General features: G+C 65.1%; 43 protein-coding genes. 16 read left to right on the top strand and 27 right to left on the bottom strand.

Translation table 11 applies throughout. From position 1 onward, the window contains the following. The first annotated feature begins 263 nt into the window (after positions 1 to 263). The 3 genes from SE92_RS22095 to SE92_RS22085 all read left to right on the top strand — a co-directional run bounded on the left by SE92_RS22095 (position 264) and on the right by SE92_RS22085 (position 3,960). Positions 264 to 1,700, top strand: a complete 1,437-nt coding sequence (locus SE92_RS22095) for an MBOAT family O-acyltransferase (protein WP_063198335.1) — start codon at positions 264 to 266, stop codon at positions 1,698 to 1,700. Then, positions 1,700 to 2,800 (top strand): hypothetical protein, encoded by a 1,101-nt coding sequence (locus SE92_RS22090; RefSeq protein ID WP_063198333.1) that lies wholly within the window; start codon positions 1,700 to 1,702, stop codon positions 2,798 to 2,800. Before SE92_RS22095 ends, SE92_RS22090 begins: the two co-directional genes overlap by 1 nt. Positions 2,801 to 2,994: 194 nt before the next feature. After that, complete coding sequence (locus SE92_RS22085) at positions 2,995 to 3,960, top strand: toll/interleukin-1 receptor domain-containing protein (protein WP_063198331.1); 966 nt, start codon at positions 2,995 to 2,997, stop codon at positions 3,958 to 3,960. Positions 3,961 to 4,175: 215 nt separating this feature from the next. On the opposite strand, the gene SE92_RS22080 is transcribed toward SE92_RS22085, so the two are convergent. The 3 genes from SE92_RS22080 to SE92_RS22070 all read right to left on the bottom strand — a co-directional run bounded on the left by SE92_RS22080 (position 4,176) and on the right by SE92_RS22070 (position 8,196). Then, positions 4,176 to 5,363 carry a pyridoxal-phosphate-dependent aminotransferase family protein gene (locus SE92_RS22080; RefSeq protein ID WP_063198329.1) on the bottom strand — a complete coding sequence of 396 codons (1,188 nt, stop codon included), beginning with the start codon at positions 5,361 to 5,363 and terminating at the stop codon, positions 4,176 to 4,178. Between the two features lie 102 nt (positions 5,364 to 5,465). Then, a complete protein-coding gene (locus SE92_RS22075; protein WP_063198327.1) occupies positions 5,466 to 6,191 on the bottom strand; it encodes a thermonuclease family protein in 726 nt (241 codons plus the stop codon). 277 nt (positions 6,192 to 6,468) lie between these two features. Next, positions 6,469 to 8,196 carry a hypothetical protein gene (locus SE92_RS22070; RefSeq protein WP_063198326.1) on the bottom strand — a complete coding sequence of 576 codons (1,728 nt, stop codon included), beginning with the start codon at positions 8,194 to 8,196 and terminating at the stop codon, positions 6,469 to 6,471. Positions 8,197 to 8,625: 429 nt separating this feature from the next. On the opposite strand from SE92_RS22070, the gene SE92_RS22065 reads away from it, so the two are divergent. Next, positions 8,626 to 9,474 (top strand): caspase family protein, encoded by an 849-nt coding sequence (locus tag SE92_RS22065; protein WP_063198324.1) that lies wholly within the window; start codon positions 8,626 to 8,628, stop codon positions 9,472 to 9,474. A gap of 169 nt (positions 9,475 to 9,643) precedes the next feature. Here the strand turns inward: SE92_RS22065 and SE92_RS22060 are convergent, their stop codons facing one another. Beyond that, positions 9,644 to 10,534, bottom strand: coding sequence for an efflux RND transporter periplasmic adaptor subunit (locus SE92_RS22060; protein WP_063203701.1), 891 nt, complete (start codon positions 10,532 to 10,534; stop codon positions 9,644 to 9,646). Between the two features lie 289 nt (positions 10,535 to 10,823). Here SE92_RS22060 and SE92_RS22055 point away from each other — a divergent pair, with 289 nt between their 5' ends. Then, positions 10,824 to 11,447 (top strand): PAS domain-containing protein, encoded by a 624-nt coding sequence (locus tag SE92_RS22055; protein ID WP_063198322.1) that lies wholly within the window; start codon positions 10,824 to 10,826, stop codon positions 11,445 to 11,447. A gap of 8 nt (positions 11,448 to 11,455) precedes the next feature. Here the strand turns inward: SE92_RS22055 and SE92_RS36780 are convergent, their stop codons facing one another. The 3 genes from SE92_RS36780 to SE92_RS37390 form a co-directional block, all read right to left on the bottom strand. Continuing rightward, a complete protein-coding gene (locus SE92_RS36780; protein WP_198172748.1) occupies positions 11,456 to 11,626 on the bottom strand; it encodes a hypothetical protein in 171 nt (56 codons plus the stop codon). Positions 11,627 to 11,864: 238 nt separating this feature from the next. Continuing rightward, a complete protein-coding gene (locus SE92_RS22050) occupies positions 11,865 to 13,007 on the bottom strand; it encodes a lactonase family protein (protein ID WP_063203700.1) in 1,143 nt (380 codons plus the stop codon). A 126-nt stretch (positions 13,008 to 13,133) separates the two neighbouring features. Next, entirely contained in the window at positions 13,134 to 13,265 is a 132-nt protein-coding gene (locus SE92_RS37390) for a hypothetical protein (RefSeq protein ID WP_283806787.1), read from the bottom strand. Between the two features lie 140 nt (positions 13,266 to 13,405). On the opposite strand from SE92_RS37390, the gene SE92_RS36035 reads away from it, so the two are divergent. Continuing rightward, positions 13,406 to 13,582: a hypothetical protein gene (locus SE92_RS36035; protein ID WP_157095619.1), complete on the top strand. Its 177-nt coding sequence runs from the start codon at positions 13,406 to 13,408 to the stop codon at positions 13,580 to 13,582. Between the two features lie 116 nt (positions 13,583 to 13,698). Beyond that, complete coding sequence (locus tag SE92_RS37385) at positions 13,699 to 13,821, top strand: hypothetical protein (protein ID WP_283806786.1); 123 nt, start codon at positions 13,699 to 13,701, stop codon at positions 13,819 to 13,821. A 29-nt stretch (positions 13,822 to 13,850) separates the two neighbouring features. Here SE92_RS37385 and SE92_RS22040 read toward each other — a convergent pair whose 3' ends face one another. Then, complete coding sequence (locus SE92_RS22040; RefSeq protein ID WP_063198319.1) at positions 13,851 to 14,804, bottom strand: LysR family transcriptional regulator; 954 nt, start codon at positions 14,802 to 14,804, stop codon at positions 13,851 to 13,853. Between the two features lie 211 nt (positions 14,805 to 15,015). Between SE92_RS22040 and SE92_RS22035 the strand changes: the two genes are divergently transcribed. The 6 genes from SE92_RS22035 to SE92_RS22010 all read left to right on the top strand — a co-directional run bounded on the left by SE92_RS22035 (position 15,016) and on the right by SE92_RS22010 (position 20,909). Beyond that, complete coding sequence (locus SE92_RS22035) at positions 15,016 to 16,095, top strand: ABC transporter ATP-binding protein (protein ID WP_063198317.1); 1,080 nt, start codon at positions 15,016 to 15,018, stop codon at positions 16,093 to 16,095. Between the two features lie 35 nt (positions 16,096 to 16,130). Beyond that, positions 16,131 to 16,847: an HAD family hydrolase gene (locus SE92_RS22030; protein ID WP_063198315.1), complete on the top strand. Its 717-nt coding sequence runs from the start codon at positions 16,131 to 16,133 to the stop codon at positions 16,845 to 16,847. 12 nt (positions 16,848 to 16,859) lie between these two features. Further along, positions 16,860 to 18,167 carry an NAD(P)/FAD-dependent oxidoreductase gene (locus SE92_RS22025; protein WP_063203697.1) on the top strand — a complete coding sequence of 436 codons (1,308 nt, stop codon included), beginning with the start codon at positions 16,860 to 16,862 and terminating at the stop codon, positions 18,165 to 18,167. A gap of 28 nt (positions 18,168 to 18,195) precedes the next feature. After that, positions 18,196 to 19,245, top strand: coding sequence for an ABC transporter substrate-binding protein (locus SE92_RS22020; protein ID WP_063203698.1), 1,050 nt, complete (start codon positions 18,196 to 18,198; stop codon positions 19,243 to 19,245). Between the two features lie 69 nt (positions 19,246 to 19,314). Beyond that, entirely contained in the window at positions 19,315 to 20,127 is an 813-nt protein-coding gene (locus tag SE92_RS22015) for an ABC transporter permease (protein WP_063203699.1), read from the top strand. Next, positions 20,124 to 20,909: an ABC transporter permease gene (locus tag SE92_RS22010; protein ID WP_063198312.1), complete on the top strand. Its 786-nt coding sequence runs from the start codon at positions 20,124 to 20,126 to the stop codon at positions 20,907 to 20,909. Before SE92_RS22015 ends, SE92_RS22010 begins: the two co-directional genes overlap by 4 nt. A 79-nt stretch (positions 20,910 to 20,988) precedes the next feature. On the opposite strand, the gene SE92_RS22005 is transcribed toward SE92_RS22010, so the two are convergent. Further along, positions 20,989 to 21,684: a hypothetical protein gene (locus tag SE92_RS22005; protein WP_063198310.1), complete on the bottom strand. Its 696-nt coding sequence runs from the start codon at positions 21,682 to 21,684 to the stop codon at positions 20,989 to 20,991. A gap of 179 nt (positions 21,685 to 21,863) precedes the next feature. On the opposite strand from SE92_RS22005, the gene SE92_RS22000 reads away from it, so the two are divergent. Together SE92_RS22000 and SE92_RS21995 are read left to right on the top strand one after the other, a co-directional pair. Next, entirely contained in the window at positions 21,864 to 22,922 is a 1,059-nt protein-coding gene (locus SE92_RS22000; protein WP_063198308.1) for a LysM peptidoglycan-binding domain-containing protein, read from the top strand. A 181-nt stretch (positions 22,923 to 23,103) separates the two neighbouring features. Continuing rightward, the gene (locus SE92_RS21995; protein WP_063203696.1) at positions 23,104 to 24,372 is read left to right on the top strand and encodes a Spy/CpxP family protein refolding chaperone; all 1,269 of its coding nucleotides are present in this window, start codon (positions 23,104 to 23,106) and stop codon (positions 24,370 to 24,372) included. A 27-nt stretch (positions 24,373 to 24,399) separates the two neighbouring features. Here SE92_RS21995 and SE92_RS21990 read toward each other — a convergent pair whose 3' ends face one another. From SE92_RS21990 to SE92_RS21935, 12 genes are all read right to left on the bottom strand, one after another. Further along, positions 24,400 to 25,443 (bottom strand): uroporphyrinogen decarboxylase family protein, encoded by a 1,044-nt coding sequence (locus tag SE92_RS21990; protein WP_198172746.1) that lies wholly within the window; start codon positions 25,441 to 25,443, stop codon positions 24,400 to 24,402. 36 nt (positions 25,444 to 25,479) lie between these two features. Next, complete coding sequence (locus SE92_RS21985) at positions 25,480 to 26,349, bottom strand: fumarylacetoacetate hydrolase family protein (RefSeq protein ID WP_063198305.1); 870 nt, start codon at positions 26,347 to 26,349, stop codon at positions 25,480 to 25,482. A 3-nt stretch (positions 26,350 to 26,352) separates the two neighbouring features. Continuing rightward, on the bottom strand, positions 26,353 to 27,012 hold the full coding sequence (locus tag SE92_RS21980; RefSeq protein ID WP_063198303.1) for a polysaccharide deacetylase family protein: 660 nt from the start codon (positions 27,010 to 27,012) through the stop codon (positions 26,353 to 26,355). A gap of 9 nt (positions 27,013 to 27,021) precedes the next feature. Further along, positions 27,022 to 27,831 carry an ABC transporter permease gene (locus tag SE92_RS21975; RefSeq protein WP_063198301.1) on the bottom strand — a complete coding sequence of 270 codons (810 nt, stop codon included), beginning with the start codon at positions 27,829 to 27,831 and terminating at the stop codon, positions 27,022 to 27,024. A 7-nt stretch (positions 27,832 to 27,838) separates the two neighbouring features. Next, positions 27,839 to 28,645, bottom strand: a complete 807-nt coding sequence (locus SE92_RS21970) for an ABC transporter ATP-binding protein (protein ID WP_063203694.1) — start codon at positions 28,643 to 28,645, stop codon at positions 27,839 to 27,841. Next, on the bottom strand, positions 28,624 to 29,379 hold the full coding sequence (locus SE92_RS21965) for an ABC transporter permease (RefSeq protein ID WP_063198299.1): 756 nt from the start codon (positions 29,377 to 29,379) through the stop codon (positions 28,624 to 28,626). The genes SE92_RS21970 and SE92_RS21965 overlap by 22 nt, the downstream gene beginning before the upstream one ends. A gap of 5 nt (positions 29,380 to 29,384) precedes the next feature. Further along, positions 29,385 to 30,347, bottom strand: a complete 963-nt coding sequence (locus SE92_RS21960) for an ABC transporter substrate-binding protein (protein ID WP_063198297.1) — start codon at positions 30,345 to 30,347, stop codon at positions 29,385 to 29,387. Positions 30,348 to 30,395: 48 nt separating this feature from the next. Further along, positions 30,396 to 31,103, bottom strand: coding sequence for a GntR family transcriptional regulator (locus SE92_RS21955; protein ID WP_245324664.1), 708 nt, complete (start codon positions 31,101 to 31,103; stop codon positions 30,396 to 30,398). Between the two features lie 126 nt (positions 31,104 to 31,229). Further along, positions 31,230 to 32,096 carry a hypothetical protein gene (locus SE92_RS21950; protein WP_063203693.1) on the bottom strand — a complete coding sequence of 289 codons (867 nt, stop codon included), beginning with the start codon at positions 32,094 to 32,096 and terminating at the stop codon, positions 31,230 to 31,232. Positions 32,097 to 32,227: 131 nt separating this feature from the next. Continuing rightward, complete coding sequence (locus SE92_RS21945) at positions 32,228 to 32,536, bottom strand: HigA family addiction module antitoxin (RefSeq protein ID WP_063198289.1); 309 nt, start codon at positions 32,534 to 32,536, stop codon at positions 32,228 to 32,230. Positions 32,537 to 33,486: 950 nt separating this feature from the next. Continuing rightward, complete coding sequence (locus SE92_RS21940) at positions 33,487 to 35,934, bottom strand: adenylate/guanylate cyclase domain-containing protein (RefSeq protein WP_063198287.1); 2,448 nt, start codon at positions 35,932 to 35,934, stop codon at positions 33,487 to 33,489. Between the two features lie 210 nt (positions 35,935 to 36,144). Next, positions 36,145 to 38,235 (bottom strand): AsmA family protein, encoded by a 2,091-nt coding sequence (locus SE92_RS21935; RefSeq protein WP_063198285.1) that lies wholly within the window; start codon positions 38,233 to 38,235, stop codon positions 36,145 to 36,147. A 247-nt stretch (positions 38,236 to 38,482) separates the two neighbouring features. On the opposite strand from SE92_RS21935, the gene SE92_RS21930 reads away from it, so the two are divergent. Then, entirely contained in the window at positions 38,483 to 39,157 is a 675-nt protein-coding gene (locus tag SE92_RS21930) for a Crp/Fnr family transcriptional regulator (RefSeq protein ID WP_063198283.1), read from the top strand. Between the two features lie 2 nt (positions 39,158 to 39,159). On the opposite strand, the gene SE92_RS37565 is transcribed toward SE92_RS21930, so the two are convergent. The 6 genes from SE92_RS37565 to SE92_RS21900 form a co-directional block, all read right to left on the bottom strand. Further along, entirely contained in the window at positions 39,160 to 39,525 is a 366-nt protein-coding gene (locus tag SE92_RS37565) for a DUF5615 family PIN-like protein (protein ID WP_063198282.1), read from the bottom strand. Continuing rightward, a complete protein-coding gene (locus tag SE92_RS21920) occupies positions 39,522 to 39,761 on the bottom strand; it encodes a DUF433 domain-containing protein (RefSeq protein ID WP_063198280.1) in 240 nt (79 codons plus the stop codon). Before SE92_RS21920 ends, SE92_RS37565 begins: the two co-directional genes overlap by 4 nt. Positions 39,762 to 39,821: 60 nt before the next feature. Further along, positions 39,822 to 42,971: an efflux RND transporter permease subunit gene (locus SE92_RS21915; RefSeq protein WP_063198279.1), complete on the bottom strand. Its 3,150-nt coding sequence runs from the start codon at positions 42,969 to 42,971 to the stop codon at positions 39,822 to 39,824. Further along, positions 42,971 to 43,900 (bottom strand): efflux RND transporter periplasmic adaptor subunit, encoded by a 930-nt coding sequence (locus SE92_RS21910; RefSeq protein ID WP_063198277.1) that lies wholly within the window; start codon positions 43,898 to 43,900, stop codon positions 42,971 to 42,973. Before SE92_RS21910 ends, SE92_RS21915 begins: the two co-directional genes overlap by 1 nt. A 159-nt stretch (positions 43,901 to 44,059) precedes the next feature. After that, positions 44,060 to 44,734 carry an OmpA family protein gene (locus SE92_RS21905; protein ID WP_063198275.1) on the bottom strand — a complete coding sequence of 225 codons (675 nt, stop codon included), beginning with the start codon at positions 44,732 to 44,734 and terminating at the stop codon, positions 44,060 to 44,062. Between the two features lie 146 nt (positions 44,735 to 44,880). Further along, on the bottom strand, positions 44,881 to 45,389 hold a 509-nt coding region (locus SE92_RS21900; protein WP_157095930.1), incomplete at its 5' end, for a tetratricopeptide repeat protein.

Here is a 45,389-nt window from a genome sequence, read left to right as displayed (position 1 = left end):
CTCACGGCGAGTCCGATTGTTACCGTCCCTGTGGAGACTCCCCCTCACCCTGACCCTCTCCCCGCAAGCGGGGAGAGGGGAAAAAGGGCACCGCATTCCACCTTATATCGTCCCGATTTCGAGAATTGCCAGCGCGGCAGTTCCGAGGACTGCGCCAAGAACCTGAGAAGAACCTGCGCTAAGAACCTGCGCCAAGGCGCCGGGTTGTTGATCCGCCTCTTGTGTGCTTTGAGGGGCCATATCCCCGCCGCCGGTCCAGCCTGATGCTGTTCAATTCCTATCCGTTCATCCTGCTGTTCCTGCCGATCGTGCTCGCCGGCTATTTCGGGCTGGGACGGCGCAGCAATCTGGCGCCGGTGATCTGGCTGGCGCTGGCCTCGATTGTCTTCTACGCCATCGGCAGCTGGCAGTTCGTGGCCCTGCTGCTGCTCTCGATCGCCTTCAATTACGGCGTCGGCCATCTCCTGATCGTGGCGAAGCTCACGCCGACCCAACGAAAGATGACGCTCGCGCTGGGCGTCGCCGGCGATCTGCTCGTGCTCGGCATCTTCAAATATGCCGGCTTCGTTACCGAGAATATCAACACGCTGTTCGGCTCACATTTTGCGGTCAACATCCTGCTGCCGGTCGGCATCTCCTTCTACACCTTCACGCAGATCGCGTTCCTGGTGGACGCCTATCGCGGCCAGGTCGCGGCCTATGCGCTACCGCATTACGCGTTGTTCGTGACGTATTTTCCACATCTGATCGCGGGGCCGATCCTTCACCACAAGGACATGATCCCGCAATTCGAGCGGGAGGAAACGAAGCATCCGGACGGCCATCTCATGCTGTGCGGAGTCATCATCTTCGCCATCGGCCTGTTCAAGAAGACCTGCCTGGCCGACGGCATCCAGCCGCTGGTCGCGCTCGCCTTCGAGGCGCGCTCGCCGAGCTTCGACCAGGCCTGGTGTGGGGCGCTCGCCTACACCTTCCAGCTCTATTTCGACTTCTCCGGCTATTCCGACATGGCGATCGGGATCTCGCTGATGTTCGGCATCTTCCTCCCCGTGAATTTCAACTCGCCTTACAAGGCCACCAGCATCGTCGAGTTCTGGCGCCGCTGGCACATGACGCTGTCGCAATTCCTGCGCGACTATCTCTACATCCCGCTCGGGGGCAACAGGCACGGCCGTGTGCTGCGTTACGTCAATCTGATGGTCACGATGCTGCTCGGCGGGCTCTGGCACGGCGCGGCCTGGACGTTTGTGGTGTGGGGCGCATTGCATGGCGCCTATCTCTGCGTCAACCACGCCTTCAACGCGCTGGTGTCTGATGTGCCGCCACTGCTTGCGCGCCCGGCCCGCATCGCAGGCGCGGCGCTGACCTTCCTCGCCATCGTCGTTGCCTGGGTGTTCTTCCGCGCCGCGAGCGTGGAATGGGCACTGCGTGTGCTCCACGCCATGGTCGATCCCGCGACTATCGTGCTTGGCCGCGCGGAGATCGCAGCTCTCGTCCTCATCGCCTTCTACGCTGCGCTGGTGTGGCTGGCACCGAATTCGCAATCGCTGTTGGGATATGACCATGCCAATCGCAGGATCGGCGAAGCCTTGCGGGCCGGCCGCATGCGGCCGCTGTTCCTCTACGCGGCGTCGCTGGTGCTCGCGTTCGGGCTGCTCGGCATCGGCAGCCACAGCGAGTTCATCTATTTCAGGTTCTGATGGGCGGGGCGTTCGCACAACTGGGACGACTTCTGCTCGCGAGCATCGCATGCGTGCTCGGCGCGGCCTTGCTCACCTATGTCGTCGATCCCCTGCAGCTGTTCCGTCCTTCCCCGCGCGCGTTCTATTCCGAGGACACGCGCGTGCAGAATGCCGGACTGATCCGCAGTCAGTCGTTCGACACTGTTTTCATGGGCACTTCGCTCGCGATCCATTTCCGCCAGAGCGACATCGACCGTGCGCTCGGCGTCCGCTCGCTCAAGCTGGCGATGACCGGCTCCAATTCGCGCCAGCAGAGTTTTGTGCTGGAGCAGGCGATCGCGCGCGGCGCAAAGCGGGTGATCTGGGCGATGGACGACTTTATCTTTGTCGATGCAGCCGACATCGAGGCCGATCCCTATTTGTCCGTCGATCTCTACCGCAGGACGGCCAAGGGCATCGCGTCCTATCTGTTCAGCGCCGCGATGGCGAAGGAATCCCTGTTCGCGCTGCTACGGTCGATCCCCCCACTGCAGGCGCCGCTGACCCGCGCGGCGCCTTATCTTCCCGTCAAATTCGCGCTGGAAGACGTGGACGACATCTACGCGTTGCCGCGAAATTTCGATATTGCGCGTGACTACAACGCGGCGAAGGCGCTTGCCGCCTTCGCCTACATCACCAGTCCGGTGCGCAGCCGTTTCCTCGGCGAAGGCTACGGCTATGAGGCCATGGTGCGGCATTTCGAGCAGGACGCCGTCGGCCTGATCGCGCGCCACCCCGAGGTGACCTTCGACGTCTACTTCCCGCCCTATTCGATCCTGCAATTCGTCGCCATGCGCGATGCCTCGCCCGAGACGCTGAAGATCGTCATGGATTTGACGGCGGTGATTGCGCAGCGGTTGACGCAGCTGCCCAATGTGCGCCTGCACGATTTCCGGGGGATCAAGCAGGTGACGCACGATCTGAACAATTACGGCGACGTCATCCACCATTCGCCGGTGGTGGATGCGATGGTGCTGCAATGGCTGGCGAGCGGGGATTATTTGGTGGATTCAAAGACACCGCTGGCGTCGCTGGACGAGTTGAAGGCTCAGGTCAAAACATACTTGCAGCAACGGTGAGAACTGCTGCTCTCTTTATTCAAGGCAGGTGGGCTTAAGAGATTGCGTTTGCCTAACCAAATCAGTGCCGGCCTCCGTCACAATTCCTTTGTCGGGTCTGAGCTGCCATGTTGCCTCAGTGTACTCTTTGTGGCCAGATGATCGATAATTGGCGATCTGTCTCGCGAAATGCCTGACGGACTCAGGGGGCGCGGATGTATCACGTCTTTATCAGTTATGCTCAGAAGAACGGGGAAATTGCAGCTAGCCTGGCCTCTCAGCTTGACGATCTGGGCCTTCGGGTATTTTTGGCCGAGCGCAACCTGAATGCTGGCGAGAACTGGGAACCTACGATTCGTAGTGCACTGAAGAACTCCAAGCTTGTGTTGTGCCTAATTACGCCCGAGTCCAAGACAAGCGGATGGGTACATGCTGAAGCCGGAGCTGCATGGGTCTTGGAAAAGCCGTTACTGCCTGTGTTTCGGCACGTCGATCCGAGAGAGCTAATCGATATACTTCGAATGCCGCTCGGCCGCAGGATAGAGACATCCGCACAGATAGGTATTCTCCTTGATGACATATGCAAAATGTTTTCGGTGTCGCGTTGCGAACGATCGAACGGCTCGCAGCAGAGCGAGGAATTTACTTCGCCGATGGGGTGGCAAAATCTCTTAAAGATCGGACGATGGTATCGTCGGGATGAGGATGAGGCTTTGATCGGCGGCGGGATGCATAACTATGTGCTGTCGCATGGGCATTACTCGAGAGGAATCTCGATTGATGCCGTACTTCGATTTATGGACCTCGCTCCTGTCAATCGGCTCGACGCTGTGAATGCTGGTATCGTGTTTGGCTGGGCGACGCCTCGCGGTGTGCGCAGGTACTTCAATCTCTTGCTCAATCAAGAGCGGATGTTTCTTGAACTGATTGGCGACCGCGGCGGTGACGCGTATCTCGACTTTAAGCATCTCGACGACGGAATACAGTTTTCTATGGAGGAGGGTGTTACTTACTCGATCAGCATCACAATTGCGGACCGTCGCCTCGCGACTCGAGTGGTCGGTCCATATGACCAATGGTCCTATTCGGTCGCGCTGCCTGAGGATCCATTAGGCCGTGTCGGATTGCGACCTTGGCGGAGTCGTATTGAGTGCGAAAAGTTTGAAGTACGCGGTCTTTGAGGCGCCAGCAGTTCCTCCGACTGCAATCCAATTGCGAGTCTAAATTTGGATGAGGATCGTGCCTCAAGCGCGGTGACCAACCATGAGCCAATACCGCATACGCGCCCGATAGTTGCTGTAGATAGGCTGATCTACATTCCAGCCGTATGGGTCCCAGAAAGTCTATCGCATCGTTGAGCTTGTTCAGAGCGACAATAGCCTTTTTGGCCTGCGCCCTACGCCGCCACCTCGTCCCCGAGATATGACACCGCCGCTTCCAGCCCGCCCTTGCCGTGCGGGATCTTCAGCGCGTTGAGCCCGATCTCGATCACCCCGAGCGTGCCGAGCAGCATCGGCGCGTTGACGTGGCCCATGTGGGCGATGCGGAAGGCCTGGCCGGAGAGATCGCCGATGCCGGTGCCGAGCACGACGCCGCATTTGTCCTTGCAATAGCGTTGCAGCACGGCGGGGTCGTGGCCGTTGCTCATGGTCACCGTGGTCACGGTGTTGGAGCGCTCGCCGGCTTCGGCCACGTTGAAGCCGAGCACCTGGCCTTCCGACCATACGGCAACGGCGCGCCGCGCGGCTTCGCCGAGCAGGCTGTGGCGGCGGAAGGCGTTCTCCAGGCCCTCCTCGTGCAGCATGTCGATCGCCTTGCGCAAGGCGAACAACAGATGCACCGGCGCGGTGCCGGCATATTTGCGATAATTCTCGGTGCCCTCGCGCTCGCTCCAGCTCCAATAGGGCGTCGCCATATTGGCCTTCTTGTGCACCTCGAGCGCGCGCGCATTGGCGGCGACGAAGCCGAGGCCGGGCGGTGTCATCAGGCCCTTCTGCGAGCCGGACATCGCGACGTCGATGCCCCATTTGTCCATCTCGAACTTCATGCAGCCGAGCGAGGCGACGGTGTCGACCATGTACAGCGCGGGATGGCCGCTCGCCTTGATCGCCTTGCCGATCGCCTCGATGTCGTTCTGCACGCCGGAAGCCGTGTCGACCTGGACCACGACGACGGCCTTGATCGTGTGCTCCTTGTCGCGGCGCAGGCGCTCTTCGACCTCGTGCGGCCGCACCGCGCGGCGCCAGTCGCCCTTGAGCACCTCGACCTCGGCGCCCATCAGCGCCGCCGCGTTGCCCCAGCCGATCGCGAAACGGCCGCTCTCCAGCACCAGCACCTTGTCGCCGCGCGACAGCACGTTGCTGAGCGCCGCTTCCCAGGCGCCGTGACCGTTGGCGATGTAGATGTAGGACTTGCCCTTGGTCGCAAACAGCTTCGAGATGTCGCCGAGCAAGCTCTCGGTCAGGTCGAGCATCTCCTTGGAGTAGATGTCGATCGCCGGACGATGCATCGCCCGCAACACCTCGTCGGGCATCGTGGTGGGCCCGGGGATGGCCAGAAACTCCCGGCCCGCGCGAACGGTCATTGCTGTCAGTCCTTATCGCCAGAGAACAGATGGGTGGGTCGCTGATTCACGCTTTTACGCGGGCCGAGGGCCTCGGAAAAGCGCCCAAAACGCAGGTCTGGGTTATCGTTTGGTCTCGCGGCAGCCGGCGGCTTCGGCCTCCTCCACCGAGCAGAACCAGCGGGTGCCCTTGCTGATCTTCATCTTGATCTGGGTGTACCAGCGGCTGGTCGGCTGGTGGAAGATGCACTCGCCGGCGCTGTTGACGTTGCCCTTGATGGTGCAGTCCGGGGAGGGCGCGACCGGCCCCGAGGCCGAGGCGAGCAGCACCGCATGCGCCCCGTCGGGTGGCTTGGTCGCACCCAGGATGTGAGTCTTTTTGTTGCGGACGCGCCAGTCCCAGGGCGCGATGAAGGCGCCTTGCCACATTCCGGCTTTTGCCTCGCGCGCAGCCTTTTCGTCTGCTTCGTAGTCGTGGGACATACGGGTGTAGGCCAGCGCCCAGCCGCTGCGCACCAGCCATTTCTGGATGTCCTCGCCGCCGACCTCGCAGCGCGCCACGGTGCGGCCGCGCCGGTCGATCGACCGGGTGTGACAGACCCAGCTCTTGCCCTCGGCGTATTTGGCGAGCTCGTCGCGCGCGGCGACGCCGCAGGTCCAGCGCTCGGTCTTGGTGTTGAGGCAGAGCTGATCGACCGCGGGCGCGTCGATGCCGCCGAGTCGGATCCGCGTGTTGCCGATCACCACGGCATCGCCCGCGCGGACTTTTGCCGTGCCGGTGATGTCGGCGGCCTCGGCCAGCGAGGGGAGAGCGAGGAGAGACAGCGCAATCAGGATCTTTCGCAACATGCCGGTCCGCGTTGTGATGGAAATCTCGATAAGCCGCGCAATTGTGGTCGGCTTTTGTCCGCTCGGCCAGCTTGTGCCTGATGATTGAGCTTTCAACTTCCCGTCATCTTGCGACGGCCTCTCTGCTCGTGTCCCGGACGCGGTGCGGCGTGTAACGCCGCTCCGCAGAGCCGGGACCCAGAAATCCATAGATGCATCTTGCGGCGGCATGGGCCCCGGCTCTGCAGCGCACCGCTGAAGAAGCGCTGCGCTGCGTCCGGGGCACGAGAGCCGTGCTTCACCCCCGCGCCATCGCCCGCTTGGCTATCGCCAGCCCCATCAGCACGAACGCCGACGTCACCTCCGGCCCGCCCACCAGGATTCGCGTCGGCGTCTTCATCTTGTTCCACTCATAGGCGCGGAACGGGCCTTTGCGTCCGCCTTCGCCGAGGTTTGCGACGATCACGTTCAGCGCCGGCGCGAAGGCGCGCGGGTCGGCGCCGAGATGGCCGAGCGCGATCAGCGCCAGCGCGGCGTCGAACACGTTCATCTCCGCGGCCATCAGCTCGCCCTTGACGTAGGACAGCACGCGATGGCGGATGAAGTCGAAATCGCCGGCGGGATCGATCGCGGCCTGCGCGCTGAGCGGCAGCGCCAGGAAAGCGGCGTAGCAACGGCCGAAATAGGCGCTGTAGAGCTCCGGCAGGTAATAGATGTGCGAGCGCGGATTGGCGAAGGCGCCGCTCGCGGCCAGCCGCTTCTGGAAGCCGATGATGCGATGCACCGTGGCGAGCCGCGACGGCGTCTCCAAAATCTTCCAGCGCGCGAGGTTGCGGAAGCTGACCTCGAGAATGTCGAGATTGAGCGTGGGATCGAGATCGTTGCCGTAGGGCCGCTCGCCCGCGAGGTTGTCGATCCAGGTCGCAACGCCGCCTTCGTAGTCGATATTGTCGTTGAGCGGCACGGTCACGCGCGGCGCGTTGATTCCAGCGCGCACCTGGTAGCCGGAATAGAAGTCGAGCAGCGGCTGGTCGATGATGGGATCGGTACAGCCGGCCTGCGTCGCCGCTGAGATCGAGCACGCCGTGGTGTCGCAGTCGGGCACGTAGATGCCGAAGCCGAGATCCTGCTTGATCTGCGCGAAGTAGCGCGAGAAGCGCGGATGCGGCGCGGGCGCGAGTGCCGTGACGACGTTGAAGCGCGCGCCGTCGATGCCCTCGACCTCCTCGCGGCTGATATTGACGCAGAAATCCACCATGTCGGCGATGGCGCGCTCGGCCGCGATCTTGTCGGCCGGCGAGGCGAGCCCGGTCTCGCCATAGCTCAGCAGCGCCTCGATGAAGAACGCATCGTAATAGGCCGAGCGATGGCGGATCTGCACCGGCTCCCACATCGGCTCGGCAATGCCGCGCCAGGGCGGATTGACCACGCCGGCGGCCTTCGAGCGCGCGATGAAGACGCGGGCGAGGTTGAACAGCAGCGATGAATTCTTGTAGCCGCGCGCGTTGAGGCCGGTCAGCGCCATGATCAGCTCGCGGCCGCGAAAGTCAGGATCGCCGATCAGGTTGAAGGCGGCATAGGTCGGCAGGAAGCCGTTCTTGCGGTAGGAGCCGAGCAGATGCTGCGCGCAGTCGCGGATCACGCCGTCGATCTGCGCCTCTGGCGGCGCCGAGCCGGTGAACATCGCCGGCGGGGGCCGGGGATGGTCGAGCGCGATGCTGTCGACGAGATCGGCAACCGGCTGGCCGACTGCCGCCCAGTCGGGATCGGCCTCGTCGCGGGCGTGAGCCAGCGCCTGCCGCAGCGCCGTCAGCCGGGCCTCGTCGCGCAGCTCGGGCAGCCCGGCCCGCCGCAGCAGCACCCGCAGCGCGGGATTGCCGAGCGCGGTCTTGTAGAACTTGGCCAGATGCGGATCGCCACTGGCTGGGCCCGATAATACGGGATCGCAGACGTCGTAAAGCGAGGGGCCGTCCTTTGGCGCCAGCAGCGCCCGGCAGGCGGCGCCGGCGAAATAATGAAAGTTCATGAAATACCTGGTCGCGGGGACTTTAGCGGGTTTTGGCCGGGGGCCGGCCAGCGCGCTCCCCACGCGCCACCCCCTTGCAAGTCGTTGAAAAGGCTACCCGGATTCGCAGGAAAAACAAATGTGATGGGTGTCACGGAAAAGCAGGCATGAGAACTGCAAGATCACCCCCGGAAGGCTACGGGGAAAGCGCCGAAGCTCAGAAATTTGACGGAGAGATTATTTAGTATTTTCAGCGTCTTAGATCAAATTCCGGGCAATCTATTGCCCGGGCTCCTATATCCGGTTAAAGGTTTGTTTGGTGCGGCGCCGCAAATTGCGCGCAATTCGGGGGCACATCCCCGGCCAATCCCTCAAACCTAAAGACGCTATCGCGCTACTCAAACAGTGTGCGCGCGCTTGGCTGGTCTTTGGCACAGGAAACGAACCGAGATGAATGTAAAGCAGCTCGACCTTTCCCGACGCACCATCGCGGTGGCCGCGGCCCTCATCGGCACGGTCTCGCTGGTGATCGGCGCCCATGCTGCTCTCAACATGCGTGCGATCGATGCCGCCAAGGCCGTCTCGACCGACCAGATCACCGGCTCGATCGGCCAGTCCTCGCGCCTCGCCCTCGTCATCGGCAATGGACATTATCCCGACGCCAGCGCGCCGCTGACGCAGTCGATCAACGACGCCCGCGCGCTGTCCTCGTCCCTGCGCAAGAACGGCTTTGACGTCGACATGGTGGAAGACGCGACCAAGGACGACATGGTCCGCGCCGTCAGCCGCCTGAAGTCCCGGATCAAGCGCGACACCGTCGTCATGCTGTTCTTCGGCGGCTATGGCGTGCAGGCCGGCCGCGAGAGCTACATGCTGCCGGTCGATGCCGCGATCTGGAAGGAAAGCGACGTTCGCCGCCAGGGTGTCTCCATCGACAGCGTGCTCGACATGATGAAGGAGCAGGGCGCCAAGGCCAAGCTCGTCGTCGTCGACGCGTCCCGCCGTAATCCTTACGAGCGCCGCTTCCGCTCCTACAGCCACGGCCTCGCGCCGATCAGCGCGTCCGACAATGCGCTGATCCTCACCTCGGCCTCGCCCGGCAAGGTCGTCGACGACGGCAAGGGCGAGCACAGCGTGCTGGTCAGCGAGTTCCTCAACAACCTCAACGCCAAGGGCAGCGCCGAAAGCGTCTTCAACAAGACCCGCGTTGCCATCTCCCGCGCCAGCGAAGGCGACCAGGTCCCGACCGTCTCGTCCTCGCTGCTCGAAGACGTCCATTTCGGCGAAGCCGGCGGTTAGGTTTTTCGTAAGTCCCGCGACGTCCCGTGCCCCGGACGCGGCGCATCATGTAATGATGCGACGCTGAGCCGGGGCCCATTATTTTGGGTGTTTTTTGCGGCGAGATAGGTCCCGTGCGCAGCAACGTTACACGCTGCAGCGCGTCCGGGACACGAGAGTTGTCGAGAGACTACTTCGCCGCTTCCGCGGCCATCACCGGACGCACGGGATCGCCTTCACGCAACAGCGCGCCGGCGCGGGCGACGACGACATCGCCTTCATTGAGGCCGTCGCGGATTTCGATATTGCCGCCCGACATCAATCCGACCTCGACACGCTTGGTCTCGACCCGGTTGCGGCGGATCACCTGCACCACGGTGCCGGCGGAGGAATATTGCACTGACGTCAGCGGCACCGCGACGTTGCAGCTCTGCCCGGTCTTGATCAGCGCCCGTCCGCTCGCCTTCAGCAGCAGCCGCTTCTGCGAGGAGATGCCGATATAGACCATGCCCTGCTGGATGTTCGGCTCGACGGTCGGACCGATGCGGCGCACCTTGCCCTCGATGTCGCCAGCGCCGGCGATCCGGACCGTTGCCGGCTGATTGACGGCGAGCTTGCGCATGTCGGTGGTCGCCACCAGGCCGACGAGATCGTATTCGCTGCGCGCCACGATCGTGAACAGCGCCTCGCCCTTGGCCGAGGCGAAATTGCCGATCTGGGCGGTCGACGTCGCGATCACGCCCGCCACCGGTGCGGTGACCTGCAGCGTGCCGCCCTCGGGCAGCGCCAGCCGCGCCAGCACCTGGCCGGCGGTGGTGGTGTCGCCGGCTTCCGCCAGCACGTCCGTGACCTTCAGGCCCGGACGCTCGGGCCGCACCGAGGTTTCCTCCCGCGCGATGATCGTGCCGGTGGCCTCGACGATGTCGGAGAAGCAGGATTTTGCGACTTTCAGCACCGTGACGGCCGGCCCCTTGGGCGCGTCCTCATCGGCAGCTCGGGCCGGATATTGACCGAGGACCAGCACGCCGGCAACGGCGACGGGACACAGGCTTCGAACAACGGCACGGGGCAAATGACGCATCGGAAATTCCACGGGAGCTATGCTTCCAATCGATAGCAGATGGCAGGGGCGCGGACTACGGCAGCGTTGTCCCAAAAGAGGATGCCACGCCGCCGCTGCTCCGTCGCGGCAAGTCTTTGATTAGTCGCGGGATTGAACAACAGGTTCGCTTTTCATGAGCGAGTGCCGTTGCCGGCCCTACTCCCAAGGTGCCGGCCATCACGGTCTTCTCATCGGCCTGAGCCGCCTGTAAGGGACTATGATCAGAATGACGCGGCATGACCGCCGCGCAGCTCTTGGTTGAGGTGGGATGCAACGGTTCGTTTGCGAGCAGAATATCGTTCATTTCGAGCGCCTGCTCCATGAAACGGCCGATCCGACGGTGCAGAACACCGTGCGCGCACTGCTGGCATCGGCGAAACGCCAATTGGCGCTGCTGAACTCGGCCGCATCAGGGGCCGATACGACGCCGCTCGAACAGCGCCGGCGGCAGCACGGTGACGCCGACGCGATCCGGCGGCAATTCCAGCCGGAATTCGATGCCTCGTCGCATCCCTATATGCTGCTGGACCCCGGGCCGGGCCTGCTGATCGTCGACGTCAACGATGCCTATGCAGCCGCGACCTTGACCGGCCGCGCCGACATCGTCGGTCGATCGCTGTTCGAGATATTCCCTGACAATCCCGACGATCCGCTCGCCGATGGCGTCAGCAATCTCTACGGCAGCTTGAGGATCGTCGGCGAAACCGGTCAGGCGCATGCCATGGCGGTCCAGCGCTACGACATCCGGGATCCCGACGGCGCCTTCATCGAGCGCCATTGGCAGCCGATCAACTCGCCGATCCACGACACCACCGGCCATCTGGTCTATCTGCTGCACCACGTCGAAGACGTCACGGGGCAAGTGACCGGGCAGGTCGGGGGGCGGCCGTAAACGGCGCGTCAGCGGCGGCGCTCGCCCAGCAGCTTGCCGCTGGCCCGGTCGATCAAATGCAGCCGCGCGCAGGCCGGACAGGACACCGATTCATGCGTACGGCCGGTCGACTCGTCGCCGAGCCGATGCTGCACGTTCATGCCGGTCTGAGGGCATTTGAAGACGATCTGACGGTCCATGACCCTGATATGACGAGAAGGCGCGCTCTCCGAAATTACGGATGATTACGTAGGTCGGCCAGCCCCTGTCCTGGGCAGCGGCGTGATCGCACCTGCGCCTCCACGAGAGGTCGTCATGCCCGGGCTTGTCCCGGGCATCCACGTTCTCAGGGCCGCGGGCAAAGACGTGGATGGCCGGGACAAGCCCGGCCATGACGATTTGGAGACGACAGTGCCCAAATTTGCAGGGTCACCCTGCTCACGGCAGGTCCAGGAACTCCACCCAGTTCGGCTTCTTGCCGGTAGGATAGGACTTCGGCTTGCCCAGCGCGCCGCTGCTCTGGTCGATCGCATAGACCGTCATGCTGTCGGAGAGCTCACCGACCGCCGCGAGGTAGCGGCCGGAGGAATCGATGTTGAAGCCGCGCGGCTGCTTCTCGGTCGGCACGCTGCCGATCGCGGTCAGCTTGCCGCTGGCCGCATCGACCTTGTAGGCGGCGAGCGTGTGGGTGGTGCGCTCGGAAGCGTAGAGGAAGCGGCCGTCCGGGGTGATGTGGATGTCGGCGGCCCAAGGCTTTTTATCAGATGGTTTTCCGCTGAAGCCCTCCGGCAGCGCCGTGGTGCGCTGGATCTCGTCCCAGGCGCCGCTCTTGGCCTCATAGGCGAAGGCGGCGACGTCGCCGTTCAGCTCGTGGAGGAGATAGACGAACTTGCCATTGGGGTGGAATACGAAGTGCCGCGGCCCCGATTTCTCCGGCACCTTGTGGGCCGGTGGATCGCTCGGCGTCAGCGAGCCGGTTGCGGCGTCGAACGCAAAGGCCAGCACCTGGTCGGAGCCGAGATTGGTCGCGAACGCGAAGCGGTTGTCTGGCGAGGGCAGGAACGCGTGCGCGTTCAGCCCGGTCGGGATCACCTGCTTCGGGTCTCCCGCGACGCCGTTTGCGCCAAGCGGATTCAGCGCCACCTTGTTGCCGCCATAGGAGGCGCTGAACAGGAATTTGCCGCTGTGGTCGATCGCGATATTGGCCATGCTGTCGGCGAGCGGCCCGTTGCCGATATGGCTGAGCTGGCCGGTTTGGGGATCGATCGCGAAGCTCACCGCCTGGAAGGGCTGCGAGCGCACACCGGCGATCAGCACGCGGTGGTCGGGCGTGACCGCAAGCGGCGTCGAGGAGCCGGGCTTGTCGACGCCCTTGAAGGCGGCCGTCTGCACGGGCGTCATCTCGCCGCCCGCGGTCATCTTGAACACGCTGATATCGTTGCTGTCGGCGTTGCCGACATAGGCGAAGGTCGCGGCCATGCCGGCGTGGACTCCAGAAATGAGAGTGAGGGCTGCGAACAGGGTGGTGGCGATCGCAGCGCGCGGCGCTTTGGACGCGATGCGTCGGGTCAGTCTCAACATGGGCTCCTCCTGAAGGCCGGGTCGCTTCCTTGTCGTTTTGCCCATGAGGATAGCGGGCGCCGTGCCGCCGCACCAAATTCCAATTGAGATCAATCGATGCCGAAATTGGATCGGTCGCCGGAGAGGCTACCGCGCGGAAGCTGTTCGGGAGGGCAGATGCGGGCCGGACGGAGGGACGGGCGGTCCGAGCACGGTCCAGATGGTCACCGCGACCAGGGCGGAGGTCAGGATGGTCCAGGCGATGAGCCGCTTCCGCATCAGGCCGAATCCGTCGGTGTCGTGAATGTCACGGGCATGCGGATCGTGCACTGCAAACCGCGGCAATCCTATGAACTGGTTCACAGCCGAAAACGGCAGGCACGTTGCGAACCAATGCCGCGCCAGCGCATTGATCCCGCATGCCCCGCGAAAACGATCTCGAAGGCCAGCCCGACATGGGTGGCAAGCATGGCGGCCAGAAGGGCCAGCCCAAGTCGCCGCCGCGCCCGCAGGAAGGCGAGCGCGATGAAGACGTCGTGGCAAAGCGCCACACCGGTCAAACCGACCGCGCCTCGCCGGAGACTAAATCCAAATAGCGCCTCGCCGCGCGGTCGTGCCGCGCCTCGCGTCGGGAACGGCGGCACCGCGGTGCCGTTATCTGGGCTCTGCGGGCGCGTGAGATGACGCGTGAGACGAAGACGGAGGCTGGCACGTGTTTTGGATTTATTGGGACACCGCCTGGTCGCTGATCATCAGCGGCATCTGGGTCGCCACCATCGTCAGCCATCCCGACGCCGAGTTCGTCGAAGTGCAGGCCGCCAGACGGCCGATGTGAGGCGAAGCGAACCTGTTGCCTTTTGCCAATTAGGCAAGGCTCACGCCATAGCAGGCCGGCATCAATCCAAGTTGCGGATACTGCCGGTCGATCGCGGTCATCTCTTTTCGCATCTGCGCGATGATCCAATCCCGGATTTCGACGGCGATGGGCCGCATGGGCCGGTTGCGGGGTGGCAGAAACTCGCAGAGTCGGCGTGTGATGGTCAGTGTATCGGAGGCCGGCACCAGTGCGCCGGTCAGTAGCCAATGCGAGGTCACCGTCATCCAGCCGAGAGCGATGCCCTGACCTAGCAGAGCGGCCTGCACGACAACGGCATAATCGGTGAAGCTCAGCCCCTTGGCTGCGCCGCGGCGCCCGGTCAGAAGCGATGCGTAATCCGCGGCCCAGTCGCCCGGCGTCTCGGCGAGACGGATGATGGTGTTGCCCTCGGCAGGATCGGTCTCCCCGAGATAGCCGGGGCTGCACATCGGCAGCATCACTTCCTTCATCACAAGTGTGCCGTCGGACGACGGCTCGTCGCGATCGCGGAAGCGCATGCCGAGATCGACATTCTCGACCGGTCCGCGCAACGCGCCGGAGATGAGTTGGAAGCGCAGGTCGACTTGCGGAAACTGTTTCTGCAGCTTGTCGATGCGCGGCATCAGCCAGTGCGTGGTGAAGGCGGAGGAGACCGACAGAGTCACCGTCTCGGTGCCCTTGCGGCGCCGCTCGATTTCGACAAGCCCGCTCTCGATGCTGCGGAAGCCGTCGAGCACGCGGCGATACAGGAGTTCGCCTTCCTCGGTAAGCACGGCGCGGCCTGCCTTGCGATCGAACAGGCGCACGCCGAGATGCTCCTCGAACTGGCCGAGCATCCGGCTCACCGCCGGCTGCGTCACGTTCAATTCCGCCGCCGCTGCGGTGAAGCTGCCGTTGCGCGCCGCTGCGTCAAAGACGAACAGGGCGTTGCTGGATGGCAGCATGCGGCGGAGCTCGGGCATAACGTCATGTTATGAGCACGGTGAGAATTTGGCAATTGCCGAGTTTTCGCAAGTCTGGTGTCATCGACATGACAGCCAAAAGACAGCGGCTCAGAGCGACGATGTGGTGCAGCGCACGCTTCCGCCATGGTTGCAGCGAGCACTCTGTCTATAAAGCAGGCTTATGGCGCGCAGCGAGGCACGCCAGCTGGGGACATGGCGAGGTCGATCGTTGGACAAGCGAGCGGAAAGCGTCGAGATCAGGTCTGCCAGCAAGGCCTATGGCGCCGTCCGCGCCCTCGATGATGTTTCGCTCGCGGTCGGCGCCGGTGAATTCGTCTCCCTGCTTGGCCCCTCCGGCTCCGGCAAGACCACGCTGCTCGGTATTCTCGGTGGATTCATCCTTCCAACGTCGGGCACGATTTTCTTCGGCGGCCGCGAAGTCACCTATATGCCGCCGCACAAGCGCGACATCGGCGTGGTGTTCCAGAACTACGCGTTGTTCCCGCATATGAGCGTCGGCGAGAACGTCGCCTTTCCGTTGCGCGCGCGGCGCCTGCCGAAATCCTCATGGCCGGACAAGGTGCGCGCGGCGCTCGGCATGGTTGGCCTCGCCGGCTATGAGGAGCGCGGCATTGCGCAGCTCTCCGGCGGCCAACGCCAGCGCGTCGCGCTCGCACGCGCCATGATCTTCGAGCCGCGCCTGATCCTGATGGACGAGCCGCTCTCCGCGCTCGACAAGCAGCTCCGCGAATCCATGCAGATCGAGCTGCGCGCGCTGCACAAGCGCATCCAGGCCACCATCATCTACGTCACCCATGACCAGCGCGAGGCGTTGACCATGAGCGACCGCGTTGCCGTGATGAAGGACGGCCGGCTGATCCAGATCGACGTGCCCGAGCGGCTGCACGACCATCCCGCCGATTCCTTCGTCGCGAGCTTCATCGGCGAGGCGACGATGCTTCCCGTTCGCCGCGTCGATGCCTCCAGCGTCGCGCTCGGCAATGCTCTCTTGCGCAGCGCCCGCGTCATTCCGGACGGCGATGCCCTGATGCTCGCCGTGCACAGTGAAAAGCTCCTGATCGACGACGGCGCGCAGGATGCCGCCTGCAACCGGCTGACCGGCACGATCACCGACATCGTCTATCAGGGCGAAAGCCTGCGCATCTTCCTGGCGCTCGAAGGCGGCCTCGCGCTCAGCCTGCGGCAGCCGAGCTACCACCAGGCCTACAGCCGCATTCCGCCGCTTGGCGGCCGCCTCACCGTCACCCTCCACCCCGAGGACACCATCGTCGTGCCCAGGGTGGACTGAACCAAAACCTTGTCCAACCGAAAGAAGAAACTGACATGTCGACCCAAGCCGCGTTCAGCAATTTCAAGGTTCTCACCTTCGACGTCGTCGGCACCTTGATCGATTTCGAGACCGGGGTCATCGATGCAGTGCGCAAGATCTCGGGCAAGACGCCGGCCGAGCTCAGCGACGATCAGATTTTCGAGCCCTACAAGCGTGGCCGCGACAAGCACTATGAGCGTTCCAGCGAGGCGATGTTCCACGTCTATCGCCATCTCGCCAAGGAGCTCGGATTGCCTTCCGACGACGCCTCGTGCGACACGTTCCAGCTTGCGGTGCTGCGCTGGGGGCCGTTCGCGGATTCGGTCGAGGCGCTCAAGCGCCTGCGCACCCGGTTCCGCCTGGTCGCGATGACCAATGCCGACCGCGTCGCGCTGTCGGCTTACGCGCATGCGCTCGGCAATCCCTTCGACGACACCGTCTGCGCCGACGACACCGGCGTTGCAAAGCCGAATCCGGAATTCTTCGCCTACAACAAGGGGCGTCAGTCCGCCTTCGGCTACAAGCAGTCGGACATCCTGCACGTAGCGCAGAGCCAGTATCACGACATCGGGATCGCGCGGAAGCTCGGCTACAAGGTGTGCTGGATCGAGCGACGTCAGGGCATCGTCGGCTTCGGCGGTACGCCGGCGGTGGAGACGCTGACCAAGCCGGACTTCCATTACCCGACCCTGAAGGCGCTCGCCGACGCCGCGATCGGGCCGGCGGCCTAGATGAGCGCGGCCATGACACGGGATTGGCGCGCGCTGCCACCGGTCAATTCGCTGTGGGAAGCCACGGCGAATCCGGCGCGCGCCTATCCCGTGCTGTCTGGCGAGAGCCAAGCGGATGTGGTGATCGTCGGCGCGGGCTATACCGGTCTGTCCGCGGCGCATCACATCGCCAAGAGCGGCCTGTCGCCCGTCGTGCTCGAGGCCAATCGCCCCGGCTGGGGCGCGAGCGGACGCAACGGCGGCGTCATCACCGCGAAATTCCGCCTGTCGTTCCGCGAAGTCGATGCCGCCCACGGCCGCGCCATGGCGAAGCGCATGTACGAGATCGCGCATGAATCGACCGACATGGTCGAGGAACTGGTGTCGGAGTTCGGCATTGCCAACGCGAACCTGTCGCGCACCGGCCAGGTCAAGGCCGCGCATAGCGAGACGACGCTCCGGGCCGCGATCGACGAAGCGAACTGGATGACGCGTGAGATGGGCTCGGCAGCGGTCCGCGTCCTCGACAAGGAGGGCGTACGCGAGGAGACCGGCTCGGACATCTTCGTCGGTGGCGTGCTCAATCCCGGCTCGGGCGGCATCCATCCCCTGAATTACCTGCGCGGTCTCGCCGATGGCGTGGCCGGCCGCGGGGTGCCGATCTTCCAGGAATCGCCGGTGGTCAAGCTCCGCCGGGACAAGGACGGCATCGTCGCCGAGACGCCGCAAGGCGCGGTGCGCGCCAAGCAGGCGATCATCGCGACCAACAGCTATTCGGATCTGACCGCCGCCACCGCGCACATGCAGCGCACGCTGATTCCGTTCCGCAGCGCCATGGTCGCGACGGAAAAGCTGCCACGCAATCTCGCGGGAAAACTGATGCCGACCGGGCGCACCTATACCGAAACCAAGCGCATGATGCGCTGGTTCCGCATGGTCGACAACCGCGTCATCTTCGGTGGCCGCGGCGCCTTCGGCAAGCAGGACTCGCAGGCCGCCTTCGACGCCTTGCGCAAGGCGATGGTCGGCATCTTCCCCGATCTCGCCGACATTCCGCTCGAATACAGATGGTCCGGCCTCGTCGCGATGACGCTGGACTCGGTGCCGCATATCGGCCGGCTCGACGATCGCACGCTGGTCTCGATGGGCTACAACGGCGCCGGCGTTGCGATGTCGAGCCTGATGGGGCGCTATCTCGCGGCTCTCGTGCGCGGTGAGACGCCTGACGTCGGTCTGCTCGATGTCAGGCGCATGAAAACCATTCCGTTCTATCCGTTGCGCGAGCCCGCCGTGCGCGTGGTCGCCGGCTGGTACCAGTTTCTCGATGCGATCGGCAGGTAAGCTCATTTTGGCGAAGGAGGAGGCGATGATGAACACCAAACGGAATTTCGAACTTGGCTGCGCGCTGCTTGGCGTGCTCGCGCTCGGCGGCACCGCGGCTGATGCCGCAGAGCAGATCACCTTCGTCTCGCAGGGCGGCGCCTATCAGCAGGCGCAGACGGTGGCGATCCTCGATCCCTCCGCCAAGAAGCTCGGCATCACCATCAACCAGGACTCCATTCCCGACGCCTGGCCCGCGATCAAGACGCAGGTCGGCAGTGGCAAGCCGATCTGGGACGTAGTCGACACGCCGACCGGAAACTGCCTGCGCGGCGGCGAGCAGGGCCTGATCGAGAAGCTCGATTTCTCGAAGATTCCGAACGGTGCGGCGATGCCGGAGGCCTATCGCAGTCCCTATTCGGTGTCCTACGAGTTCTATTCGAGCGTGCTGGCCTTTAGCCAGAAGACCTTTCCGAAGGACGCACCGAGTAACTGGGCGGATTTCTGGGACGTAAAGAAATTCCCGGGCCGCCGCGCGCTGCGCAACCACCCGTTCGCCACGCTCGAGGCCGCGCTGATGGCCGACGGCGTAGCGCCCGACAAGCTCTATCCGCTCGACGTCGACCGCGCCTTCAAGAAGCTGGAGGAGATCAAGCCGCACATCACGGTGTGGTGGACCTCGGGCGCGCAGTCGGCGCAGCTCCTCAACGACGGCGAGGTCGACATGGAGATGGCGTGGAACGGCCGCGTCAGCGCGGTCGCCAAGGAAGGCGCCAAGGTGTCGTTCACCTATAACCAGGGCATCCTGCAGAGCACCTCGCTCTGCATCCTCAAGGGTGCACCGAATCTCGACACGGCGGTGAAATTTCTCAACGAGGCCGTCGATCCCGTGCACCAGGCCAATCTGCCACTCCAGATCGACTACGGCCCGGGCAATCCCAAGGCGTTCGAGACTGGCGTGATCAAGCCCGAGCGCGCGGCGCAATTGCCGAGCGAGCCGGCCAATGCGGCCAAGCAGGCGCTGATGTCCTACGCGTGGTGGTCCTCGCCGGCCGGAGAGGCCGCCGAGAAGCGCTGGGCGTCGTTCATGCAGAAGTAAGGCGAGGCGGCGTTGACGAGATCAGTGCCAGATCCATCCCAAAAGCATCAGCGCCGCGAGCATGCGCTGATGCTGGCATTGGTGTCGCCGGCGCTGCTGGTGATCCTGATGCTGATCGTGCTGCCGGTCGGCTGGCTCGCCTGGCAGTCGATCTACCATGACGGCTTCACGCTGGAGAATTATCGCCGCGTCTTCACTGAGGACGTCTACTGGCGCAGCTTTGCGCTGACCTTCGAGATCAGCCTCGCGGTCACCCTGATCGCGCTATTGCTTGGCTATCCCTTGGCTTACCTCGCCAATTCGTTGCCGAAAGGGTGGAGCATCCTCATCCTGTCGCTGGTCCTGCTGCCGTTCTGGACCAGCGTCCTGGTGCGCGCCTATGCCTGGTTGGCCTTGCTGCAGCGCACCGGCGTCATCAACCAGTTCCTGCGCTATCTCGATCTGATCTCGGAGCCGCTCGCGCTGGTCCATAATACTTTCGGCACGGTGGTCGCGACCGTACATATCCTGCTGCCGTTCATGGTGCTGCCGCTCTATGCCACCATGCAGAAGATTCCGGACGATCTCATGCAGGCCGGCGCGAGCCTCGGCGCGAGCCCATCGCTCACCTTCTTTCGCGTGTTCCTGCCCCTGTCGCTGCCGGGCGTGCTCGCCGGGTGCACCATGGTGTTCGTGCTCTGCCTCGGATTCTACATCACGCCGGAGCTGCTTGGCGGCGGGCGGACCGTGATGGTGTCGATGCTGGTGAGCCGCAATGTCGAGCTCTACAACCAGTTCGGCGCCGCGAGCGCCGTTGCGGTGGTGCTGCTGCTCAGCGTGCTCGCGATCTTCTTCATCGTCAGCCGCTTCATTTCCCTCGACCGCGTGCTGGGGCAGAAATGATGCGCGCCTCGCCCGCCCGGATTGTCCTGTTTGTGGTCAGCGCGTTGGTGCTGGTCTATCTGATCCTGCCGGTGCTGATCATCGCGCCGATCTCGTTCTCCAGCGCGCGCTTTCTGACCTTTCCGCCGCCGTCCTTTTCGCTGCGCTGGTACCAGCAATATGTCTCGAATCCGGCCTGGATGCAGGCGACGCGGGTGACGCTGACGGTCGCGCTGCTGACCGTCTTGATCGCGACGCCGCTCGGGGTGGCCGCCGCCTATGCCATCAGCCAGTCGAAGCTCCGGTTGATGCGGCTGATACACATGACGCTGCTGTTGCCGCTGGTGGTGCCCATCATCATCACTGCGGTCGGCATCTTCTTCGTGTACGCCAGGGTCGGCCTGGTCGCGACCATGCCCGGACTCGTGCTCGCGAACGTGATGCTGGGCCTGCCCTATGTCCTCATCTCCGTCCTGGCCGGCCTGCAGAGCTTCGATCCCGCGCAGGAGATGGTGGCGCGCAGCCTCGGCATGAACCGCCTCCGCAGCTTTTTTGCGGTGACGCTGCCCCAGATCAAATCCAGCGTGGTCGCCGGCGGCATTTTCGCCTTCATCTCGGCGATGGACGAGACCATCGTCGCGCTGTTCATCTCCGGCGGGCAATACCAGCCGCTGACCAAGCGCATGTTCACGGCGCTTCGGGACGAGATCGATCCCACAATTGCAGCGATATCGACGCTGATGACCGCGGCCTCCTTCCTCCTCGTGCTGCTCGCGACCAGTCGACAGGGCAAGAAGACGTAGAGCCGGTAGCGACTGCCAGGCTGAAGCGCGCTACCGCTTTGCCCAGCTTGCGAAGCTAACATACCCTACCAGGCCGACCCTACCGCCTGATCTCCCACTTCAGCGCTGCCGCATTGCCCTTGGCGAACATCCTGGGCACGTCGAACTTGCCGGTCGTGAGATCGTAACGGCATTTCCAATCCGCCAGACCCTTCACGGCGACGTTCTTCGGATGCTTGTCCATCGCGCCCGACAGCGAGATCACGAGGTAGCGGTTGTTGGGCCAGTCGACGCCGAGCCAGCGATAGGCATCTTCCGTGCCTTTCATCAGGTTGGCGGAGATGTGGTAGTCGAGCTTCATGTTCTTGGTGTCGGGCCGGCTGTGGAAATAGGCCCAGGCGAGGTCGCTGAGCGATTTCTTCGTGGCGTTGACGAAGGCGCCGTTCTCGACATGATAGAGAAACAGGTCCTGCGAGCCCGAACCGGTCTTCTGCATCCGCACCAGCCATTGCGAGTCGCTGGTGAAGCGGAAGCCCGCGCCGTAGCCTTGCTCCGGCTTCAGCTCCGTCATCTGGTCGCCGCGTCGCGCCCAGACCTGCCATTTGACCTCGAACAGGTCTTCACTGTCCTTCATGTACTGTTCGAGCCTGGTGGCGCCGTCGGGCGAGGTGAAGGCGAGGTCGGCGTTGTCGGTGAGGACGAAGCCCGGCGGCGGGCCGGAGGCCGCGAGCGCGGGGGCTGCTGTGAGCGTCAGGGCGAGCGCCAGCCATGGCGCGGTGCGGAAAAATGCAGTCACGGGAAAATCCCAAAATATCGCCGCGGTGCGGCCTCGCTGATTTGACGCCGAGGGGGCCGCGCCGGTTCATCCGCAGGCGCGTGGGGCCAAGCGATCATCCCTTCGACCGACTTGCTGCCGTGGCCAAATCGGCGCACCTTGCCGGCCTCGGTTGATTTGCCACCCAAGGTTCTTTTCCGATGATCACCGCATCCAAGGCCTTCATTGCTTTCTGCCTGCTCGCGCTGGTTGGCACGGTGCTGGTGATCGGCCCGACCGAGCTGCGCCGCCTGCTGCCGGACGGGACCGGGACCGCGATCGCCGCCAAGCCTGAGGCCAAAGTCCAGGCCATGGCCGATCTCAAGCCCGCGCCGAAACCGGAAGAGCCCAAGGCGGAGCAGCCAAAGCTCGCCGCCATTGCGCCGCCAGTGCCAGCGGCGGTCCCGGCGCCCGAGCCCAAATCCGAGGCCAAATCCGAGGCCAAATCTGAGTCGAAGGCTCCCGCGCTGGCCGAGACGGCGAAGCAGGCCACCGCGCTGCCGGATCTCGCGCCGCTCAAGCCGCCGCCGGCGGTCGCCGACACCGGCCCCCGCTTCGACGTCGCCCGCGTCGACGATCACGGCGAGGCCGCGGTGATCGCCGGCCAGGCCGCGCCGGGCGCCAAGGTCGAGCTGCTGCGCGACGGCAAGCCGCTCGACACCGTGGTCGCCGACGCCTCGGGCCAGTTCGTGATGACCCCGCCGCAGCTTCCCCCCGGCTCCTATGAATTGACGCTCCGGGCCAGGGCGCCGGATGGCACGGTCACGCAGTCCGGCCGCACCATGCCGGTGACCATCGCCGAGGCGGCGCCGCCGCCCGCGCGTCCCGCACCGGTCGCGAAGCAGGCGGACAAGCCGGATGACAGATCGGATGTCGTGGCGTCCCTGCCGTCGGGCGCGCCGCATCTGGCCTCGGCATCCGACAAATCCGCGTCCCGGCCGAGACTGACCGGCGCGCCGAAACCGAAGATGATGGCGCGGGCGCCCGCGGCGACGACGGTTGCATCGGCCTCGCCGGCCGACGCGCTCCAACCCGCACCGGCTGAGGCCGGCGGCAACCGCGTGATCTCCCGCGGCGACAGCCTGTGGACGCTCAGCCGCCTCGCCTATGGCGACGGCGCACGCTACGCCGTGATCTTCAACGCCAACCGCGACAAGATCCACAACCCCAACCTGATCTATCCCGGCCAGACCTTTGTGATGCCGCTGAAAGCGGAGTGAGCGGGCTTTCCTCTGCGGCCATCCTTCGAGACGCAGGCCTTGACGGGCCCTCAAGACGAGGCGCCCCGCGACGCTTTGCCCTGTGCCGCCTGGGAACAATTGGTTCCCTCGCGCGTCATTCGGATGAGGCGCGATGCGCGCTTGGCGCTGGGAGGAGGCCGAATTGGTCAGGTCAGCGGTCATGTCGGGACGCATGCGGCTGGCACTCGCCGGCGCGACAATCATGGTTGCGGCGGTGCTGCTGCCCGTGAAGGCCGAGGCGCAGTTCGGGATGCGCGGCGGCCCGCTCGGCGTTGCGCGTTTCGCCGTCGGTCACATGATCGGCATGTCGCGCTTGCGCCATTCCCGCATGGCGGTGCGGGGTGGCCGCTACCGCTCCGCGGCGCTGAGATCGCAGGATCCCCGCGGCGCCGAGCGCGGGCAGCCTTCCAACCCCTACATCATCCGTGCGGCTCTCTCGGCGCAAGCTGCGCTCGCGGGCTGGCGCGGCGGTCGTCGCCCGCAGGGCTGGTGGCGCCATCCCGACGGCAGCTATGGCTGGGCCGGCCCGGTGTTCTGGCCGTTCGCACATGACGATCTCGCCAATGCGATCATCTTCGCCGACACCACCAGCATCTCGCTCTATGGCTATGGCGACATCTATGCCGCGATCTTCTCGCCCTACGTTGCCACCGAGTTCGCCGCCTACACCGCGCCGCAGGGCCGGCGCGCGCGCAAGATCCCGTCGGCGCAAAACATCTGCGATGTCAGCGATCCCGCCGGCTTCCCTGCCGACCTCATCGCCACCGCCGTGCAGCCCAACGAATTGCAGCGCGCCGCACTCGACGAGCTCGTGAACGCCTGGCAGGCCGCCCGCGACAGCATCCGCGCCACCTGCCCGTCCGAGGTGCCCGCGAGCGCGGCGGAGCGCCTCGGCCTGATGCGCGAGCGCCTTGCGGCCATGATCAATGCGATGGACAATTTCGCGCCGGCGCTCGCGAAATTCGAGGGGCTCCTCGACGACGGCCAGAAGGCAAAGCTCGACGGGCTGGCCAGGGAGCGCCGCGCCGCGCTGGCCGCGGGCCAGAAGAAGGATGCGCAGGCGGCATCAGCCTGCGATGCCGACAGCGATCCTCGCTATGACGAAAAGCTGCAGCGTCAGTACGAGCAGCTGGTGCAGCAGCAATGGCCGGCCGGCGAGATCGCCGCGACGCTGCGCCTCGACGAGACCGCACGCGCCCGCCTCGAGGTGCTCCAGGACACCACGCTCCGCACCATGCAGACGCTCAGCGCCTGCCCCGCCAAGCCCGCCGAGACGCCGCAGGCCCGCCTCACCGAAGTGAAGACGCGGCTGCAGACGATGCTGCAGGAGGTCAACGGTGTTGCAGATGCGCTCGACGATTTCGAGGCGGATCTGAGCGACGAGCAGAAGGCGGGGTTCGAGGCGATCGGGCCGAAGCGGGGCGCGTGACGCCGCCGCCGAGCCGTCTTCCAAACGTCAGCTGATCTCCCGCCGCACCTTCGCCGCTGCGTCGCACATCGCTTTCAGCTTCCCGAACGCGGTCGCGCGCGGCATGTATTTCATGCCGCAATCCGGTGCAGGGACCAGACGATCCGGCGAGACATATTTCAGGCCGTTGCGAATGCGGTCGGCGACGGTGTCGACGCTCTCGATCGCGGGGTCCGCGAGGTCGAGCACGCCGAGCATGATCTTCTTCGACGACAGATCCTTGAGCACGCCGAGGTCGAGCTTCGGCTGCGCGGCCTCGATCGAGATCTGGTCGGCGATGGTGTCGTCGAGCTCGGCCAGGAAGGAATAGCCGGCCGGCTTGTTCGAGCCGGGCACGACGGCCGCGTAGCCGAAGCAGAGATGCACCACGGTCGGCACCGTGATGCCTTGCAGGGCGCGGTTGATCGCCTTGACCGCATAGCGCTTGGCGAGCTCCGGATTGTTGCGCACCCAGGGCTCGTCGAGCTGGATCACGTCGGCACCGGCCTTTTGCAGGTCGAGCGCCTCGGCATTGACGGCTTCGGCGAGCGCCATCGCCAGCTCTTCCTCGTCCTTGTAGTATTCGTTCTTGGCCTGCTGGCTCATCGTGAACGGGCCGGGCAGGGTGATCTTCGCCGCGCGGTCGGTGTTGCTGCGCAGGAACTGCATGTCGTGCAGCTCGACCGGACCCTTGCGCTTCACCGGCCCGGCGACGCGCGGCACCGGCGTCTGCGTGTTGCCGGTGCGCGCCACGATCATCGCGGGATTGTCGCCGTCGATGCCGTCGAGCGCGGTGGCGAAGCGGTTGGAGTAGCTCTCGCGGCGGATCTCGCCGTCGGTGACGATGTCGATGCCGGCACGCTCCATGTCGCGGATCGCAACGATGGTGGCATCGTCCTGGGCTTCCTCCAGATGCTCCGCCGGCAGCCGCCACATGTCGTGCAGTCGCGTGCGCGGCACCACCTTCGATAGCATGGCGCGATTCACCAGCCATTCCGGCTGCGGGTAGCTGCCGACCACGGTGGTCGGCAGGATGTGCGTTGGCATCGGCATGGGAGTCTCCTTCTTCTTGTTGTTGAGCCCAGCCGTTCAGGCCGCCCGCGTTGCCGCGACTGAACTCTCGTCCTTGACGGGATTGCGCAGGATGCCGATGCCGGAGATCTCGATCTCGACGACGTCGCCGCCCTTCATCCACAGCGGCGGGGTGCGATAGGCGCCCACGCCGCCGGTGGTGCCCGTGACGATGACGTCGCCGGGCACCAGCTCGGTGAAGGTCGAGCAATAGGCGATCAGGGCCGGCACGTCGAAGACGAGATCGGAGATCGGCGCCTTCTGCACCTCGACGCCGTTGAGCCGGGTGATCAGCGTCTGCTTGGTGACGTCGGTCAATTCGTCGGTCGTCACCATCCAGGGCCCGAAGCCGCCGGTCCCGGCAAAATTCTTGCCCGGCGCGAATTGCGAGGTGTGGCGCTGCCAGTCGCGGATGCTGCCGTCATTGTAGCAGGAATAGCCGGCGACATGGCCGAGCGCGGCCTCGCGCGAGATGCGGCGGCCGACCTTGCCGATGATGACGGCCATCTCGCCCTCATAGTCGAAACGCTCGGATTCCAGCGGCCGGATCATCGGCTGGCCATGGCCAACCTGGCTGTTGGCGAAGCGGGTGAAGATCATCGGATGCGCCGGCGTCGGATGGCCGCTCTCGGCCAGATGCGTGGCGTAGTTGACGCCGATGCAAAAGATCTTGTCCGGGTCAGGGATGGTCGGCAGCAGCGCAACGTCGGCAAGCGCATAGTCGGGTGTCTCGGCGGCGAGCTTCTTCAACTCGTCGAGCGATCCCTTCGCCAGCAGCGCCTTCAGCGTCGGAGTGGCCTTCAGACGCTTGCCGGCATCGATGACGCCCTTGTCGGTGACGATGCCGTAGCTCGCGGTGCCGGCGGTGGTGAAGCTTGCAACTTTCATCGGTCAAACACTCTCTTCGATGGAGGAAACATAGTCGTTGATCGGAAGCGCGATCTCGCCGCCCCGGATCGGAACGCAGGCTGGCGGGAAGTCCTGGCGGAAGCGGGCGCCGGCTTCTTCCGCGCGGTCGAGGAAGCGTTCCAGATGGGCCATCGCGCCGGTCGGCAGATCGTGCAGCACCATCAAGGTCCAGGGCTGCCGGCTGCATTGATCGAGCGCGCGTGCGGTCCAGCCGTCGGGGTCGTCCCAGTCGCGGGGGATGGAGTTCCAGAGCACGCAGCTGTGTCTGTTGCGGGTGAGATAGTCGACGACCGACGGCTTGAGCAGCCGCCGGTCCAGATTGCCGCCGCCACCGAACGGCCGGAACCAGCGGGCGGGATGGGCGAGGTCGCCGATCTGGTCCTGCGTGCGGCCGATCTCGCGCTCCGCGGTGTCGCGCCCCGCTTGCTCGCCGAGCGGAATACTGTGCGTAAAAGTGTGGTTGCCGATCCAGTGCCCCTCGCCATGCGCACGCGCCGCGAGGCGGCGCCGTGCGGGATCGGCAAGCTTCTCGCCGATGACGAAGAAGGTGGTCTTGATCCCGCGCTCGCGGAGGATATCGAGCACGCGCGGCGTCACGTCGGGATCGGGGCCGTTGTCGAAGGTCAGGGTCAGATCGTACACGCCGATACCTCAGGTCGCCGGCTGCATCGCGCCAGATGCAACCTCGTCATTGGCCTGACCGGCACGGGTGCCGGTCTGCCAGATCGCGGCCTTGCGCTCGATCCAGCGGATCACCGCGTTGAAGCCGATCGCGAGGAACAGCACGAGCAGCACGCCGGCGAACACATGCGCGCTGTCGAGGATGGTGCGGTAGCGCGAAATGAGATAGCCGATGCCGGCCGACGAGATCAGCATCTCCGAGACGACGACGCCGACGATGACCAGCGCGCCGCCGACACGCAGGCCCGACAGCACCGTCGGAATCGCGGCCGGGATGATGACGCGGACCAGCCGCTGGCTCAGCGTCGCGCCCATGCTGCGCGCGGCGAGCAGCAGCTGCGGATCGATGGTCTGGATGCCGGCAGCGGTCGCGAGCATCGTCGGCAGGAAGCCGTAGATCGAGGCGAAGGCGATCTTGGATTCCGAGCCGATGCCGAGCCACACCGTGAAGACGGGATAGAGGATCACCAGCGGCACCGCATAGAGGCTCGACACCATCGGCATGATCAGGACACGCGGGCGCGGCAGGCTGCCGACGATGGCACCGAGCAGGATGCCGCCGCCGCAGGCGAACGCCATGGAGACCACGACCTCGTAGAGCGTAACCGCCAGCGCATGACCGTATTCACCCGCATCGGTCCATCCCGCGATCAGCGTGGACGAGAGGGACGGCAGGAAAAGCTCGGGAATCAGCCCGGTGCGCGGCAGCAGCTCCCACAGCGCGATCAGACCGATCACGATCAGCAGTCGCAGCGTCTTTGCACTGATCCTGGCGCTCATCGCCGCCTCACGCCGATTTGCGGATGTGCCGCCAGATGCGGTCGCGCAAGCTGCCGAACGCATCGCCGCTGAGCATCTCGTAGGTGCGGGGCCGCGGCAGCTGGACCTGAAGATGATCCACGATGCGGCCGGGCCGCGCCGACATCACGATCACCTCGTCGGCGAGATAGACGGCTTCGGTGAGGCTGTGCGTGACGAACACGACGGTCTTGCCGGTCGCAGCCCAGATCCGCAGCAGTTCGTCGCCCATGGTCATGCGGGTCTGCTCGTCGAGCGCTGCGAACGGCTCGTCCATCAGCAGCACCGGCGGATCCTGAACCAGCCCGCGCGCGATCGAGACGCGCTGCTTCATGCCGCCCGAGAGCTCGTGCGGATGGCGCTTGCCGAAACCGTCGAGCCCGACCAGCTTGAGCGCGTCCTGTGCCTTGGCGCGGCGCTCCGCCTTGGGCACGCCGCGCAGCGCCAGCGGAAACTCGACATTGTCCTCGGCCGTCAGCCAGGGAAACAGGCTCGCTTCCTGGAACACCACGCCGACCCTGTCGGGATCGGGTTGCAGGATCGGTGCGCCGCTGATGGTGATGGTGCCCGCGGTCTGCTGGCGCAGGCCCGCCATCATCATCAGGAGCGTGGACTTGCCGCAGCCGCTCGGGCCGACCAGCACGACGAAGCGGCCGGGCTTGACCTCGAGCGAGACGTCCTCGAGCGCGACGACGTCCTGCGACCGGGTCTTGAAGACCTGGCCGACATTCTTCACCTCGATCGCGCCGGCGCGCGCGGCGGGCTTCAATTGGGTCACGTTCGCCAATGGCTGCATCGCGTTTCCACCCATCTGACAAGTTCGTTGAAGGTCATGGCGATCGCGGCGACCATCACGACGCCGGCGAGAAGCTGCTTCATCTGGAAATTCTCGCCCCAGGTCGCGATCTGGTGGCCGATGCCGTCGCGCGAGGCGTACATCTCGGCGAGGATCACGCCGGTGAGGTTGAAGATCATGGAGATTCGCAATGCTTCCAGCAGCACCGGCAGCATGCTCGGCAAGTAAACGCGGAGCGCGGTCTGCCACGGCGTGGCGCCATAGGAGCGCGCCACCGTGAGATGCTCGACCTTGACCGATTCCACCGCCGTCGTGGTCGACATGATCACGATGAAGATCGTGGAGAAGAAGCCGAAGCCGACCTTCTGGGCAAAGCCGACGCCGAACACCAGGATGAACATCGGCAGGAAGATCGATTTCGGGATGCTGAAGGCGAAGAACAGCAGCGGCTTGGCGACGTCGGCGAAATAGCGGTTCTCCGCGACCAGGAAGCCGATCAGCGTGCCGACGGGAACGGCCAGCGCGAACGCCGTCAGCACCTCGGTCGCGGTCACCATCAAGTCCTTCTGCACCGCCGCGCGTTGCAGGAGATCGCCGAGCGTTGCGAACGTGTCGGACGCGGGCGGCAGCAGGCGCGGGTTGACGATGCCGGTGCGCGACAGCAGCTCCCACAGCGCCAGGATCGCGACGATGATCGCGATCCGTGCGAGGTTGACGAGAAGCGTGCCCTGCATCGCGATTACTTGGTCGGGACCGGCTTGAACTTGGTCGAGATCACGTCCTCGGCCGGCACGATGTCCTTGAGCCCGCCGAGCTTGGCGAGATCGAGCGAGAGCTGCACGGCGTCCTTGACGTTGGCCGCGCCCATGTCGCCGCTGGTCTCGAGCTTCATGATGGTGTTGTCGTATTCGAGGGCGGCGATCTCAGGCGGCATCTCGTAGAGCTCGGCGATCAGCTTGACGGTGATTTCGCGGTTGGCGCGCATGAACGCGACCGCGCCATAGAGCGCGTTCACCGCCTTCTGCACCAGCTGGGGCTTGGCCTCGGCGAGCTTGTCGAGCACGATCCACCCTGCGGTGAGATTCGGCGGCACTGCGGCCGAATAGTCGAGGATGGTCTTGGCTTCGCCGGATTTCGCGATCTGGAAGCTCAGCGGCGAATAGACCACGGCTGCCTCGACGTTGCCGGCAAGCAGGTTCGGCACCAGGCCGCCGCCGCCGACGGGCACGCGCGTAAAATCGATCTTCTTGTCCTGGATGGTCCACAGCGCCAGCAGGTCCGAGCCGGAGCCGGCCGCGGTGATCGCCACCTTCTTGCCGTTGAGGTCCTTGACCTCGAGCGTCGATTTCACCGGCACCATCAGCTGCCAGCCGAAATTGCCCATCGCGGCGTTGGCGACGATGCGCGACATCACGCCCTTCTTGCGCCCGGCGGAGACCAGCGACGGCGGATCGAGGATGATGTCGGCAGCGCCGGCCGCCATGCCCTCGAAGGTCTCGGCGCCGCTGCGATAGATGGTCAGCTCGGCCTGGATGCCTTCCTTCTCGAACAGCTTTTGCCGCACCGCCGTCTCGGCGATCGTCGTCGGCCAGTAGGTCTTGGTGGGCAGGCCGACGCGGATGGTGTCGGCGGCGCTCGCAGGGCCGGCCAGCATGGTGGCGGCAACGAGCGACATAAACGCGTGGCGTCGATTGATCTTCATTGTTCTCTCCCGGTTCTGTTTTTTTACGTGCCGGATTGTTCCGGATCGTCAAATCGTGCGGCTCACCTCCGCAATGCGCGAGGCGGCGAGCTCGACGAACTCCTTGGTGATGCCGAAATGCTTCGACAGGGCGCGAACCGCCGCGTCGGCATCGCGCTTGAGGACGGCCGCGACGATCGCCTGATGCTCAGCCTCGATGTCGCGCGGCTTGGCGCCGACCTCGCGACGGATCGACAGACGGCGATATCGCTCGCTCTGCTCGTGCAGCACGTCGCGAAAGCCGAGCAGCCATGGCGAGCCGCAGGCGTTGACGAGCGCACGATGGAAGATGCGGTGGCGGATCACCCATTCCTCGTAATGCACCGTGGGATCATCGGGGTAGCGATAGGGAACGGCTTTCAGATCCGCCCACGCCGACTTCACCGAGCCGAGCCAGGACTCATCGCCCCGCTCGATCGAGCGGCGCAACGCGAGCCCCTCGATATCGATCCTGGTTTGCGTGACGTCGGCAAGATCGGCCAGCGACACCGGGCTGACGCGAAAACCGCGCTGGTCCGAGGCCTGCACCAGGCCGTCGGCGACGAGCCGCGACAGCGCCTCGCGCACCGCGGCAAGGCTGACCGAGAACTGCTTGGCGAGGCCGGCAATATGCAGCTTCTGCCCCGGCAGCAGCCGCGTCGCCAGAATGTCGGCGCGCAGCCGCTCATGCAGTGCCGAGGTCAGGCTGCGCGGACCATCCCCCGGACTTCCGGACATGTCGAACTGAAGCGGACCCATAGCGTGATGATCGCAAGGGCCCGCGCCGAGGTCAACAGAAAATCGAAAATCGATTTTTTGCCGCGCGCTGGTTGAGCTTTTGCAGTCTTGGCACGCTCGACGCGATCACCCGCACGCCCAGTCGAACGTCATATCCTTGAAGTCGAGCTGCGCGTTGCCAGTGCCGAAATTGTAGCCGCCGAGATATTCCTCGAACTCGATGTAGAACGGGCTCATCTCCGGCACCGCCTGGCACGGCCGCATGGTGCCGCCGAGATGATCGCGCGCGTGATCCCTGGCCCAGTCGTGGAGGCGGTAATTCTCGGGACTCGGGACGCCGCCGACAAAGTAATAATAGGGCTGATAGTCGCTCGGCGGGGTGCGCGGAAAGTGCGGGTCCTGCGGGGCCTTGCCGGCATTGGGATCGGTCGCGCGCGGCACCAGGGCGATTCCGAGGTTCTCCGTCAGATCGGCGCGCGGAGGGCCCGCGAACATTTTCTGCGCAAAGAGCGCGGCGGCTCCGTAGAAAGCGCTGGCGCCGCCGACATCGAGCCAGCGCGGACGCTCCGCCGTCGCCAGTGCCAGCGGCGCCGGCGGTGTCGCGAACGCGCCTTCGTACTCGCTTCTGGTCAGCAACAGCGCGGCAAATTCGTAGTCGAGGATGTCGGTCATTCGCGACAGACGGGGATGCGACGGCCGCGCCATCACGGCCTCGCGGATCTCGGGGCTATCGGTCGCGCCGCCGTCGGTGTGATCAGCCGGGGTACCGAAGAACGACAATGCGACGATGTCCTCGCCATGCACGCGATAATCCTCCGGCAGCAGCAGCGTGAAACCATGCATCAACGGATAGCCGGTGACGGGATCGAGCGGCCATTGCTCGCTCGAGATACCCGGCGGCAGCCCATACACCCAGCCCTGATCGCGCGCCCGGTCGGCCGGACGGTCGAGCATCTGCAGATCATAAGCGCGCGAAGGCAAGGCAAACGCCACGGGGCTCTCCATCGAATCGCCTCGCCGTTGAGGCGAGGGTTGGTCGCGGGGAATGGGGATGGGGTTCGGGGGGCCCAATTGGATGCGCCGCCGCCCAGTCACCCGGTTTGCTGTAAAGCTCGCTGTGTGTGTCACGCCGCCGACGTCAGGGGCTGCGCCCGTTCGATCCGCTTGCGATTGCGCGCCGAATGCATCGCCGCCCACAAATCGGTTCGCCGCTGCGCGTTCAGCCAGAAGTCCGGACTGTTGCCGAAGACGCGGGCCAGGATCAGCGCGGTGGCCGCGGTGACGTTGCGGCGGTCGTTGCAGAGTTCGTTGACGTGCTTGCGCTGCACGCCCATGGCCTCGGCCAGCGCGCCCTGGGTCAGGCCCATCGGCTTCATGAATTCCTCGGTGAGGATTTCGCCGACCGTGGCCGGCTCGCGTTTCGTCATCAGCATAGGTCACCTGTAGCCGTGGTCGTCGAGATAGAGGTCGGTTGCCTCGCCGCGGGCACCGGGGTTCAGGGCGATCGGTCCGGAGTGGCGTGAGGGGGGCCTCCTGGGCCTTTTCTGCACTCTTTGCTGTCCCCGTAAGGGAGTCGCCACGGCTCGCCTTCTAAGGCACTTCTAACATCGAATTTTTGCCGACTCTAACCCATTGATCTCGCTGGCCGCGTCTACTGTGCATGGGGTTGTTTTCGAGATTTTGAGCAGGCCTGCTCTCGCCGCTCATTCGAATAATCCAAATTTCGCTTTACAAGAAAAACGACACACCCTATGCTGCCTCTCAACTCATCCCATGGTAAGGGACGGATCGCGATCGTCAGGGTTCGTGGGGTGAGGGGCGGTGGACGCGGGCGGTGTCGGCGCCAGATGCGGTCGCAGGGCGGGTAGTCCCCGTGAGCGACCAGCGGGCGCGTGTACGACGGCGCTGCCTACGTACGGCAAAATCGTGTGGTCGTGACGCCCGACATTCCGGCGTCAAGTCTTGCAGCGGTGCGATGTCCGACCGGACGGCGCATCCGATGAAAGCTGCAAGGCGACGGTGGCAACGGGAAATCGTCTCACCGGCGAGAGCGCGACATAAGCCGTTTCAACCATCGCGCAGGGAAGGCCGGGCATCCGGTCGCACCTGTTTCTCCCCTGTGAGCGACTATCACGCACTCATGCACAGGGGTCTTGCGGGTGCCAGCCGGTGCCCGGTCTTCCCTGCGCCCTTCCACTTCGAAGGGCGCTGTGACCCACGCAAAACCCGGGCGCCAAGCGCGGCGGGATCGCGAAACGTTGTCGGTGAGCGATACAAGGGCCCGTAGCCCGGATGGAGCGAAGCGCAATCCGGGATTGTCGTCGCTGGTCGCACGACCCGGATTTCGCTTCGCTCCATCCGGGCTACTGAACCGTCAAGGCAGCTATCCCCTTCGCCGCGCGACCGACGCATCGATCACGTTCTCGACTTCCTCGCGCCAATTCAAAATCTCCATCGCCAGCACGGGGTGGTTAAAACCCTTGAGCTGGAGATCGTCGAGCGCGCGGGCCTCGACCCAGGGCTCGACGATGCCGTAGACGCGGCGGCTGACCACGATCTGGTTCGGCTTGGCCTCGCCGCAAAGGCGCGAGGCGAGGTTGGTGACGCTGCCGATCGCGGCATATTCCAGCCGCTGCTCGAAGCCGACCTGGCCGAGCGTGGCATAGCCGACCGCAATGCCGATGCCGAAGCCGAGGCTGTGTCCGCGGTTGCGCCAGCGCTCGGTGAGCGGGCCGATGGTGTCGCGCATCTCCACCGCCATCTTCACGGCGCGCTTGGTGTGGTCCTCGAACTGGATCGGCGCGTTGAACAGGATCATCACGCCGTCGCCGGCATATTTGTCGAGCGTGCCCTCGTATTTGAAGATCAGCTTGCCGAGCGCGGCGTGATATTCGCGCAGCACGTTCATCGCCTCTTCCGGCTCGGTCGCTTCGGTGAACGCGGTGAAGCCGCGCAGATCGCAGAACACCACCGTCACCTCGCGGCGCTGGCTGGTGAGCAGTCCTTCGGGACTGTCCGAGGACGCGATCAATTGTGCCACCTGCGGTGCCAGGAAGCGCTCGAGCTTGCGGATGCGCTCGATCTCGCCGAGCTGGGTCTTGACGCGTTCCTCCAGCGACTTGTTCCAGTCCTTGAGTTGCTCGGTCTGCTGCTTGAGCTTGTCGGCCTGGGCGCGCACGGTCCCGTTCGCCGCCTCCAGCTCGCGGCCCTTGTGATCGACCTCGCTGAACAGGCGCGCATTGCGCATCGCCAGCACCGCCTGGTTGGCGAAGGTGCGCATCAGGCCGATGACGCTGGGCGCGAACTCGCCACTGGGACGGCGCAACACCACCAGCGAGCCGAGCGTGCCCTGCTGGTCGACCAGCGGCACGACCAGCACCGAGCGGAAGCCGGCGACGATCGCGGCCTCGCGCAGCGGCTGCTCGGCGGCCTGATCGAGATCGGCAAGCGCGATCGGCTCGCCGCTCCCGGCGGCATCGCTCAGGATGTTCTCGCCTTCGTCGATGCTCACATGCGCGCCGTCGGCGGATTTGTCGATGCCGTCAGCCTCGATCAGGTTGAAGCGGTGCTGCTCGGCGTCGAAGCCGTAGATCAGCACCGCGTCGGCATGGGTGATCTCGATCGCGCGCGCGGCGATCGTCGGCAGCACCGCGTTGAGATCGAGCGAGGAGGCGACGGCGCGGCCGACCTCCTCCAGCACTTTCAGCTCATTGATCGACTGCGCCAGATCGCGCGTGCGCTCCTCGACCTTGGTCTCGAGGTTCGAGTAGGTCTCCTGGATCTGGTCGGCCATGCTGTTGAACTGGCTGGCGAGGTCCTCCAGCTCGTCCGAGGTGTGCACGTCGATGCGGTGGCTGAAATCGCCCTCGCCGAGCTTGTGTGCGCCGTCGCGCAGCGCCGTGATCGGGATGATCATGCGGCGTGCCAGCAGCGTGCCGGCGAGGATCGCAACCATCAGGCCCATGCCAATCAGCAGGGCGATGCGCACCAGCTGGTCGCGGATCGGCATCAGGGCCTGCGTGGTCGGCTGCTCGAACAGCACGCTCCAGCCGAGCTTCGGCACGGTGCTCGCGGCGCTCATCACTGCATGGCCGTTGAAATCGGTGCCCGAATTGTCGCCCTCGTGGCCGGGTGCGATCGCGGCCGCGACCTGCGGCAGCTTCGACAGATCCTTGCCGACATCTGGCCCTTTCGACGACGTCGCCAGCACGCGGCCGCGCGGATCGACGACATAGGCAAAGGCGGCCTTGCCGACCTGCGCGTCGGACAGGAAGTCGGAGAGGAAGCTGAGATCGATCTCCGCCACGGTGACGCCGGCATTGAAGCCGGAATGCGCCACCGAGATCGACATCAAGGGTGTCCGGTCGGCGAACCAGGCCGGCGCATAGCTGACGCCGCGGGCGACCGTCTCGGTGAAGCGCATGTCGCGGGAGAGGTCAGCGTTGCTGCCGGTCGTGGTCGACTGGCGCGAGACGCGCAGCACCTCGCGGCCCTCGCCGTTGAGCTGGAACAGCTGGTTGACGACCGAGACCTGGTGCAGCAGCGAGGCGTAGTCGGCGCGACGCTTCTCGAGCGTGTCCTGGCTTGCCCGCGTCACCCAGCTGATCTGGCGATCGAGCTCCGAGATCGACTGCTCGATCCGCCGCGCGGTGCCTTGCGCCTTGTCCTCCAGGCCGTCGGTGAGCTGCGTCCTGGTGGCGCGGTAGGAGATCCAGGTCTCCATCGCACCGTTGACGGCGAGGACGAACACGACGAGGCCGACGAGGGAGACGACGTATTTGGCGAACAGGCCCTCGCGCAGAAACCGTCTCTTGTCGTTCGCTCCTGCCATCCCGATCCTCTCGCGCCGCCATCGACGCCGGCGCTGCGGGGTCCTTCTATCACAATTCGGGCCAAAGGGCCGCCGGGCAGCCGGCGTGGTTACTCGCCGTGGCAGGTAAAAAGGGACGGATTGCCCCTGCCTCCTCCGTTCGGAGGAAGCCGGAAGCGGGGCGGCTGGTGTAAGCGGATGGCCGTGGAGCCGAACTCGCCAATCCGCCCATCACCGGTTGAAAAGTTGCCGCAGCACATCGTTCATTGGCTGACTGTCCTGCTGCGCGACCGGCGGGTCGTCCATGGCTGGCGGCGCGGGCGAAGCCTGCGGCGCCGGTGCGGAGGGCGTAGCCGGCAGGCTGCGGCTGCGGCCGCTGCCTGGCGCGGCGCCGGTGCTGCTTCCCGCGCCATTGGACAGGCCCTGCTGAATCAAATTGCCGATCGCCGCTCCCAGCGGGCCGCCGAGCAGATCGCTCTGGCCCGGCTGCTGGGTCGGCGGATTGGCGTTTCCGGGCGCATTGCCGCCGCTCGGCGCGGTGGTGCCGCCGAGACCGAGATTGCCGAGATTGCTGCCAAGGCTGCCCAGGATGTTGCCGAGCCCGGCGCCGTCGGGGCCGAACAGGCCCTTGCCCATCTCGCGCAGCTTGGCATAGGCGGCATCGGGATTGTCCAGCATGCCGGCCATGTCGGGGTAGATCTTCGGCTGCGACCAGGGGCCGGTGATCATCACGGGAATGCCGAAGCCGACCGGCTCGTTGGCGCGGCCCTGGCCTTCGGTCGTCATCACCAGCTTCGGCTCGACGCGAAAACCCATCATCTTGGTGTCGAGCGCGATGGTGCCGGCGCCGGTGACGCGCACCAGCGGCCCGATCAAATTGAGATCGGTCGTCACCGCCTGCCCCTTGTCGATGCGGAACGAGGCCGAGAGCTGCGACAGATCCGTGCTTTGCTCCTGACCGGCGCTCTGGTTGTCCTGCCAGCCGGACAGCGTGCCCGATGTCAGCGAGCGGATCATCTGTGCGACGTTGATGCCGCGGATGGCGCCGTCCTGGAAATTGACGAAGGCAGTGCCCTGCATGTTCGCCATCAACGCGCGCTGGCTGGTCCCGGCGCTGCGCAAGGCGAGCTTGGCCTGCAGCTTGCCGTCGATGCGGTCGAATTCGGCAAGGCCCTGCAGCAGCGGCAGCGCGCGCACGCCGACGAGATCGGAATGCATCGCAAAGCTCGGCGCGCCGGTGGTCGCATCCAGGATCACCTCGCCCGAGACCTGGCCGCCATAGGCGCCGAGATTGGCGGTGCCGGCCTTCAGCACGCCGCCGGCGAGTTTTGCGTCGAGCGCCAGCGGCGCGATGCGCGTATCGCCGATCGCGGCCTCGTTCGCGGAGATCCTCACTTGCGCATCGACGTAGTTGAGCCCGGAGACGTCGATCGGCGCATTGCTCCAGGGCTGTCCGGACGCGCCCTCCGGCGTCTTCGCCAGCGGTACAGCCAGCCGCTGGAAGTCGAGGTCGACCTTCACCAGCGGCTTGCTCGCGATGTCGACCGAGGCCCAGCCGTTGAATGCGCCGTCGCCGAGCCGGCCATTCACACCGTTGATCATCACGACGTCGCCGTTCATCCGCATCTCGGCATGACCGGTGAGTTGCGACTTCAGCACGCTGGGCATGTCGATGGCGAAATCCACCGGGACCGTCGGCCGATCGCCGGGCGCAGCCGGCGTGGTTGCCTTGATGTCGAACTTGGTCGGGTGGTCGCCGACGCGCGCGGTGCCGGTGACATTGACCTTTCGGTCGCGGCCAATGACCGCGTCGGCGTTGATGGCGCTGATGCGGCCGTCGACACGGTCGCGCACGCGGGAGAATGCGACTTCGCCGTCATTGATCCTGACGCGGTCGATGGTCGCGCCACCGGCGTCGAGCGCGAGGGGCGGCTTCGAGGACGTTCCAGCATTCGGCAGCCGCTCACGCAGCAGCGGCTGGTAGATCACGGGACGGGTGACGACGAGTTCGCTGATCGCGGGGCGGCCCGACCACACGCTGGAGAGCGACATGTCGGCCTGCACGCTGTCGATAGTGAGGCGCGTGATGCCGCTGCGATCCCTGGGATCGGCAAGCGCGAGGTCGTTCAAGGTGACGTTCAACGTCGGCCACAGGCTGATCTTGGTGGTGCCGTCGATCGACAGCCGATAGCCGGTGGCGCTCTCGACCCGCGAGGCGATGGTCGAGGTCAGGAATCCCGACGGGATCCCGACCACCAGCAAGAGTGCGATCACGACGATGACGGCGGCCAAAGCGGCGCCGGCGAATTTCATGGCTCTCATCTCGACTTTCCAACGGCGGACAAACGGCGTCGAATCCCGCCGGCTGACCATCCTTCGCGTCCGAGTTTATCCCCGGACAGGAAGCGGCTCCAAGCGCGTAAAAATAGTCAGGGGGTGCTGCAAAGTTATGTGACTTATGACACACTTCCTCGACGCGGTTTTACGCGATCCTGCCGGTGATGGTTTCAAGCGATTTGCCCGAGACGACTGACAAGAAAACTGACCTGACGTTCACAAGGACATTGAAATGAGCAAGCAGGCCGAATTTGCGGTCATTCTGAAGATGAACGCCATGTTCGCGGATCTCGGGACAGACGAGCTCCAGCGGTTGTCCAACCTCTGTCACACCCAGCATCTGGGCAACGGCGAGGTGCTGTTCCAGAAGGGCGATCCCGGGGACGCGCTGTTCGGCGTGCGCCGCGGCCAGGTCCGCATCGAGACCGGCGCCTCCGACGGCAGCCGGCTGACGCTGAATTTCATGGGACCGGGCGACCTGTTCGGCGAGGTCGCGGTGCTCGACGGCCAGAACCGCACCGCGGACGCGACCGCGGGCGAGGCCAGCGAATTGTTCGTGCTGCGGCGCGAAGATTTTCTCGCCTTCCTCGAACGCGAGCCGAAGGTCGCGATCAAGATCATCGCATTGCTGTGCCAGCGCATCCGCTGGCAGAGCGAGCGCATGGAGGAGTCCATGCTGCAGCCGCTGCCGGTGCGCCTGGCGCGGCGGCTCTGCGCGCTCGCCGCCGATTTCGGTTCCGAGGTGCACATCTCGCAGGAGCAGCTCGGTGTCTTCGTCGGTGCCGCCCGCGAAAGCGTCAACCGTCAGCTGCAGGCCTGGCGCAAGGAGGCGATCTTGGATCTGCAGCGCGGCCGCATCTTGCTCAGGAACATGACCAAGCTGACCGCGATCGCGCGGAACGAGTAGAATCAAGCGATCGGGAGCCTGCGGCGGCGAACACGATCCCGGTCAACGGTGATGATGCTACCCTGAATTTCGTCCTCGGTCAGGGCAGACAGAATCTCTGCGAGTCGGGTCCGAACGCCCGCTTCTGTCCAGCTGCCGCCTCGGAAAAGAATGAGACTTGGGCTGTCGCTGCCCGCAGCGGCAATCAGTCGAGGATAGTCGAGGTCTGCGGTGACGACCGTACGAGTTTCTCGCCGGGCGCGTTCAATAATCTTAGAATCGCTCGCTGCATGAAGCCCTACCTCGGATGCATGGACGGCGTCGTGCCCCGTCTCCGTTAGCCAGCGCGACAGCGTTGGCGAGAGTGGCATGTCGATGAGGAACTTCACTTGGCCGGGACTGAGGGGTGCAACTCGACGGCCTCATCCTCAGCAAGGAAAGCCGCGTAGCGCAACGCTTCGTCGATGTCTTCACGTTCGAGATACGGGTAGTCGTTCAAGACGGATTCCCGGGTCTCGCCGGCCGCCAGCAGGCCGAGCAACCGTGCCACCGGGAAACGCAGCCCGCGAATACAGGGCTTGCCGGTGCAGACCACGGGGTCGATCGTGATGCGCGTAAACGTCATAAGTACAACATAGCGTCGGCGCCTGCCTTACGCCAGTGCGCGACCGCGGCCTTTCGAGCCTTACTCCGCCGCGGGGTGCACGATATTCTTCGGCGCTGGGCCCGCATGCGCGGCTGCCGCTCCGTGATGGTCGTCGGTGTCCGCATCCTCGCTGTGGACGATCAGCCGCTTGGCGAAGCGCCAAATCAGGGCGCCGAGATCGTCCATCACCATGAACATCGCGGGCACGAACACCAGCGACAGGATGGTCGAGAAGATCAGGCCGCCGATCACCGCGAGCGCCATCGGTGAGCGGAACTCGCCGCCGGCGCCGACCGCGAGTGCGCTCGGCATCATGCCCGCAGCCATCGCGATCGTGGTCATCACGATCGGGCGGGCGCGCTTCATGCCGGCGTCGATCATGGCCTCGTCGCGCGGCTTGCCGGCGTGGATCGCTTCGATCGCGAACTCCACCAGCATGATCGCGTTCTTGGTGACGATGCCCATCAGCATCAGGATGCCGATCCACACCGGCGTGGTCAGCTGCTTGCCGGTAAGCAGCAGGGCCGCGATGGCGCCGCCGATCGAGAGCGGCAGCGAGAACAGGATGGTGATCGGCTGCAGGAAGGTGCCGAACAGCAGCACCAGCACCGCATAGACCATCATCAGGCCGGCCGTGATCGCGGTGGCGAAGCCGTCGGACAGTTCGTTGAGGCTCTCGGCATCGCCGGAGGGCGAGACCTTCACGCCCTTCGGCCGGCTCTTCATCACCGGCAGGTCGTAGATCTTCTTGGTGGCGTCGCCGAGCGCGGCGGAGCCGACGAGGTCGGCCGCGACGGTCGCCTGCCGCTCGCGATCGTAGCGGTTGATGCTGGTCGGACCCTGGTCGAGCTTGACGTCGGCGATGACCGAGAGCGGCACGCCGCCCTTTTCGCCGTGCTCGCCGAGCGGCACGCGGAGCTGCTCCAGCGTCTTCAGATTGCCGCGCGCGGCATCCTCGAGCTGCACCCGGATCGGCACCAGGCGGTCACCGACGTCGAACTTGGCGAGCGCGGGTCCGACGTCGCCGATGGTGGCGACGCGGATGGTCTGCGACAGGCTTTCGGTGGAGACGCCGAGCCGCGCGGCAAGATCCGCGCGCGGTTCGACGCGCAGCTCGGGCCGTTCCAGCGTGGTTTCCGAGATCACGTTGGAGATGGTCGGAATCCGCTTCATCTGCGTCGCGAGCTCGCTCGCGAAGTTGTTGACGATGTTGGCGTCGACGCCGGTCACCACCAGCGAAATGGCGCGCAGGCCGTTCTCGTCGAGGAACCAGAAGCGGATGTCGGGGATGTTCTCCAGTTCCTGGCTGATCGAGAATTCCAGCTCGCGCTGGGTGATGTCGCGGGAATCCTTGGGCGTGTAGTTGATGATCAGAGCCGCGCGCCTGACTTCCTGCGTGCCGGGCGGAACGCGCCCGCCGTCGACGAAGATGCTCTTTACCTCGGGTCGCTTGCGCAGCCGCGCGACGATGTCCTCGGTGACCTTCTCGGTATAGGCGAGCTGGGTGCCCGGCGGCAGCTCGAGGGCCATCAGCGAGCGCGCGCTGTCCTGCGCCGGCAGGAAGCCCTGCGGCAGCAGCGTGATGCTCCAGATCGAGGCGGCGAAGACGCCGAAGCCGATCAGCACCGTGATGAAATAGTGCTTCACCGACCAGGCCACGATGCGGTGATAGGACCGCAAGATGCGGCCGGGCGGCGGTTCTTCGTGATGGCCGTGTTTGAGGAAGTAGGCGGCCAGCACCGGCGTGACGAAGCGCGCGGCGAGCAGCGAGAAGAACACTTGCACCGAGACGGTGATGCCGAACTGCTTGAAGAATTGTCCGGCAATGCCCGACATGAAGCTTGCGGGGGCGAAGATCGCGATGATGGTCAGCGAGATCGCGATCACCGCGAGGCCGATTTCGTCGGCGGCCTCGAGGGCGGCACGATAGGGCGATTTGCCCATGTTCATGTGCCGGACGATGTTCTCGATCTCGACGATGGCGTCGTCGACGAGAATACCCGTCGACAGCGTGATGGCGAGGAAGCTGACGAGGTTCAGCGAGAAGCCGAGCAGGTCCATCGCCCAGAACGCCGGGAAGATCGACAGCGGCAGCGAGATCGCGGCAATGATGGTGGCGCGCAGGTCGCGCAGGAACAACAGCACGATGACGACGGCGAGGATGGCGCCTTCGAACAGGGTGGAGATCGCCGCATGGTAATTGCCGTTGGTGTATTCGACCGAGGTGTCGATCACCTTCAGGTCGACGTCGGGATAGGCGGCCTTGAGCGCGTCGACGCGCTTCTGCACGGCCTCGGCCACCTTGACGTCGCTGGCGCCCTTGGAGCGCTTGATGCCGAGCGCGACGATCGGCTCGCCGTTGAAGCGGGCGAAGGTGCGGCGGTCTGCGATGGTGTCGGTGACGGTGCCGAGATCGTCGAGCCGGACCTCGCCGCCGCCGAACAGCGGGATCATGGTGCCGGCGAGGTCGCCCAGCGTCTTGGCGCCTGCGAGCGTGCGGATCGCCTGGTCGTTCTTGCCGATCTCGGCGCGGCCGCCGGCGACGTCGACATTGGTGCCGCGCAGGCTCTGGCTGACATTGACCGCGGTCAGGCCCATGGCCTGCAGGCGGTCCGGGTCGAGCGAGACCAGAATCTCGCGCTCGACACCGCCGATGCGCTCGACCTGGGCGACGCCGCGGACACCTTGCAGCGCGCGCTTGACCACGTCGTCGACGAAATAGGAGAGCTGCTCCGGCGTCTTGCCGGGCGAGATCGCGGCATAGGTGACGATCGGCAGGCCGATCACGTCGACGCGCTGGATCAGCGGCTCGGTGACGTTCTGCGGCAGGTTCGAGCGCACGCGCGTCACCGCGTCCTTGACGTCGTTGAGGGCGCGGTCGGTGTTGGTCTCCAGCGCGAACTGGATCGTGGTGACCGACACGCCGTCGGTGATCTGCGAGGTGATGTGCCGCACGCCCTCGACGCCGGAGACGGCGTCTTCGACCGTCTTGGTCACCTGCGATTCGAGCTCGGCGGGCGCCGCGCCGAACTGCGAGACCACGACCGAGATCACGGGAATGTCGGCCGACGGCAACCGCGTCACCGCGAGCTTGGTGAAAGACACCCAGCCGAGAACCAGGAGGATGATCGAGAAGACGACCGACGGCAGCGGATTACGGATCGACCATGCCGAGATATTGAGAGCCATCAGCGTACCCGCGTGCGATCGAGTTCATCGGCGAACATGGTTTTGATCTGGTCGCCGTCATGGAGCGAAGAGCCGGCATCGGCGACGACGATCTCGCCGACCTCCAGCCCTTCCAGGATTTCCGTGGCACTGTCGGACGAGAGTCCGACCCGCACCTTGCGCGTCTCGATGGTGTTGCCCTTGACGACCTGAATGGTGAGATGGTCGATCGCGGTCTTGGGGATCGAGACGCCGCAGCTGCGCTTGGCGTCGATCGAGGCACGGGCGAACACGCCGACCTTCAGCGACGGATTGTTGGTGACGCTGATGCGGACGCGGCCGAGCTGCGTGGCGCGGTCGATCTCGGGCGCAACCAGCCGGACCCGGCCGATCAGATCGGGCGCGTCGTCGCGGCTGATGCGCACGGTGGCGCCGGCGCTGAGCTTGGGCATGTGCACCGCCGGGACCTGGGCGTCGAGCTCGATCTCGTTGTTGACGGCGATGCGGAACATCGGGCCGGCCTGCGGGGAAGCGGGCGCGCCGACGATGGTGCGGACTTCCGTGACGAGGCCCGGCGCAGGCGCCTTCAGCGAGACCGGGCCTTGCGGACCGGGCCGCTGCGGCTGGCCCAGAATCTGCGGCGGCGCCGTGAGGCGCGCCAGCTCCTGGTTGTCGGCGACGATTGCGCCCTCGGTGACGAAGAGATCGGTGACCTTGGAGCCTTCCTGGTCGGCGATGACCACGGCCTCGCGGCGCGGCACGAAGAAGCCGGTCACGCGCACGAGGTCGGAGAAGCAGGCATTGGTCGACTTCGTCACGATGACGAGCGCCTCGCTCTGCGTCTCCTTCGGCTCGGGGCGCTTGCGATGCTCGAACAGATAATAGCCGACGCCGAGCGCGACGACGAACAGCACGGTTCCGGCGGGCTTGAGGTAGTTGGAAAGGTTCATCGCGGGCTCATCCTGGCCTGGCTCACGGCCATCCGCGCGCGGCCCATGAAAAGCGTTTCCCTGAAATAAAGCGGCGTCCCGCAAGGCTGCGGGACGCGCTCTGGAAGCAAGACTTTACACCACATCACGACTGGTCATTCCGAGGGATTGCGTCGTGCATCACTTCGATGCGGTGGTCTTGTTTTCCATGTTGACGACCTGCACGCGGCGGTTGGCTTCCGCCATCGGCTGGCTCGGATCCTTCAGCTTGCTCTTGCCGTAACCGACGGTGACGAGGTCGGTTGCGGAGATGCTGTATTTGTCGACGAGGTAGCGCTTGATCGCATCCGCGCGGCGCTCCGACAGGTCCTGGTTGTAGGCTTCGCCGCCGGCGGCGTCGGTGTGGCCGGCGACCACGAAGGTCGAGCCCTTGAGGTCGGGGCTGGTCAGCGCGCGGCCCAGCGCCTGCACGGATGGCATCGACTTGGCGCTGATATTGGCCGAGTTGTAGTCGAAGGTGATTTCGAGATCGATGTTCGGCTTGTCCTTGGCGACCGACGCGATCTCCTCGCGCTCGGTCGACGACAGCGAACGCGTCGAGCGGCCGCGAACGGACTGGATCAGCTTGGTCTCCGCCGCGTTCGGCGCGGGGTCGGCCTGCGGGGCGGCGATCGAGAGACCGCGGGTGAGAGGCTTCTTCTGCGCCGGCGCCAATGCGCGGACGATGTCGTCCTCGGTGACGTTCTTGCTGTTGCTTTCCTCGCCCGCGAAGGCGGACGAGGTCGGCAGCGACAGGGCGGCGCCGAGAGCGATGATGGACAGGATCGCGGTAAGTCCTTTTGCAGCCAACTTCATAGCCAGTCCCTCCTGAGCAGCCAGCTCGCGCGGTTCCAAAATTCCTGCAATGGCCCCCCGGAGAAGGCCGCCTGCGGCATCCGTTGGTTAGTCTTCCCTGGGCCATCAAGGGTTCGAGGCGCCGCCTGCCTCAATTCAAAAAAATACTAACGCACTCCGTAGCTTGCGAATTCCTGAACGATGTTCGGATCCATCGCCTTGGCATTGGCGATATCGAGTGCCCCTTCCTGGGCGGAGCCGTTGCGCTGCTTGGCGAGGCCGCGCCCATAGAGCGAGGAGGTCAGGCGCGGATTGATCTTCAGGGCCGCATCGAAATCGGCGATGGCATTCTTGACCGCGCCCGATTTGAGATTGACGAGCCCCCGGCTGTCCAGCGCATCGACGAAGTTCGGCCGCAGCCGCAGCGCCTCGTTGCAATCCTTCAGCGCGCCCTGGAGGTCGCCCACCACGGTGCGGGTCCAGCAGCGGTTGTTCAGCGCCTCGACATCCTTGGTGTTGATCCGGAGCGTGTCGTCGAAATCCTTGATGGCGAGGTTGTAGGCGCCCTTGCTGGCATAGACCTGGCCGCGCCGGTACAGCGCGTTCACGTCATCCGGATTGGCGGCAATCTTGGAAGTCAGGCTCTTGATCGTGGGATCGTCGGCCAGGGCGGCGG

The organism is Bradyrhizobium sp. AT1 (assembly GCF_001590795.1).
GTDB lineage: Bacteria > Pseudomonadota > Alphaproteobacteria > Rhizobiales > Xanthobacteraceae > Bradyrhizobium.
The sequence above is the reverse complement of the archived record's forward strand: the minus strand, read 5'-3'. Positions and strand labels throughout refer to the sequence as shown.

Bases quoted from the DNA above. Each gene is read 5' to 3' on its own strand.
- SE92_RS22095 (WP_063198335.1), top strand. From the start codon at position 264: ATGCTGTTCAATTCCTATCCGTTCATCCTGCTGTTCCTGCCGATCGTG.
- SE92_RS22090 (WP_063198333.1), top strand. From the start codon at position 1,700: ATGGGCGGGGCGTTCGCACAACTGGGACGACTTCTGCTCGCGAGCATC.
- SE92_RS22085 (WP_063198331.1), top strand. From the start codon at position 2,995: ATGTATCACGTCTTTATCAGTTATGCTCAGAAGAACGGGGAAATTGCA.
- SE92_RS22080 (WP_063198329.1), bottom strand. From the start codon at position 5,363: ATGACCGTTCGCGCGGGCCGGGAGTTTCTGGCCATCCCCGGGCCCACC.
- SE92_RS22075 (WP_063198327.1), bottom strand. From the start codon at position 6,191: ATGTTGCGAAAGATCCTGATTGCGCTGTCTCTCCTCGCTCTCCCCTCG.
- SE92_RS22070 (WP_063198326.1), bottom strand. From the start codon at position 8,196: ATGAACTTTCATTATTTCGCCGGCGCCGCCTGCCGGGCGCTGCTGGCG.
- SE92_RS22065 (WP_063198324.1), top strand. From the start codon at position 8,626: ATGAATGTAAAGCAGCTCGACCTTTCCCGACGCACCATCGCGGTGGCC.
- SE92_RS22060 (WP_063203701.1), bottom strand. From the start codon at position 10,534: ATGCGTCATTTGCCCCGTGCCGTTGTTCGAAGCCTGTGTCCCGTCGCC.
- SE92_RS22055 (WP_063198322.1), top strand. From the start codon at position 10,824: ATGCAACGGTTCGTTTGCGAGCAGAATATCGTTCATTTCGAGCGCCTG.
- SE92_RS36780 (WP_198172748.1), bottom strand. From the start codon at position 11,626: ATGGACCGTCAGATCGTCTTCAAATGCCCTCAGACCGGCATGAACGTG.
- SE92_RS22050 (WP_063203700.1), bottom strand. From the start codon at position 13,007: ATGTTGAGACTGACCCGACGCATCGCGTCCAAAGCGCCGCGCGCTGCG.
- SE92_RS37390 (WP_283806787.1), bottom strand. From the start codon at position 13,265: ATGCGGAAGCGGCTCATCGCCTGGACCATCCTGACCTCCGCCCTGGTC.
- SE92_RS36035 (WP_157095619.1), top strand. From the start codon at position 13,406: ATGCCCCGCGAAAACGATCTCGAAGGCCAGCCCGACATGGGTGGCAAG.
- SE92_RS22040 (WP_063198319.1), bottom strand. From the start codon at position 14,804: ATGCCCGAGCTCCGCCGCATGCTGCCATCCAGCAACGCCCTGTTCGTC.
- SE92_RS22030 (WP_063198315.1), top strand. From the start codon at position 16,131: ATGTCGACCCAAGCCGCGTTCAGCAATTTCAAGGTTCTCACCTTCGAC.
- SE92_RS22025 (WP_063203697.1), top strand. From the start codon at position 16,860: ATGACACGGGATTGGCGCGCGCTGCCACCGGTCAATTCGCTGTGGGAA.
- SE92_RS22020 (WP_063203698.1), top strand. From the start codon at position 18,196: ATGAACACCAAACGGAATTTCGAACTTGGCTGCGCGCTGCTTGGCGTG.
- SE92_RS22015 (WP_063203699.1), top strand. From the start codon at position 19,315: ATGCTGGCATTGGTGTCGCCGGCGCTGCTGGTGATCCTGATGCTGATC.
- SE92_RS22010 (WP_063198312.1), top strand. From the start codon at position 20,124: ATGATGCGCGCCTCGCCCGCCCGGATTGTCCTGTTTGTGGTCAGCGCG.
- SE92_RS22000 (WP_063198308.1), top strand. From the start codon at position 21,864: ATGATCACCGCATCCAAGGCCTTCATTGCTTTCTGCCTGCTCGCGCTG.
- SE92_RS21995 (WP_063203696.1), top strand. From the start codon at position 23,104: ATGTCGGGACGCATGCGGCTGGCACTCGCCGGCGCGACAATCATGGTT.
- SE92_RS21990 (WP_198172746.1), bottom strand. From the start codon at position 25,443: ATGCCGATGCCAACGCACATCCTGCCGACCACCGTGGTCGGCAGCTAC.
- SE92_RS21985 (WP_063198305.1), bottom strand. From the start codon at position 26,349: ATGAAAGTTGCAAGCTTCACCACCGCCGGCACCGCGAGCTACGGCATC.
- SE92_RS21975 (WP_063198301.1), bottom strand. From the start codon at position 27,831: ATGAGCGCCAGGATCAGTGCAAAGACGCTGCGACTGCTGATCGTGATC.
- SE92_RS21970 (WP_063203694.1), bottom strand. From the start codon at position 28,645: ATGCAGCCATTGGCGAACGTGACCCAATTGAAGCCCGCCGCGCGCGCC.
- SE92_RS21965 (WP_063198299.1), bottom strand. From the start codon at position 29,379: ATGCAGGGCACGCTTCTCGTCAACCTCGCACGGATCGCGATCATCGTC.
- SE92_RS21960 (WP_063198297.1), bottom strand. From the start codon at position 30,347: ATGAAGATCAATCGACGCCACGCGTTTATGTCGCTCGTTGCCGCCACC.
- SE92_RS21955 (WP_245324664.1), bottom strand. From the start codon at position 31,103: ATGTCCGGAAGTCCGGGGGATGGTCCGCGCAGCCTGACCTCGGCACTG.
- SE92_RS21945 (WP_063198289.1), bottom strand. From the start codon at position 32,536: ATGCTGATGACGAAACGCGAGCCGGCCACGGTCGGCGAAATCCTCACC.
- SE92_RS21940 (WP_063198287.1), bottom strand. From the start codon at position 35,934: ATGGCAGGAGCGAACGACAAGAGACGGTTTCTGCGCGAGGGCCTGTTC.
- SE92_RS21935 (WP_063198285.1), bottom strand. From the start codon at position 38,235: ATGAGAGCCATGAAATTCGCCGGCGCCGCTTTGGCCGCCGTCATCGTC.
- SE92_RS21930 (WP_063198283.1), top strand. From the start codon at position 38,483: ATGAGCAAGCAGGCCGAATTTGCGGTCATTCTGAAGATGAACGCCATG.
- SE92_RS21920 (WP_063198280.1), bottom strand. From the start codon at position 39,761: ATGACGTTTACGCGCATCACGATCGACCCCGTGGTCTGCACCGGCAAG.
- SE92_RS21915 (WP_063198279.1), bottom strand. From the start codon at position 42,971: ATGGCTCTCAATATCTCGGCATGGTCGATCCGTAATCCGCTGCCGTCG.
- SE92_RS21910 (WP_063198277.1), bottom strand. From the start codon at position 43,900: ATGAACCTTTCCAACTACCTCAAGCCCGCCGGAACCGTGCTGTTCGTC.
- SE92_RS21905 (WP_063198275.1), bottom strand. From the start codon at position 44,734: ATGAAGTTGGCTGCAAAAGGACTTACCGCGATCCTGTCCATCATCGCT.